The sequence below is a fragment of the Pseudomonas sp. P97.38 genome (genome assembly GCF_001269745.1).
In the GTDB taxonomy this organism is placed as follows: domain Bacteria; phylum Pseudomonadota; class Gammaproteobacteria; order Pseudomonadales; family Pseudomonadaceae; genus Aquipseudomonas; species Aquipseudomonas chlororaphis_E.
The window spans coordinates 1-57,671 of record NZ_LHVJ01000026.1; the positions used below are offsets into that span (position 1 = coordinate 1).

46 protein-coding genes and 1 other RNA gene (1 of these 47 running past the window's edge) are annotated in these 57,671 nt (G+C 62.6%); 15 read left to right on the forward strand and 32 right to left on the reverse strand.

Annotated features, from left to right (window positions below; translation table 11 throughout):
* From AD664_RS21420 to xdhA, 5 genes are all read right to left on the reverse strand, one after another.
* Nucleotides 1-291 (reverse strand): transposase (locus tag AD664_RS21420; protein ID WP_157061590.1); only part of this gene is annotated, 291 nt, incomplete at its 3' end.
* Between the two features lie 250 nt (nucleotides 292-541).
* Nucleotides 542-1,846, reverse strand: coding sequence for a guanine deaminase (gene guaD / locus AD664_RS21425; RefSeq protein ID WP_053149482.1), 1,305 nt, complete (start codon nucleotides 1,844-1,846; stop codon nucleotides 542-544).
* Nucleotides 1,847-1,867: 21 nt separating this feature from the next.
* On the reverse strand, nucleotides 1,868-2,710 hold the full coding sequence (xdhC, locus tag AD664_RS21430) for a xanthine dehydrogenase accessory protein XdhC (RefSeq protein WP_053149484.1): 843 nt from the start codon (nucleotides 2,708-2,710) through the stop codon (nucleotides 1,868-1,870).
* A gap of 123 nt (nucleotides 2,711-2,833) precedes the next feature.
* On the reverse strand, nucleotides 2,834-5,233 hold the full coding sequence (xdhB, locus tag AD664_RS21435) for a xanthine dehydrogenase molybdopterin binding subunit (RefSeq protein WP_053149488.1): 2,400 nt from the start codon (nucleotides 5,231-5,233) through the stop codon (nucleotides 2,834-2,836).
* Entirely contained in the window at nucleotides 5,226-6,680 is a 1,455-nt protein-coding gene (xdhA, locus tag AD664_RS21440) for a xanthine dehydrogenase small subunit (protein WP_053149491.1), read from the reverse strand. Before xdhA ends, xdhB begins: the two co-directional genes overlap by 8 nt.
* 263 nt (nucleotides 6,681-6,943) lie before the next feature.
* Here xdhA and AD664_RS21445 point away from each other — a divergent pair, with 263 nt between their 5' ends.
* From AD664_RS21445 to ffs, 6 genes are all read left to right on the forward strand, one after another.
* On the forward strand, nucleotides 6,944-7,603 hold the full coding sequence (locus tag AD664_RS21445; protein ID WP_042728042.1) for a GntR family transcriptional regulator: 660 nt from the start codon (nucleotides 6,944-6,946) through the stop codon (nucleotides 7,601-7,603).
* Nucleotide 7,604: 1 nt separating this feature from the next.
* A complete protein-coding gene (smc, locus tag AD664_RS21450; RefSeq protein ID WP_053149496.1) occupies nucleotides 7,605-11,093 on the forward strand; it encodes a chromosome segregation protein SMC in 3,489 nt (1,162 codons plus the stop codon).
* 248 nt (nucleotides 11,094-11,341) lie between these two features.
* The gene (zipA, locus tag AD664_RS21455) at nucleotides 11,342-12,187 is read left to right on the forward strand and encodes a cell division protein ZipA (RefSeq protein WP_053149499.1); all 846 of its coding nucleotides are present in this window, start codon (nucleotides 11,342-11,344) and stop codon (nucleotides 12,185-12,187) included.
* Nucleotides 12,188-12,441: 254 nt separating this feature from the next.
* Complete coding sequence (ligA, locus tag AD664_RS21460) at nucleotides 12,442-14,799, forward strand: NAD-dependent DNA ligase LigA (protein ID WP_053149502.1); 2,358 nt, start codon at nucleotides 12,442-12,444, stop codon at nucleotides 14,797-14,799.
* A gap of 111 nt (nucleotides 14,800-14,910) precedes the next feature.
* Entirely contained in the window at nucleotides 14,911-16,071 is a 1,161-nt protein-coding gene (locus AD664_RS21465; protein WP_053149507.1) for a putative zinc-binding metallopeptidase, read from the forward strand.
* Nucleotides 16,072-16,840: 769 nt separating this feature from the next.
* An RNA gene (gene ffs, locus AD664_RS27255) (signal recognition particle sRNA small type) lies at nucleotides 16,841-16,937 on the forward strand.
* Nucleotides 16,938-17,123: 186 nt separating this feature from the next.
* On the opposite strand, the gene AD664_RS21475 is transcribed toward ffs, so the two are convergent.
* Nucleotides 17,124-17,438, reverse strand: coding sequence for a helix-turn-helix domain-containing protein (locus tag AD664_RS21475; RefSeq protein WP_042728037.1), 315 nt, complete (start codon nucleotides 17,436-17,438; stop codon nucleotides 17,124-17,126).
* A 335-nt stretch (nucleotides 17,439-17,773) separates the two neighbouring features.
* Between AD664_RS21475 and AD664_RS21480 the strand changes: the two genes are divergently transcribed.
* Entirely contained in the window at nucleotides 17,774-19,516 is a 1,743-nt protein-coding gene (locus tag AD664_RS21480; protein WP_053149513.1) for a bifunctional diguanylate cyclase/phosphodiesterase, read from the forward strand.
* Here the strand turns inward: AD664_RS21480 and AD664_RS21485 are convergent.
* Nucleotides 19,468-20,235, reverse strand: coding sequence for an ABC transporter substrate-binding protein (locus AD664_RS21485; RefSeq protein WP_053149516.1), 768 nt, complete (start codon nucleotides 20,233-20,235; stop codon nucleotides 19,468-19,470). The two genes, AD664_RS21480 and AD664_RS21485, sit on opposite strands and share 49 nt — an antisense overlap.
* A gap of 143 nt (nucleotides 20,236-20,378) precedes the next feature.
* Here AD664_RS21485 and dnaX point away from each other — a divergent pair, with 143 nt between their 5' ends.
* The 4 genes from dnaX (at nucleotide 20,379) to recR (ending at nucleotide 24,758) form a co-directional block, all read left to right on the forward strand.
* Nucleotides 20,379-22,454: a DNA polymerase III subunit gamma/tau gene (gene dnaX / locus AD664_RS21490; RefSeq protein ID WP_053149520.1), complete on the forward strand. Its 2,076-nt coding sequence runs from the start codon at nucleotides 20,379-20,381 to the stop codon at nucleotides 22,452-22,454.
* Nucleotides 22,455-22,517: 63 nt separating this feature from the next.
* Complete coding sequence (locus tag AD664_RS21495) at nucleotides 22,518-22,856, forward strand: YbaB/EbfC family nucleoid-associated protein (RefSeq protein WP_003183512.1); 339 nt, start codon at nucleotides 22,518-22,520, stop codon at nucleotides 22,854-22,856.
* Nucleotides 22,857-23,054: 198 nt separating this feature from the next.
* Nucleotides 23,055-24,089, forward strand: a complete 1,035-nt coding sequence (locus AD664_RS21500; protein ID WP_053149523.1) for an NADP-dependent oxidoreductase — start codon at nucleotides 23,055-23,057, stop codon at nucleotides 24,087-24,089.
* A 66-nt stretch (nucleotides 24,090-24,155) separates the two neighbouring features.
* The gene (recR, locus tag AD664_RS21505) at nucleotides 24,156-24,758 is read left to right on the forward strand and encodes a recombination mediator RecR (RefSeq protein ID WP_053149567.1); all 603 of its coding nucleotides are present in this window, start codon (nucleotides 24,156-24,158) and stop codon (nucleotides 24,756-24,758) included.
* A 111-nt stretch (nucleotides 24,759-24,869) separates the two neighbouring features.
* Here the strand turns inward: recR and AD664_RS21510 are convergent, their stop codons facing one another.
* The 21 genes from AD664_RS21510 to ccoN (AD664_RS21610) form a co-directional block, all read right to left on the reverse strand.
* Nucleotides 24,870-25,418, reverse strand: coding sequence for an adenine phosphoribosyltransferase (locus AD664_RS21510; protein ID WP_053149526.1), 549 nt, complete (start codon nucleotides 25,416-25,418; stop codon nucleotides 24,870-24,872).
* A 76-nt stretch (nucleotides 25,419-25,494) separates the two neighbouring features.
* Entirely contained in the window at nucleotides 25,495-26,229 is a 735-nt protein-coding gene (fnr, locus tag AD664_RS21515) for a fumarate/nitrate reduction transcriptional regulator Fnr (protein WP_053149529.1), read from the reverse strand.
* 94 nt (nucleotides 26,230-26,323) lie between these two features.
* Nucleotides 26,324-27,706 carry an oxygen-independent coproporphyrinogen III oxidase gene (gene hemN / locus AD664_RS21520; protein WP_053149531.1) on the reverse strand — a complete coding sequence of 461 codons (1,383 nt, stop codon included), beginning with the start codon at nucleotides 27,704-27,706 and terminating at the stop codon, nucleotides 26,324-26,326.
* Between the two features lie 220 nt (nucleotides 27,707-27,926).
* Entirely contained in the window at nucleotides 27,927-28,610 is a 684-nt protein-coding gene (locus tag AD664_RS21525) for a sulfite exporter TauE/SafE family protein (protein WP_053149534.1), read from the reverse strand.
* Nucleotides 28,603-28,821, reverse strand: a complete 219-nt coding sequence (ccoS, locus tag AD664_RS21530; protein WP_042728028.1) for a cbb3-type cytochrome oxidase assembly protein CcoS — start codon at nucleotides 28,819-28,821, stop codon at nucleotides 28,603-28,605. Before ccoS ends, AD664_RS21525 begins: the two co-directional genes overlap by 8 nt.
* Nucleotides 28,822-28,845: 24 nt before the next feature.
* Entirely contained in the window at nucleotides 28,846-31,296 is a 2,451-nt protein-coding gene (locus tag AD664_RS21535) for a heavy metal translocating P-type ATPase (RefSeq protein WP_053149537.1), read from the reverse strand.
* A 162-nt stretch (nucleotides 31,297-31,458) separates the two neighbouring features.
* The gene (locus AD664_RS21540) at nucleotides 31,459-31,998 is read right to left on the reverse strand and encodes a FixH family protein (protein ID WP_042728026.1); all 540 of its coding nucleotides are present in this window, start codon (nucleotides 31,996-31,998) and stop codon (nucleotides 31,459-31,461) included.
* Nucleotides 31,999-32,009: 11 nt separating this feature from the next.
* Entirely contained in the window at nucleotides 32,010-33,425 is a 1,416-nt protein-coding gene (gene ccoG / locus AD664_RS21545) for a cytochrome c oxidase accessory protein CcoG (protein WP_042728025.1), read from the reverse strand.
* A 258-nt stretch (nucleotides 33,426-33,683) separates the two neighbouring features.
* Nucleotides 33,684-34,682 carry a phosphoesterase gene (locus tag AD664_RS21550; RefSeq protein WP_053149540.1) on the reverse strand — a complete coding sequence of 333 codons (999 nt, stop codon included), beginning with the start codon at nucleotides 34,680-34,682 and terminating at the stop codon, nucleotides 33,684-33,686.
* 402 nt (nucleotides 34,683-35,084) lie between these two features.
* Entirely contained in the window at nucleotides 35,085-35,555 is a 471-nt protein-coding gene (locus AD664_RS21555; RefSeq protein WP_053149545.1) for a hypothetical protein, read from the reverse strand.
* A 1-nt stretch (nucleotide 35,556) separates the two neighbouring features.
* Nucleotides 35,557-39,957, reverse strand: coding sequence for an RHS repeat-associated core domain-containing protein (locus AD664_RS21560; RefSeq protein WP_256207124.1), 4,401 nt, complete (start codon nucleotides 39,955-39,957; stop codon nucleotides 35,557-35,559).
* Between the two features lie 103 nt (nucleotides 39,958-40,060).
* Nucleotides 40,061-40,471, reverse strand: a complete 411-nt coding sequence (locus tag AD664_RS21565; RefSeq protein ID WP_053149549.1) for a type II toxin-antitoxin system VapC family toxin — start codon at nucleotides 40,469-40,471, stop codon at nucleotides 40,061-40,063.
* Nucleotides 40,472-40,726 carry a type II toxin-antitoxin system Phd/YefM family antitoxin gene (locus tag AD664_RS21570; RefSeq protein WP_053149578.1) on the reverse strand — a complete coding sequence of 85 codons (255 nt, stop codon included), beginning with the start codon at nucleotides 40,724-40,726 and terminating at the stop codon, nucleotides 40,472-40,474.
* Nucleotides 40,727-40,875: 149 nt separating this feature from the next.
* A complete protein-coding gene (gene ccoP, locus AD664_RS21575; RefSeq protein ID WP_042731113.1) occupies nucleotides 40,876-41,859 on the reverse strand; it encodes a cytochrome-c oxidase, cbb3-type subunit III in 984 nt (327 codons plus the stop codon).
* Nucleotides 41,856-42,041, reverse strand: a complete 186-nt coding sequence (locus tag AD664_RS21580) for a CcoQ/FixQ family Cbb3-type cytochrome c oxidase assembly chaperone (RefSeq protein WP_003183474.1) — start codon at nucleotides 42,039-42,041, stop codon at nucleotides 41,856-41,858. The genes ccoP (AD664_RS21575) and AD664_RS21580 overlap by 4 nt, the downstream gene beginning before the upstream one ends.
* Before the next feature lie 6 nt (nucleotides 42,042-42,047).
* Complete coding sequence (gene ccoO, locus AD664_RS21585) at nucleotides 42,048-42,656, reverse strand: cytochrome-c oxidase, cbb3-type subunit II (RefSeq protein WP_003199605.1); 609 nt, start codon at nucleotides 42,654-42,656, stop codon at nucleotides 42,048-42,050.
* Nucleotides 42,656-44,098, reverse strand: a complete 1,443-nt coding sequence (gene ccoN / locus AD664_RS21590; protein ID WP_042731114.1) for a cytochrome-c oxidase, cbb3-type subunit I — start codon at nucleotides 44,096-44,098, stop codon at nucleotides 42,656-42,658. Before ccoN (AD664_RS21590) ends, ccoO (AD664_RS21585) begins: the two co-directional genes overlap by 1 nt.
* Before the next feature lie 490 nt (nucleotides 44,099-44,588).
* On the reverse strand, nucleotides 44,589-45,545 hold the full coding sequence (gene ccoP, locus AD664_RS21595; protein WP_047737788.1) for a cytochrome-c oxidase, cbb3-type subunit III: 957 nt from the start codon (nucleotides 45,543-45,545) through the stop codon (nucleotides 44,589-44,591).
* Nucleotides 45,542-45,745: a cbb3-type cytochrome c oxidase subunit 3 gene (locus AD664_RS21600; RefSeq protein WP_042731116.1), complete on the reverse strand. Its 204-nt coding sequence runs from the start codon at nucleotides 45,743-45,745 to the stop codon at nucleotides 45,542-45,544. Before AD664_RS21600 ends, ccoP (AD664_RS21595) begins: the two co-directional genes overlap by 4 nt.
* Before the next feature lie 5 nt (nucleotides 45,746-45,750).
* The gene (gene ccoO / locus AD664_RS21605; protein WP_042731117.1) at nucleotides 45,751-46,359 is read right to left on the reverse strand and encodes a cytochrome-c oxidase, cbb3-type subunit II; all 609 of its coding nucleotides are present in this window, start codon (nucleotides 46,357-46,359) and stop codon (nucleotides 45,751-45,753) included.
* 10 nt (nucleotides 46,360-46,369) lie between these two features.
* Complete coding sequence (gene ccoN / locus AD664_RS21610; RefSeq protein WP_042731118.1) at nucleotides 46,370-47,794, reverse strand: cytochrome-c oxidase, cbb3-type subunit I; 1,425 nt, start codon at nucleotides 47,792-47,794, stop codon at nucleotides 46,370-46,372.
* Nucleotides 47,795-47,890: 96 nt separating this feature from the next.
* On the opposite strand from ccoN (AD664_RS21610), the gene AD664_RS21615 reads away from it, so the two are divergent.
* Nucleotides 47,891-48,583, forward strand: coding sequence for an alpha/beta family hydrolase (locus tag AD664_RS21615; RefSeq protein WP_047737784.1), 693 nt, complete (start codon nucleotides 47,891-47,893; stop codon nucleotides 48,581-48,583).
* 185 nt (nucleotides 48,584-48,768) lie between these two features.
* On the opposite strand, the gene AD664_RS21620 is transcribed toward AD664_RS21615, so the two are convergent.
* From AD664_RS21620 to acnA, 3 genes are all read right to left on the reverse strand, one after another.
* The gene (locus tag AD664_RS21620) at nucleotides 48,769-50,334 is read right to left on the reverse strand and encodes a PAS domain-containing methyl-accepting chemotaxis protein (protein ID WP_042731120.1); all 1,566 of its coding nucleotides are present in this window, start codon (nucleotides 50,332-50,334) and stop codon (nucleotides 48,769-48,771) included.
* A gap of 77 nt (nucleotides 50,335-50,411) precedes the next feature.
* A complete protein-coding gene (locus AD664_RS21625) occupies nucleotides 50,412-51,200 on the reverse strand; it encodes a CPBP family intramembrane glutamic endopeptidase (protein WP_053149552.1) in 789 nt (262 codons plus the stop codon).
* Nucleotides 51,201-51,519: 319 nt separating this feature from the next.
* The gene (acnA, locus tag AD664_RS21630) at nucleotides 51,520-54,261 is read right to left on the reverse strand and encodes an aconitate hydratase AcnA (RefSeq protein ID WP_047737780.1); all 2,742 of its coding nucleotides are present in this window, start codon (nucleotides 54,259-54,261) and stop codon (nucleotides 51,520-51,522) included.
* 173 nt (nucleotides 54,262-54,434) lie between these two features.
* Between acnA and rlmM the strand changes: the two genes are divergently transcribed.
* Nucleotides 54,435-55,508 (forward strand): 23S rRNA (cytidine(2498)-2'-O)-methyltransferase RlmM, encoded by a 1,074-nt coding sequence (rlmM, locus tag AD664_RS21635; protein WP_053149556.1) that lies wholly within the window; start codon nucleotides 54,435-54,437, stop codon nucleotides 55,506-55,508.
* A 78-nt stretch (nucleotides 55,509-55,586) separates the two neighbouring features.
* A complete protein-coding gene (gene tusA, locus AD664_RS21640) occupies nucleotides 55,587-55,838 on the forward strand; it encodes a sulfurtransferase TusA (protein ID WP_042732523.1) in 252 nt (83 codons plus the stop codon).
* On the opposite strand, the gene AD664_RS21645 is transcribed toward tusA, so the two are convergent.
* Entirely contained in the window at nucleotides 55,835-57,238 is a 1,404-nt protein-coding gene (locus AD664_RS21645; RefSeq protein ID WP_053149559.1) for an MATE family efflux transporter, read from the reverse strand. The genes tusA and AD664_RS21645 overlap by 4 nt on opposite strands.
* Before the next feature lie 285 nt (nucleotides 57,239-57,523).
* Between AD664_RS21645 and pdxB the strand changes: the two genes are divergently transcribed.
* Nucleotides 57,524-57,671, forward strand: partial view of a 4-phosphoerythronate dehydrogenase PdxB gene (pdxB, locus tag AD664_RS21650; RefSeq protein WP_053149562.1) — the start only. Its footprint extends 995 nt past the window's final position; 148 of the gene's 1,143 nt are visible here — the first part of the coding sequence; it begins with the start codon at nucleotides 57,524-57,526; its stop codon lies off the right edge, out of view.

Consider the following 57,671-nt stretch of genomic DNA (forward strand, 5'->3'; position numbering starts at 1 on the left):
ATCGATGGGGTCGGTCTTGGCATTCTTGCCCATAGCTACGGCGAAGGCTCTAGCCCGGCGAGGGTTGATCCTGAGCACATTGAAACCTGCCTCCTGCAGTGCTGCCATAACCTTTCGYTCATAGCCGCCCGTGGCTTCCAGTAACACCCGGCCAATCGTGTATTGGCTTAGCTGTTCGACCAGCTGTGCAAAACCCTCAGACGTATTGGGGACCTCATAGCCTTGGTTCTGTGGTCGAACCCAAACGACGAGATTTGATTTGGATATATCGATACCGACCCAGGAAATCATGGCAAAACCCTCTTACACTCAGAAATGAGAGTGCTCTGGCTTTGCCCACGCTTGTGATTCGAGTGCCGCTCGTACAACTGTTCGGGCTTATGGGCCAGAGTAGAAAGGTAGATGGCAGCTTTGCTCCCACTCGTGCTTCAAGCACCGCGGACTCACAGCTTGCCATCTACCCCTCTCACCCCAGAGTTTATTCCCTTACTCAGACACAAGCGGGCTTGCTCGCGAAAGCGGTGTAGCAGGCGAAGGAAATCTACCGCTGATGCACCAATTTACCGGCCGCGTAAGTCTCCATCACCGTCCGGTCATCCCCCAGGGTCATCAGCACGAACAACCGCTCGGCAATGTCCCGGGCCTGTTTAAGGCGATAGCCCAGCAGTGGCGTCGCGTTGTAGTCCAGTACCAGGAAGTCCGCGTCGGTGCCTGGCTGCAAGGTCCCGATCCGCTCTTCCAGGCGCAGGGCCCTGGCGCCGCCGAGGGTCGCCAGGTACAGCGATTTGAACGGGCTCAACCGCGCACCCTGCAACTGCATCACCTTGTAGGCTTCGTTCAGCGTGTGCAGCAGTGAAAAACTGGTGCCACCCCCCACGTCGGTGCCCAGGCCGACGTTCACCTTGTGCTTCTCGGCCATGGGCAGGTTGAACAGGCCGCTGCCCAGGAAGAAGTTCGACGTCGGGCAGAAGGCGATGGCCGAACCGGTTTCGGCCAGGCGTGCGCACTCGTCGTCGCACAGATGCACGCCGTGGGCGAACACCGAGCGCTCGCCCAGCAGTTGGTAGTGGTCGTAGACGTCCAGGTAACCCTTGCGCTCGGGAAACAGCGCCTTGACCCATTGCACTTCCTGCAGGTTTTCACTGATGTGGGTCTGCATGTACAGGTCGGGGTACTCGCTCAGCAACTGGCCGGCCAGCGTCAATTGTTCCGGGGTGCTGGTGGGGGCGAAGCGGGGCGTCACGGCGTAGTGCAGGCGGCCCTTGCCGTGCCAGCGCTCGATCAGCGCCTTGCTCTCGGTGTAGCTGGATTCGGCGGTGTCGGTCAGGTAGTCCGGGGCGTTGCGGTCCATCATCACTTTGCCGGCGATCATCCGCAGGTCAAGCTTCTGGGCCACTTCGAAGAAGGCGTTCACCGACTGTGGGTGCACGCTGCCGAACACCAGCGCCGTAGTGGTGCCATTGCGCAGCAGTTCCTTGACGAAAAGATCGGCCACGGCCGCGGCATGGGCCGGGTCGGCGAACTGGCTTTCGCAGGGGAAGGTGTAGGTGTTGAGCCAGTCCAGCAATTGCTCGCCATAGGCGCCCACCATGCCGGTTTGCGGCAGGTGTATGTGGGTGTCGATGAAGCCGGGGGTGATCAGCGCGTCGGGGTAATGGTTGATCTCGATGTCCGCAGCCAGGGTCGGCAACAGGTCATGGGCGTGGCCGATGGCGCTGATCTGGCCGTTTTCCACCACCAGCAGGCCGTCTTCGAAATACTCATAGGAGGCTTCGATCCCTACTTCGGCCGGGTCGGCGAGGCTGTGGAGCAGGGCGGCGCGGTAGGCTTTGCGTGTCAGGGGCATGAAAGGTTTCTCAATGAAGAATCAACGGTTGGCCTGGCTGCGGCGCGAGGCCGGCAGCAGCTTGGCGATCGGTTCGGCGCGCGCGGTGTGCTGGCCGAAGTCGGCGTTATAGGTGGCGATGATTTCGCCGGCGATGGAGATGGCGATTTCCACAGGCAGCTTGCCTTTGACTTCGCCGATGCCCATCGGGCAACGCAGGCGTTGCAAGGTGCCGCTGTCGAAGCCACGATCGCGCAGGCGATGTTCGAACTTGACCCGCTTGGTCTTCGAACCGATCAGGCCGAAGTAGGCGAAGTCGTTGCGCTTGAGGATCGCGGCGCTCAGTTCCAGGTCGAGCGCGTGGTTGTGGGTCATGACGATGCAGTAGCTGCCGGCGGGCAGTTCGTCGACTTCATCCAGTGGCTCTTCGGTGACGATCTTGCGTACGCCGTGGGGCAAGTGTTCGGGGAATTCCGCTTCCCGCGAGTCGATCCAGCACACCTTGCAAGGCAGGCTCGCCAGCAACGGCACCAGGGCGCGGCCGACATGGCCGGCACCGAACACGGCAATCTGCGCTTGCACCTGGCCCATGGGTTCGAACAGCAGCACCGTCACGCCACCGCAGCACTGGCCGAGGCTGGCGCCGAGGCTGAAGCGCTCCAGGTGGGTCGCTTGCTGGCCGCTGGCAAGCATCTGCCGGGCGATTTGCATGGCCTTGTATTCCAGGTGCCCGCCGCCGATGGTGTCGAACGTCTGGCTGGCGCTGATGACCATCTTCGAACCGGCGTTGCGCGGTGTGGAGCCGAGTTCTTCGATGATGGTCACCAGCACGCAGGGTTCGCCGCGGGTTTGCAGGTCGGCGAGGGCGCTGATCCAGTTGTACATGTTCACCTCGACATCTCTTTTGTCTGTTCCGGCCTCATCGCGAGCAAGCCCGCTCCCACATTGGATCGGTGTTCACAAATACCCTGTGGGAGCGAGCTTGCTCGCGATCGGCCGCGCCGTGGTCTAGAGCGAAGCCACTTCGACTTCAGCGTTCTCAGCCTTGACCGCCTTCAACCCACGCATCTGCTCGCAACCCCACAACACCCGTTCCGGTGTCGCCGGCGCGTCGATCTTCGGCTGGTGCCGGTAATCGCCCAGGCTCGCCACGGCGTCCTTGATGGCGCACCAGGCGGCGATGCCGAGCATGAACGGCGGCTCGCCCACGGCCTTGGAGTGGAACACGGTGTCTTCGGGGTTCTTGCGGTTTTCCACCAGCTTGACCCGCAAATCGAGCGGCATGTCGGCCACGGCGGGGATCTTGTAGCTGGCCGGACCGTTGGTCATCAGCTTGCCCTTGTCGTTCCACACCAGCTCTTCCATGGTCAGCCAACCCATGCCCTGGATGAAGCCGCCTTCGACCTGGCCAATGTCGATGGCCGGGTTCAGCGAGGCACCGACGTCGTGGAGGATGTCGGTGCGCAGCATCTTGTACTCGCCGGTGAGGGTGTCGACGATCACCTCGGCGCACGCCGCGCCATAGGCGTAGTAGTAGAACGGCCGGCCGCGGGCCTGGCTGCGGTCGTAGTAGATTTTCGGGGTCTTGTAGAAGCCGGTGCTCGACAGCGAGACCTGGGCGAAATACGCCTGCTGCACCAACGCCTCGAAGGTCAGGATGTGATCGCGCACCCGCACATGGCCGTTGTGGAAGACCACGTCTTCCTCGCTGACCTTGTACTGCCGCGCGGCGAATTCCACCAGGCGCCGCTTGATGATCTCGGCGGCATTCTGCGCCGCCTTGCCGTTGAGGTCGGCACCGCTGGAGGCGGCGGTGGGCGAGGTGTTGGGGACCTTGTCGGTGTTGGTCGCGGTGATCTGTACCCGGTCCATCTCCACCTGGAACACTTCGGCCACCACTTGCGCGACCTTGGTGTTCAGGCCCTGGCCCATTTCGGTGCCGCCGTGGTTCAGGTGGATGCTGCCGTCGGTGTAGATGTGGATCAGGGCACCGGCCTGGTTGAGGAAGCTGGCGGTGAACGAAATACCGAACTTCACCGGCGTCAACGCCAGGCCCTTTTTCAGGATCGGGCTATTGGCGTTGTAGCGCCGCACCGCTTCGCGGCGTTCGGCGTACTGGCTGCTTTCTTCCAGTTCGCGGGTCATTTCCTCGAGCATGTTGTGCTCGACGGTCTGGTAGTAGTGGGTGACGTTGCGCTCGGTCTTGCCGTAGTAGTTGGCCTTGCGCACGGCCAGAGGGTCGAGCGCCAGGTGCCGGGCGATGGCGTCCATGACTTCTTCGATGGCCACCATGCCTTGGGGGCCGCCGAAGCCGCGGTAGGCAGTGTTCGACGCGGTGTTGGTCTTGCAGCGATGGCCGTTGATGGTCGCGTCGCCCAGGTAATAGGCGTTGTCGGCATGGAACATCGCTCGGTCGACAATCGAGGCCGACAGGTCCGGTGAGCAGCCGCAGTTGCCGGCCAGTTCCAGGGCGATGCCATGCAGGCGCCCGGTGCTGTCGAAGCCCACGTCGTATTCGATGTAGAACGGGTGGCGCTTGCCGGTCATCAGCATGTCTTCGACCCGCGGCAGGCGCATCTTGGTCGGCTGCCCGGTGAGGTGGGCGACCACCGCGCACAGGCAGGCCGGGCTGGCGGCCTGGGTTTCCTTGCCGCCGAAGCCGCCGCCCATGCGGCGCATGTCCACCACCACCTTGTTCATCGACACGCCCAGCACTTCGGCCACCAGCTTCTGCACTTCGGTGGGGTTCTGGGTGGAGCAGTAGACGATCATGCCGCCGTCTTCGGTGGGCATCACCGAGGAGATCTGGGTTTCCAGGTAGAAATGTTCCTGCCCGCCGATGTGCAACGAGCCCTGGATGCGATATTCGGCGCTCGCCAGTGCGCCGGCCGAGTCACCGCGCTGATGGGTGTGGCTGTCGAGCACGAAGTGGCGTTTGCGCAATGCTTGGACCACGTCCAGCACTGGCTCCAGGTCTTCATATTCGACGATGGCCGCCATGGCTGCCTTGCGTGCGGTTTCCAGGTCCCGGGCGGCGACGGCCAGCACCGGCTGGCCAACGAATTGCACATCGTCGATCGCCAGCAGCGGGTCGCCGGGCAGCAACGGGCCGATGTCCTTGAGGCCCGGGATGTCTTCGTGGGTGATGGCAATGCGCACGCCTTCGAAGGCATAGCAAGGCGTGGTGTCGATGCGCAGGATCCGCGCGTGGGCACGGTCCGAGAGGCGCGCGTAGACGTGCAACTGGTTGGGGAATTCGAGGCGGTCGTCGATGTACTGCGCCTCGCCGGACACATGCTTGGCGGCGCTGTCGTGCTTGACGCTGCGGCCTACACCGGTGCTCAGGTCGCGGGCGAACAGCTCGGCCAGCTCGGCTTGGGTCTTCTCTACGGCGTGGTGGTTAGACATAAGCGGTCACCCGAGTCTCGATGTGCGGCGTTTGCAGTTCGATGAAGTACTTGCGCAGCAGGTTGCGGGCGCTGAGCAGGCGGTATTCCTTGCTGGCGCGAAAGTCCGAAAGCGGCGTGAAGTCTTCGGCCAGGGCCGCGCAGGCACGTTCGACGGTGCTGTCGTTCCACGGCGCCCCGATCAACACGGCTTCGCAATGGGTGGCGCGCTTAGGGGTCGCGGCCATGCCGCCGAAGGCCACGCGGGCATCGCGGACCACGCCGTTGTCGATGCGCAGGTTGAACGCCGCGCAAACGGCGGAAATGTCGTCGTCCAGGCGCTTGGACACCTTGTAGGCGCGGAACGCCTGCTCGGCGCTGGCACGGGGCACGATGATCTTCTCGATGAACTCGCTTTCCTGGCGGGCGGTCACCCGGTAGTCGATGAAGTAGTCTTCCAGCGCCAGGGTGCGGCGGGTCTGGCCCTTGCACAGGACGAGCTGCGCGCCGAGGGCGATCAGCAGGGGCGGCGAGTCGCCGATCGGCGAAGCGTTGCCAATGTTGCCGCCCAAGGTGCCCTGGTTGCGGATCTGCAAAGAGGCGAAGCGTTGCAGCAGGTCACCAAAGTCCGGGTATTCGGCCTTCAGGGCTTCGTAGCAGTCGGACAGCGCGGTGGCGGCGCCGATCTCCAGGCGATCGTCGAAACGCTCGACGCGCTTGAGTTCGGCGACGTTGCCGACATAGATCATCACCGGCAGGGTGCGGTGAAACTGGGTGACTTCCAACGCCAGGTCCGTGCCGCCCGCCAGCAGGCGCGCCTGGGGGTAGGCGTCATAGAGGTCGGCCAGGTCGGCCACGGTCAGGGGCACCAGGCAGCGCTTGTCGCCGCTGTTGAGTTCGCCGGTTTCGGTGGGGGCGATGGCTTTGAGGCGGGCGATGGTCTGGTCTTGGCGAGCGTCGAACTGATCCGGCTGGCTGGCGCAGCAGGCCAGTTCGGCGGCGGCCAGAATCGGTCGGTAGCCGGTGCAGCGACACAGGTTGCCGGCGAGGGCTTCATGGGCCTTGTGGGCGTCGGGTTGGGCGCTGTTCTTCTGCAGGGCGAACAACGACATGACAAAGCCCGGCGTGCAGAAGCCGCATTGCGAGCCATGGCAATCGACCATCGCTTGCTGGACGCTGTGCAACTGGCCCTGGTGCTTGAGGTCTTCGACGCTGATCAGCTGTTTGCCATGCAGGGACGAGACGAACGTCAGGCATGAGTTGAGGCTGCGATAGCGCAGGCCTTCGCGGCCGTTCTCGTCGGTGTGCAGTTCGCCCACCACCACGGTGCACGCGCCACAGTCGCCGCTGGCGCAGCCTTCCTTGGTACCGGATTTGCCGAGGTGCTCGCGCAGGTAATTGAGCACGGTCAGGTTCGGGTCCAGGGCATGCTCGCTACGGAGCTCCTGGTTGAGTAAAAACTGGATCACGGAAGGCCTCGCAGACTCATTATTGTTGTATCGACGTGGGCCGAATTTAGCAGGTCTGACTTTTCGGTCAATGATTTTCTGACTTAAAGGTCAGGAAAATTCGGTTTGTCGATTTACAACGGGTGAATTGAGTATTGACCCTCGGGCCATACCCTGCTTTTTTGCTTATATCGTGCCAAAACCCGGTACAGGCCCTGCGCCATGACGTAGTGAGTGCGCTACACTGCGCCGCTTGTGCAAATCGAAGAGTTTGAAGGAAAACCATGACGTTCAAGGCCCCGGACAGCCTCGCCGAGCAAATCGCCCATCATCTCGCCGAGCGCATCATTCGCGGTGAAATGAAGCCGGGAGAGCGCATCCAGGAGCAGAAGGTCACCCTGGCGCTAAACGTCAGCCGTGGTTCGGTCCGCGAGGCCTTGCTGATCCTGGAGCGGCGCCACCTGGTGGCGATCCTGCCGCGCCGTGGCGCCCACGTCACCGAACTCACTGAACACAAGGTGCGCAGCCTGTGCACGCTGATGAGCGAGCTGTACATCCTGCTGGGCAATGCCGTGGCCCATGGCTGGCAGCAACCGGCCGACATGGCGCCGTTCGTGGCGATCCAGCAGCGCCTGACGGACGCCTTCCAGCGCCAGGACATCCGCACCTTCGTCGATGAAAGCTTCAGCGTGATGCGCGCGGCGTACCCCTTTGCCAACAACCCGTACTTGCAGGAAACCGTCGAGAACCTGCAACCGGCCATGAGCCGTGCCTATTTCCTGGCGCTGGACCAGCGCAAGGCCGAAATGAGCGAGTTCCTCGATTTGTTCCAGCGCCTGCTCGTCGCCGTGCTGGCCCGTGATTTGCCGCAGATCCGCATCGTGCTGACGGCCTACGCCCAGCGCAGCTGCGACCTGGTGGTTTCTGCCCTGACGGCGGCCTGACGTGCGACTCAAGTGCATCAAGCTGGCGGGGTTCAAGTCCTTCGTCGACCCGACCACGGTGAACTTCCCCAGTAACATGGCGGCGGTGGTCGGCCCCAATGGCTGCGGCAAGTCGAACATCATCGACGCCGTGCGCTGGGTGATGGGCGAGAGTTCGGCCAAGAACCTGCGCGGCGAGTCGATGACCGACGTCATCTTCAACGGCTCCACCAGCCGCAAGCCCGTCAGCCAGGCCAGCATCGAACTGGTGTTCGATAACTCCGACAGCACCCTGGTGGGCGAGTACGCGGCCTACGCGGAGATTTCCATTCGCCGCAAGGTTACACGCGACAGCCAGAACAGTTACTTCCTGAACGGTGCCAAGTGCCGGCGCCGGGACATCACCGACATTTTCCTGGGGACCGGCCTGGGCCCGCGCAGCTACTCGATCATCGAGCAGGGCATGATCTCCAAGCTGATCGAGGCCAAGCCTGAAGACCTGCGCAACTTCATCGAAGAAGCCGCGGGTATTTCCAAATACAAGGAACGACGTCGGGAAACGGAAAACCGTATCCGCCGCACCCATGAAAACCTCGCTCGCCTGACCGACCTGCGCGAAGAGCTCGAACGGCAGCTCGAACGCCTGCACCGTCAGGCCGAGGCGGCCAAGAAGTACCAGGAATACAAGGCCGAGGAGCGTCAGCTCAAGGCCCAGCTCTCGGCCCTGCGCTGGCAGGCGTTGAACGAACAGGTTGGCCAGCGCGAGGCGGTCATCGGCAACCAGGAGGTCAGCTTCGAAGCACTGGTGGCCGAGCAGCGCAACGCCGACGCGGCCATCGAACGGCTGCGGGACGGGCACCATGACCTGTCCGAGCGCTTCAATCTGGTGCAAGGACGCTTCTATTCCGTGGGCGGCGACATCGCCCGGGTCGAACAGAGCATCCAGCATGGCCAGCAGCGGCTGCGCCAGTTGCAGGATGACTTGAAGGAAGCCGAACGCGCGCGGCTGGAAACCGAATCCCACCTGGGCCATGACCGTACGCTGCTGCTGACCCTTGGCGAAGAGCTGGAACGGCTCACGCCGGAGCAGGAAATCACCAGTGCTGCCGCCGAAGAAGCCGCCGCGGCCCTGGAAGAAGCCGAAGTGACCATGCATGGCTGGCAGGAACAATGGGACAGCTTCAACCTGACTTCGGCCGAGCCACGCCGCCAGGCCGAGGTCCAGCAGTCACGCATCCAACAGTTGGAAACCAGCATGGAGCGCCTGGCCGAGCGCCAGCGCCGTCTGGCCGAAGAGCGCGCCTTGCTGGCGGCGGACCCGGAAGACGCGGCGATCCTGGACCTGAGCGAGCAACTGGCGACCAGCGAAGCCACCCTCGAAGACTTGCAGGCCAGCGAGGACGCCCAAGTCGAGCGCCTGGAGCAGTTGCGCCAGGCCTTGCAGGCGGCTTTGCACAACCAGCAGCAGGCCCAGGGCGAATTGCAGCGGCTCAATGGCCGTCTTGCCTCGCTGGAAGCCTTGCAGCAGGCCGCGCTGGACCCGGGCACGGGCACCGCCGAATGGCTGCGCGACCAGCACCTGGCCGAGCGACCGCGGCTGGCCGAGGGCCTGAAGGTCGATGCCGGTTGGGAACTGGCGGTGGAGACCGTGCTGGGTGCCGACCTGCAAGCGGTGTTGGTGGACGATTTCGGCGGCTTCGACCTGTCGGGCTTCAGCCAGGGCGATTTGCGCCTGCTCAGCCCGGCGGGCGATGGGGTGCGCGTGCCCGGCAGCCTGCTGGACAAAGTCGAGGCCCAGGTCGACCTGTCGCCCTGGCTGGGCCAGGTCAAGCCGGTGGAGAGCCTCGAACAGGCCCTGGCGCTGCGAGGGCAACTGGCGCCGGGCGAGAGCCTGATCAGCCGCGACGGCTACTGGGTTGGCCGGCATTTCCTGCGGGTGCGCCGGGCCAGCGAAGCCGAGAGCGGGATGCTCGCCCGGGGTCAGGAAATCCAGCGCCTGGGTGCCGAGCGCGAAGAGCGCGAGGCCAGCGTCGAAGCCCTGGAAAGCGAATTGCAGAACCTGCGGGCGCAACAGCGTCAGCAGGAGAACGGCCGCGAACACCTGCGACGGCTGTTGCAGGACGAAGCTCGCCAGCAGGGCGAACTGAAGGCTCAGTTGTCGGCGGGCAAGGCCAAGGTCGAACAACTGGCGCTGCGCCGCACGCGGCTTGAAGAAGAGATCGCCGAGCTGGGTGAGCAGCGGGCGCTGGAGCACGAACAGATCGGCGAGGCGCGCCTGCAATTGCAGGAAGCCCTCGATGCCATGGCCCAGGACACCGAGCAGCGCGAGTTGCTGCTGGCCCAGCGCGACAGCCTGCGCGAGCGCCTGGACCGGGTGCGCCAAGAGGCGCGGCAGCATAAAGATCACGCCCATCAACTGGCCGTGCGCCTGGGCTCGCTCAAGGCGCAATACGATTCCACGCGCCAGGCGCTGGAACGCCTGGAAATGCAGTCCGAGCGCCTGACCGAAAAACGCGAGCAGTTGAGTCTCAACCTGGAGGAGGGCGAGGCGCCGCTGGAAGAGTTGCGCCTCAAGCTCGAAGAGTTGCTCGACAAGCGCATGACCGTCGACGAAGAACTCAAGACGGCGCAGATTGCCCTGGAAGACGCCGACCGCGAGCTGCGTGACGCCGAGAAGCGCCGTAGCCAGGCCGAGCAGCAATCCCAGTTGATCCGCACCCAGATGGAACAGCAACGCCTGGAATGGCAAGCCCTGACCGTGCGCCGCAAGGCCTTGCAGGACCAGTTGCTGGAGGATGGCTACGACCTCGACGGCGTGCTCGCCACCCTGGTGGCCGGCGCGAACGAGAAGGACGCCGAGGAAGAGCTCGAACGCATCGCCCAGCGCATCCAGCGCCTGGGTGCCATCAACCTGGCGGCCATCGACGAATACCAGCAGCAGTCCGAACGCAAACGCTACCTCGACGCGCAGAACGATGACCTGGTGGAAGCGCTGGAGACCCTGGAAAACGTCATCCGCAAGATCGACAAGGAAACCCGCAACCGCTTCAAGGATACCTTTGATCAGATCAACGGCGGTTTGCAGGCCCTTTTCCCAAAAGTTTTCGGCGGCGGCAGCGCGTACTTGGAACTGACGGGCGAAGATTTACTCGATACAGGGGTGACAATCATGGCGCGTCCTCCTGGCAAGAAGAACAGCACCATCCATTTGCTCTCCGGTGGCGAGAAGGCGTTGACCGCCCTGGCCCTGGTTTTTGCCATTTTCAAACTGAATCCGGCGCCGTTCTGCATGCTCGACGAAGTCGATGCACCCCTGGATGACGCTAACGTGGGCCGTTACGCACGACTGGTGAAGGAAATGTCCGAAACGGTGCAGTTCATCTACATCACCCACAACAAGATCGCCATGGAAATGGCCGACCAGTTGATGGGCGTGACCATGCACGAGCCGGGTTGCTCGCGGCTGGTGGCAGTGGATGTGGAGGAGGCCATGGCAATGGTGGATGCGTGAAGGGTGGGCCTGTAGGGCATCTACTTGGAGCGCTGTAGGTATTTTTTACCCTGACGCCTTCACAGATTGGCACAAGGCCATGCGACAGACGGTGTAAAGTTATCTTTGGTCGTGCTAGTTTAATGTCAATTTTTCGTATGCGTGGGCAAAAGGCCATTCAGAACATAGAGTTGGCGCCACGTTTTAAAGCGGTTTGCAATTAGCTAAGCCCCTTATTTTTCAGCATTTTTATAGAGGCACGGGATTACATGGAAATCGGTCTGCGCGAGTGGCTGATCGTCATCGGCATCATTGTCATTGCCGGTATTCTTTTCGACGGCTGGCGCCGCATGCGCGGTGGCAAGGGGAAACTGAAGTTTCGCCTGGACCGCAGCCTGTCGAACCTGCCGGATGACGATGGCAACGCCGAACTGCTGGGCCCGCCCCGAGTGCTCGACACGCACAAAGAGCCGCAGCTCGATGAGCACGACCTGCCGTCGATGAGCGCCCCGGTGCGCGAGCCCCGTGAGTCTGGCTCCAAGCGCGGCAAGCGCAACAGCGAGCCATCCCAGGGCGACCTGAACCTCAACCTGGACCTGGACGGCGGCCCGAGCCTGAACAGCCGTGACGACGATTTCCCGGACGAGAACAGGACATCTAGCGCCGACAAGGATCAGGCCCAGGCCGAGGAAGTGCTGGTGATCAGCGTGATCTGCCGCGACCCGGCCGGCTTCAAGGGCCCGGCGCTGTTGCAGAACATCCTGGAAAGTGGCCTGCGCTTCGGCGAGATGGACATTTTCCACCGGCACGAAAGCATGGCCGGCAACGGCGAGGTGCTGTTCTCCATGGCCAACGCCGTCAAGCCGGGTGTGTTCGACCTGGACGACATCGACCATTTCAGCACGCCGGCGGTCAGCTTCTTCCTCGGCCTGCCAGGCCCGCGTCATCCCAAGCAGGCCTTCGATGTGATGGTGGCCGCGGCTCGCAAGCTGTCCCAGGAGCTCAATGGCGAACTGAAGGATGACCAGCGCAGCGTGCTGACCGCCCAGACCATCGAGCACTACCGCCAGCGCATCGTCGAGTTCGAGCGTCGGGCGTTGACCCAGAAGCGCTGAAGTCATCAGAGACGTGTAGCTGAGGGACTTTGTGGCGAGGGGATTTATCCCCGTTGGGCTGCGTAGCAGCCCTAAAACCTGACGCTCCGGCCTGATCAGGCTAATTGAATGGATGGCTTTGGGATTACTTCGCAGCCCAGCGGGGATAGATCCCCTCGCCACAGGTTCTGTATGGGTAGGTTCGGGTGCGAACTGCCGAAGATTTTAAAAGATTGAGCAGCCTAGGCTGCTTTTTTGCTTTATGAGAGAACACTATGAAAGCCGCTGAAACCCGCATCCTAGAGCTGCGCACCGAACTGGATCAGCACAATTACCGCTACCACGTCCTCGATGAGCCGAGTATTCCGGACGCCGAGTACGACCGCCTGTTCCACGAGCTCAAGGCCCTGGAAGAGCAACACCCGGAGCTGGTGACGAGCGACTCCCCGACCCAGCGGGTCGGCAGCGTGGCGCTGTCGGCGTTCAGCCAGGTGCGGCATGAGATCCCGATGCTCAGCCTGGGCAACGCCTTCGACGAAACCACGATGCGCGAATTCGACCGCCGGGTGACCGAAGGCCTCGATTTGCCGATGGGCGATCTGCTGGGTGGCGGGGCGGCGGTGGAGTACAGCTGCGAACCCAAGCTCGATGGTCTGGCGGTCAGCCTGTTGTACCAGGATGGCGTGCTGGTGCGCGGTGCCACGCGCGGTGATGGCACCACCGGCGAAGACATCAGCGTCAATGTGCGCACCGTGCGCAACATCCCGCTCAAGTTGCAGGGCAGCGGCTGGCCGCCGGTGCTGGAGGTGCGTGGCGAGGTGTACATGTCCAAGGCCGGCTTCGAGCGCCTCAATGCCTCGCAGCTGGAGGTGGGTGGCAAGACCTTCGCCAACCCGCGCAACGCGGCGGCGGGCAGCTTGCGACAACTGGACTCGAAGATCACTGCCAACCGTCCCCTGGAATTCTGCTGCTACGGCATTGGCCAGGTCAGTCGCGACATCGCCGACACGCACATCGGCAATCTCAAGCAGCTCAAGGCCTGGGGCATGCCCATCAGCCGCGAGCTGAAGCTGGCCCATGGCATCGATGAATGCCTGGACTACTACCGCGACATCGGCGAGCGGCGCAACGCACTGCCCTACGAGATCGACGGCGTGGTGTTCAAGGTCAACAGCATCGCCTCCCAGCGCGAACTCGGTTTTCGCGCCCGTGAGCCACGTTGGGCGATCGCCCATAAATTCCCGGCCAGTGAAGAGCTCACCGAACTGCTGGACGTCGAGTTCCAGGTCGGTCGCACCGGTGCGGTCACGCCCGTGGCCCGGCTCAAGCCGGTGAAAGTGGCTGGCGTGACCGTGGCCAACGCCACGCTGCACAACATGGACGAAGTGGCGCGGCTGGGCCTGATGATCGGCGACACGGTGATCATTCGCCGTGCCGGTGACGTGATCCCGCAGGTGGTGCAAGTCGTTACCGAGCGGCGTCCGGAACATGCTCGTTCGGTGGAAATCCCCCAGCAGTGTCCGGTGTGCGGCTCCCATGTGGAGCGCACGCAACTGATCAAGCGCAGCAAAGGCCGCGAAACCATCAGCGAAGGCGCGGTGTACCGCTGCGTGGGTCGGCTGGCCTGCGGGGCGCAGCTCAAGCAGGCGATCATCCATTTCGTCTCGCGCCGGGCCATGGACATCGAAGGCCTGGGCGAGAAGAGCGTCGAACAGTTGGTGGATGAAGGCCTGGTGGGGTCGCCGGCGGACCTGTATGCGCTGACGTTCGAGCAGGTGGTCGACCTGGAAGGCTTCGCCGAGCTGTCGAGCAAGAACCTGCTGGCGGCGATTGCCGACAGCAAGAAACCGAGCCTGGCGCGTTTCGTCTACGCGCTGGGCATCCCGGACGTGGGCGAGGAAACCGCCAAGGTCCTGGCCCGTTCCCTCGGCTCCCTGGAGCGCGTCCAGGCGGCCTTGCCGCAGGTGCTCACGTACCTGCCGGACATCGGCCTGGAAGTGGCTCACGAGATCCACAGCTTCTTCGAAGACCCGCACAACCGCCAGGTGATCAAGGACCTGCTGCGCCACGGCCTGGACATTCAGGATCAGGGCGAGCTGGGGGCCGAGTTCTCTGCCAGTACCACCCTCGGTGGCTTCCTCGACAAGTTGCACGTGCCATCGGTCGGGCCGGGTGGGGCGCAGAAACTGGCGGACAAGTTCGGTTCGCTCGAAGCAGTCATGGACGCCGACTGGCTGGACATGCGCCAGGCGTTGCCGGAAAAACAGGCCAACGCCGTGCGCGAGTTTTTTGCCAGCGCCGAGAATCGCCAGCAAGCGCAGGCCGCCGAGCAGCAGTTGCGCGATTTCGGCATGCACTGGCAGAGCGAGAAGAAAGTCGTCGAAGGGTTGCCCGAGGCGGGTCACACCTGGGTGTTGACCGGTTCGCTGGAACTGATGAGTCGCGACGTCGCCAAGGAGAAGCTGGAGGGGCTGGGGGCCAAGGTCGCCGGTTCCGTGTCGGCGAAGACCCATTGTGTCGTGGCCGGGCCGGGCGCGGGTTCGAAGTTGACCAAGGCCAATGAGCTGGGGCTCAAGGTGCTGGATGAAGAAGCGTTTGTCGCGTTTCTTGGCCTGCATGGCATCACGGTCTAGCTGGCAGCGACCGGGGTGGCTGTGCCGCCCAGCGGGAGCGAGCTCCCTCGCCACGGGAACGATCGGGGGATGTGGATGATCTAGTCTTGCAGACTCCCGGGAGAGATCGCCATGTACCGCTTCTTCGAACAACTGAGCTCACGCATCGCCGCGCCGTTCCTGGGGGACCGTTCGCGTAACAGCAAGGTCTGGCCGTGTCGGTGCGGGCAGTCATTGTTTTTTCGCAACAGCCAATGCCTGGCCTGCCTGGCGGTGCTGGGCTATCAACCGGAACAGAGCCGTCTCTGCTCCTTGCAACCCGGCGAGCAACCCGACACCTGGACCCTGGATGCCGACCCGCAGGCCGGATTTTTCCGTCGTTGCGCCAATCTGGACACTCCGGCTGGGTGCAATTGGTTGCTGCCAGCCAACGACCACGACACTTTGTGCATCGCCTGTCGCCTGAACCGCACCATTCCCGACCTGTCGATCCCGGAGAACCCCGAGCGTTGGCGCAAGGTCGAGATCGCTAAGCGTCGCCTGGTAGCGCAGTTGATCACCCTCGGCTTGCCGGTCGTCGCGAAAACCGTCGACGAGACGGCCGGCCTGGCTTTCGATTTCATCGGTGTCGACCCGGACGGCAAACCGCCGATGACCGGCCACGCCAGTGGGCTGATCACCCTCGACATCAAAGAGGCGGACGACGCCCATCGCGAATACGTGCGCCAGCAGATGCGCGAACCTTATCGCACCTTGCTCGGGCATTTCCGTCACGAGGTGGGTCACTACTACTGGGATCGGTTGATCGCCAACAGCCATTGGCTCGAAGCGTTCCGGGCGCTGTTCGGCGACGAGCGCGCCAGCTATGCCGAAGCCCTGGATCGTCACTACCAGCAGGGCGCACCGCTGGACTGGCAAACGCACTACGTCAGCGCCTACGCGACCATGCATCCCTGGGAGGACTGGGCCGAGACCTGGGCGCACTACCTACACATGATGGATGCCGTGGACACCGCACTAGGCTTCGGCATGAGCGCCCGGGAAATGGATTTCGACTACCAACCGTTCCCGCCCGAGACCTTGTACGACCCGGGGCATGCCGGGGGCGCGGCCTTTCTCTCGTTCGTCAACGCCTGGATCGAACTGGCCGGCATGCTCAACGAACTTTCGCGCAGCATGGGCCAGCCGGATTTCTACCCGTTCGTCGTACCGGCTGCGGTCATCACCAAGTTGCATTTCATTCATCTGGTGATTCAGGAGGAGGGTGGTCGGGCAGATGAGGTGCTGTTGTAGCCTCTTTGGCGTAGTCCATTGAAGACAGTTAAGTAATGCCGTTTGTGTATACGGCGCTTTGAGTTTGAAGTTTCTTTTACCATACGAGCCGCCATGGACGATGGCTTACTAATTATGGATGAAACGATGAAACTTCATGAACAGCATCAAACCACGATCATTCCCAATGCGCCGCGCCGACTTTCCCAGGCTGGCCAAAGCCGCTACAGCCTTATATTGGCGTGGCAGATTCCCGATAACGTCCGGCCCGAACAGTTGGCCGCACACACGTTCAAGGTGACTGCGCTCGCTACAGGGCAGCCCCAGCACGTCCCCGCAACCACAGTGCGCCCGGACGGCCGAGGCTGGTACCGGCACGAAATACGCGTCAGCGGGGGAGCCCAACCCGTGTCGTTCAATGTTCAGGTCAGGGCCCAGGCACTCAACGGGGAATACGGTCCTTTTTGTCCTGCACTGGTGTGTACAACTTCCTCTTGAGGGTTGTGAGGATTCAGGGGTAGTCACTTGTTGAATTTTGCTCGGGTTGCTGTAATCCAGACACCTGTCCCTGACTTCGAGAGTAGCAATGCGTGGGGGCGAGCTTGCTCGCGAAAGCCCGCTCCCACGCGACCTCGATGCCGAACCCGCCTCCACCCTCCCAAGTGGCCGCCGCTCCCCCAGCAAGTGCTTGAGCCTCTTCGATTTTTAATCCATGGCGAACGGTTGTAACTTCTCGCCAGATAGGTACAATGGCGCGGCTCGCCGTCAGGCAGCGTCGTTATGGTGACCCCATCGGTCCCCCCGCAACGATTACCCGTGAACCTGGTCAGATCCGGAAGGAAGCAGCCACAGCGGGAACATTGTGTGCCGGGGTGTGGCTGGTGGGGTTGCCTCCATAACGCTCTCAAGCCTTCGTTCGCAAGGTTCGTAAAATTCCCTTTTTTAGTTGCCCGATCGACAGATCGCTGCTTTCTGCTGCCCGGACATCGGCTGGCAGGGCAACCGATTGCCCACGCAAAAGCCTGGCTGCCGTCTCGCCGGCAAACCAGGCTTTTTTGTGTTTCACAACTGCATCAAGGCTTGGACATGGCCTGGTCAACCGCTGCGATCAGCTTTCCCAGATCCTTCGGGGTGGCTTTGTGTATGACACCGAACAGATACGCTCGCTGTTCTTCTTCATCGGCCATGTCGCTAAAAAAGGCCTTCAACTGCACATCCAGTACGTCGGCAAGCATGAACAAGGCTTCGACGCTGGGGGTGTAGGTGCCGGTTTCGAAACGGCTGATGGTTTTGGGGTCAAAACCGGTTTTTTCGCCAAGTTCAGCCTGAGTTAGCCCCGCTACTTTGCGATAGCGTCTGATGGCTGGACCCAAACTTGAAATTTGCATCGCTTAATTCCCATTTAGAATCAAGAACTTAACGATAGATTTTTGCATTAGGCAACCGCATGATTCATCACCTTGCTTTGCAAAATGTGATGTGTTTCGTAGAATCGGCCTTTGGTATGGGCATTTGGTGACCTGTTGCAGAGGTCGGCATGCGCGAAAAGAATCCGCCATGCACGTCAGCTCGTGACCAACGGTATGGGGGTTGGTCCTCCGGATCGTGCTGCCAGGGCCCGGATCCAGCTTACCTCAAGGTCTTTGAGCCTAGTTGATTTTCGCCTCTGCGAGGGCGGCAACCGCGCGCGCCAAATGAGCCTGACTCATGGATGACTGCTTCGATGGATAAGAAGTACCGCAGAGCCGTTGACGCTGCCGCGATTTTCTCCGAAACCGATTTGAGCGGGCGCATTACCTACGTCAACGAGCCGTTCTGCCAACTGTTCGGCTATTCGCGTGAGGAGCTGCTGGGGGCGAACCATCGCCTGCTCAATTCCGGCCAGCACCCTGACGAGTTCTTCAGTGCCATGTGGCGCACCATTACCCTGGGGCAGGTCTGGAAAGGCGAGATCTGCAACCGGGCCAAGGACGGTACGTTGCATTGGGTCGATACCACCCTGGTGCCGGTGATCGACGACGATACCGGGCAGATCGAGCGCTACCTGGCGATTCGCTTCGACGTCAGCGAAAAGCGCCGACTGCTGCACTCGTTGCAATGGCGAGTCGGCCATGACGTGCTGACAGGCCTGCCCAATCGCACCTACCTTTCCGAACTGCTGGACCAGGCCCTGGCGTTTTCCCGGGCGGAAAACCTGCCCCTGGCGGTCTGCATGCTCGATCTCGATGGGTTCAAGGCCGTCAACGATGGGCATGGCCATGCCAGTGGCGATCAACTGTTGGTGGAGGTCGCCCGGCGCCTGCGCAGTATTGTGCGTGGCGAGGACGTGGTCGCGCGGCTGGCTGGGGATGAATTTGTACTGGTGTTGCGCCATGTGCGCGGCATCGATGAACTGAACGCGGCGTTGAACCGGGTGTTGATCGCCGTTTCCATGCCCTATTCCATTGATGGCAAGAGCGTCAAGGTCTTCGCCAGCATCGGCGTCACGCTGTTCCCGTGGGATGACGAAGACGCCGAGACCTTGTTGCGCCACGCCGACCAGGCGATGTACGTGGCCAAGCAAAGCGGCCGCAACCGTTTCCACCTGTTCGATGTATCCCGCGACAAGGAAGTGCGCGCCACCTATCAAACGGTCGAGCGGGTACGGCAGGCACTGGTGAACGATGAGTTGCGCCTGCACTTCCAGCCCAAGGTCAACATGCGCAGTGGCACCGTGGTCGGCCTGGAGGCGCTGCTGCGCTGGAAGCATCCGCAACGGGGCCTGGTGCCGCCTGGGGAGTTCCTGCCGCTGGTGGAGGAAACCGACCTGATCGTCGAGATCGGCGAGTGGGTCATGGGGCAGGTCCTGACCCAACTGCAGCAGTGGCAGCAAGCGGGGCAGGGGTGGCCGGTGAGCATCAATATCTCGGCCCGGCATTTCCAGCGAGCGGACTTCGTCGAGCGGCTGCGGCAGGTGCTGGAGCGATATCCGGCGGTGTCGCCGCGCCTGCTGGACCTGCAGATCGTCGAGTCCGTCGCCGTGGAAAACCTCGTCCATGTCAGCGCCTGCCTCCAGGCCTGCCAGGCACTGGGCGTGAAGTTTTCACTGGGCGGCTTCGGCACCGGTTTTTGTTCGCTCAATGACCTCAAGCGCTTACGCACGCAAACCATCAAGATCGACAAGGCGTTCGTCCGCGACATCCTGCATGACCAGGATGACCTGGCGCTGACCGAAGCGGTGATCGGCCTGGCCCGGGCGTTTGGTCGCGAGGTCGTGGCCGAGGGGCTGGACAGCCTCGAACATGGGCAACTGCTGTTGCGCCTGGGCTGCGAGGTCGCCCAGGGGTATTTCATTGCCCGGCCCATGCCGGCCGAACGGGTACCGGGCTGGGTGACGAGCTTCATTCCTCCGACGCAATGGCGGCAGCGGTCGGACGGTCAAGGCGATCGGGTGTCGCTCGCCGACTCCACGTTGCGACCGGTGTAGAGCTGGATGATCGTGTCGATTTCCCCTGACAGTTTCATTTTCAACAGGGTACGCAGGATGCGTTGGGCGGGGATTGTCGGATCGTTGCGCACATAACAGCTCAGTTCCCGCTCCTGGAGCACTGCTACCTCCTGCAATTGCCGGTCGGCGGCGTGCCGTTGATTGAACCAGTCCAGCGCCCATTGGTTGCTCACCGCGTAGCGATACCGCCCGGCCAGCAGTTTCGCCAGCACCTGATCCTGGCTGCGGGCGTCGTCTCGCCTTAGCTGGCCGCTGTCGAACAGCGGTTGCAAGGTTGGGTAGGAATAACTGAGCACGGTGCCGATGGGTTGCGGTTCCAGTCGCGCCGGTACCACGCCCTCGGGGCCGCCTGGGGGGCCGACGAGCAGGTCGCGCTGGAAGAACAACGGGATGCTCCAGAGATAATTGCGACTGTCGTCATGCACCCATTCCGGGGTGACATAACAGCGCAAATCGGTTTCACCGTTTTTCATGGCGCCGTCCAGTCGGGCGCGGGACAGCACGTGAAATTCGGCCGGCATGCCGACCTGGGTGGCCAGGCTGAGCAGGATGTCGGGCAATATGCCCTGGGTCGGCCGGCCGCGTTCGATCTGCACCATGGGCATGGCCCAGCCGTCGGTGATGGCGATACGCAAGGGTACTTCTTCTGCCAGACAACTGGTCCCCAGCAACAGCAAAGCCCCCATGGCTGTGCGCATAAACTCTCCTGACCAAGCCAAACCGTGTCGACAACCGAGCCCCAGACCCAAGCTTAGACATATTAGACGAGCGCACCGGATGCAATTTCGCCCCTGCTCCGCTAGCATTAGCCGCTTATGTTCCTTCGTTGCGACGGTTTTCGATGAGTTATCAGGTTCTTGCACGTAAATGGCGTCCGCGCTCGTTCCGCGAAATGGTCGGCCAGACCCATGTGCTCAAGGCTCTGATCAATGCCTTGGACAGCCAGCGGCTGCACCACGCCTACCTGTTTACCGGAACCCGTGGCGTGGGCAAGACCACGATCGCGCGGATCATCGCCAAATGCCTGAACTGTGAAGCCGGTATCACTTCGACCCCGTGTGGCGAGTGTTCGGTCTGCCGGGAAATCGACGAAGGCCGTTTCGTCGACCTGATCGAGATCGACGCCGCCAGTCGTACCAAGGTCGAGGACACCCGCGAGCTGCTCGATAACGTGCAGTACGCCCCGAGCCGTGGGCGCTTCAAGGTCTACCTGATCGACGAAGTGCACATGCTCTCCAGTCATTCCTTCAACGCGTTGCTCAAGACCCTCGAAGAGCCGCCGCCCTACGTCAAGTTCATCCTGGCGACCACCGACCCGCAGAAACTTCCTGCGACGATCCTGTCCCGTTGCCTGCAGTTCTCCTTGAAGAACATGACCCCGGAGCGGGTGGTCGAGCACTTGACCCACGTCCTGGGCGTGGAGAACGTGCCTTTCGAAGACGATGCATTGTGGCTGCTCGGTCGCGCCGCCGATGGCTCGATGCGCGATGCCATGAGCCTGACCGACCAGGCCATCGCGTTCGGCGAGGGCAAGGTCATGGCGGCCGATGTGCGGGCCATGCTCGGCACCCTCGATCATGGCCAGGTCTATGACGTGTTGCAGGCGCTGATCGAAGGCGATGCCAAGGCTCTGCTCGAAGCTGTGCGTCACTTGGCCGAGCAAGGCCCGGACTGGAATGGCGTGCTTTCGGAAATCCTCAACGTGCTGCACCGGGTCGCCATCGCCCAGGCCTTGCCCGAGGGCGTCGACAACGGCCACGGCGACCGTGACCGGGTGCTGGCGCTGGCCCAGGCGCTGCCGGCCGAAGACGTGCAGTTCTACTACCAGATGGGCCTGATCGGTCGGCGCGATCTGCCCCTGGCGCCGGACCCGCGCGGTGGCTTCGAAATGGTCCTGCTGCGGATGCTCGCGTTCCGCCCGGCCGACACGGCGGACGCCCCGAGGCAACTGCTAAAGCCAGTGGGGATCAGCCAGGCCACAGCTGATTCCGCCAAGCCAGTGGCTGCCGCGCCCGTCGTTGCGCCGGCAGTGGCTTCTGCTCCGCCAGCGCCGGCACTTGTGGCAGAGCCGGTCTTGGCGCCGGCCGTCGCACCTGCCGCGCCCGAGCCTGAGAAAGTGCCCGAGGCCGAACCCGAGCCAGTCGCCGAGGCGGTGGTCGATTTGCCCTGGAACGACCCGGTCGAGCCGCCCATCGTCCAGCAGCCAGCGGTGGAGCCCGTACTGGAAACCGTCGCCGAGCAGCCCGAGTTGCCGCCGATGCCCTTGCCGACGCCCGACAGCGTGGTGCCCGAGGCGCCCGAGTGGGTCGCCGCCCCGGTGCCGGAGCCGACAGTGGCCGACGTCGCGATCGCCACGCCGGGCATGGACCTGGATGACGAACCGCCGCTGGACGAAGACTATATTGAACCGGACCTGGACTCGGCCTACAGCTACCTGGACGACCTGGCCAGCGAGCATGCCGCCGAACCGGCTCCCGAGCCGGAACCGGAACCGGCGGCGATGCCGGCCACCGGTCTGGCCTTGCAATGGCTGGAGCTGTTCCCGAAACTGCCGATCACCGGCATGACCGGCAGCATCGCCGCCAACTGCACGTTGATTTCCGTGGAAGGGGACCACTGGTTGCTGCACCTGGACCCGGCCCACAGCGCATTGTTCAACGCCACCCAACAGCGTCGCCTGAACGAGGCGTTGAACCAGTACCACCAGCGCACCCTGACGCTGAGCATCGAGCTGATCAAGCCTGAGCAGGAAACCCCGGCCCAGGCCGCGTCCCGTCGCCGTGCCGACCGTCAGCGCGAGGCCGAGGAGTCGATCCACGGTGATCCGTTCATCCAGCAGATGATGCAACAGTTCGGCGCGGTGGTGCGTCACGATACTATCGAACCTGTCGAGGCCCCGGTCACCCAGGGCTCATAACTGAGGGCGTCGGGCCGAATGGGCCGGCGCTTTGTTTACCCAAGTACTTTCGAGGTGATTCCCATGATGAAAGGTGGCATGGCCGGCCTGATGAAGCAGGCGCAGCAGATGCAGGAAAAAATGGCCAAGATGCAGGAAGAGCTGGCCAACGCCGAAGTCACCGGCAAGTCCGGCGGCGACATGGTGACCGTGGTCATGACCGGCCGCCATGACATCAAGCGCGTCAGCATCGACCCGAGCGTGGTCGAAGGCCTGAGCGAAGATGACAAGGAAATGCTCGAAGCGCTGTTCGCCGCTGCCGTGAACGACGCGGTGCGCAAGATCGAAGCCAACAGCCAGGACAAGATGTCCGGCATGACCGCTGGCATGCAACTGCCACCGGGCATGAAACTGCCGTTCTGATTCGCCATCCCGTTCGGGATGGGCTACACACAATGCCAGGCATCGCGCCTGGCATTTTTGTTTCTGCTGCGCAGCGGGCACCGTTGTGGGCGCGAGCCTGCTCGCGAATGGGGCCCTGCGAACAAACATCGAACGCCGCCCCCCCGGTAATGGTCTGCTCCCTATAACTGTTCACTCAACGATCAAGGAGACGCTTCCATGTCACAAGCATCGACCTCCAACCAGCGCATCGTCCTCGCGTCCCGTCCCAAGGGGGCTCCCACGGCGGAGAACTTTCGCATCGAGCAAGTGACGTTGCCTGACCTGGCGGACGGACAAATCTTGCTCAAGACCCTGTTCCTGTCCCTGGACCCCTACATGCGTGGGCGAATGAGCGATGCGCCTTCCTACGCGGCGCCGGTGCAAATCGACGAGGTGATGACGGGTGGGGCGGTCAGTCGCGTGGAGCGTTCGCGGCATCCGAAATTCCAGGAGGGCGACCTGGTGGTCGGGGCCACGGGCTGGCAGAGCCACAGCATCAGCGACGGACGCGACGTGATCCCTGTCCCGTCCGGGCTGCCCAGTCCGTCGATGGCCCTGGGCGTGTTGGGCATGCCAGGCATGACCGCCTACATGGGACTGATGGACATCGGCCAACCCAAGGCCGGGGAAACCCTGGTGGTGGCGGCAGCCTCGGGTGCCGTCGGTTCGGTGGTCGGCCAGGTGGCGAAGATCAAGGGCCTGCGTGTGGTCGGCGTGGCCGGCGGTGATGAGAAATGCAAGTACGTGGTCGACGAGCTCGGGTTCGACGCCTGTATCGATCACCGCAGCGAACATTTTGCTGAAGAACTGGCCCAGGCCTGCGACAAGGGCATCGACATCTATTACGAGAATGTCGGCGGCAAGGTTTTCGACGCCGTGGTGCCACTGCTCAACGCCAAGGCACGGATCCCACTCTGTGGCCTGATCGCTTCCTACAATGAACATCAGCCGCCCAGTGGCCCGGATCGCTTGCCGCAATTGCAGCGAACGTTGCTGACCAAGCGCGTGCGGATGCAGGGCTTCATCGTGTTCGACGACTACGGTGACCGACAGCCGGAGTTCATCAGCGCCATGGCGCCCTGGGTCCGGGATGGCAAGGTCAAGTTCCGCGAAGACGTGGTCGATGGCCTGGAAAATGCGCCGCAAGCTTTCATCGGCCTGCTGGAAGGGCGCAACTTCGGCAAGTTGGTGGTACGGGTCGCTCAGGATTGAGTATTTGACGCTAATCGGAGGCGCGGGTATAAACCGCGTCTCGTTGTCATGTCGGACATTTCCTCGATGAGCTTCAGCCCTTTGATTCGCCAACTGATCGATGCCCTGCGAACCTTGCCGGGTGTAGGTCAGAAAACTGCCCAGCGCATGGCGTTGCAATTGCTCGAGCGTGATCGCAGTGGCGGTTTGCGTTTGGCCCAGGCCCTGGCCCAGGCCATGGAGGGGGTCGGGCATTGCCGTTTGTGCCGCACCCTCACCGAAGATGACCTGTGCCCGCAATGCGCCGATTCGCGCCGGGACGACAGCCTGTTATGCGTCGTGGAAGGGCCGATGGATGTGTACGCGGTGGAGCAGACCGGGTTCCGCGGGCGCTATTTCGTGCTCAAGGGGCATTTGTCGCCGCTCGATGGCCTGGGACCGGAAGCCATCGGCATTCCCCAATTGATCGCGCGCATCGACGAGGCAGGTACCTTCACCGAAGTCATCCTCGCCACCAACCCGACGGTCGAAGGCGAGGCCACCGCCCATTACATCGCCCAACTGCTGAACAACAAGGGCCTCATCGCCTCTCGCATCGCCCATGGCGTGCCGCTGGGCGGGGAGCTTGAGTTGGTGGACGGCGGGACGCTGGCGCACTCGTTTGCCGGGCGCAAGCCGATTACCCTCTGACAAGCACCCGAAAACCCCTGTGGGAGCGGGCTTGCTCGCGAAAGCGGTGGATCAGCCACATTTATCTGGCAGACACACCACTTTCGCGAACAAGCCCGCTCCCACAGTCGGTTAGCGTTCGCTCAGGGAAAATTGCGTCAGGCAATACGTCGGGATGCCCATGTCTTCCAGGCGCTGGGAGCCCAGCAGTTCCGGCAGGTCAATGATCGCTGCCGCCTCGTGGACCTTGGCGCCCATGCGGCGGATCAGGTTGGCGGCGGCGATCAGCGTGCCGCCGGTAGCGATCAGGTCATCGAACATCACCACCGAGTCCCCTTCGCACAGGCTGTCGGCGTGCACTTCCAGGAAGGCTTCGCCGTATTCGGTCTGGTAACCCTCGGCCAGCACGTCCGCTGGCAGCTTGCCTTGCTTGCGAAACAGCACCAGCGGTTTGTTCAGTTGATAGGCCAGGATCGAGCCGATCAGGAAACCGCGCGCGTCCATCGCACCGATATGGGTGAACTCCGCCTCGACATAGCGGTGGGCGAAGCTGTCCATCACCAGGCGCAGGGCGGTCGGGGACTGGAACAGCGGGGTAATGTCGCGAAAGATCACGCCTGGCTTGGGGAAGTCGATCACGGGGCGGATCAGGGATTTGATGTCGAAGGAATCGAAGACCATCGTCGAAGTGTCCTGGCAGGGCTGCAAACGCGGCAGTATAGCGCGGCTGGGGTAATCCCTCAGCCGCGCTCGTCCATCAACCGTCGATCGAGCCGCCGGCCAGGGCGCACAGCTGGATCGGGTCGAGGATGTGAATTTCCTTGCCTTCGGCGGCAATCAATTCGTTCTGCTGGAAGCGGGTGAAGACCCGGGACACGGTTTCCACCGCCAGGCCCAGGTAGTTGCCGATTTCGTTGCGCGACATGCTCAGGCGGAACTGGTTGGCCGAAAAGCCCCGGGCGCGAAAGCGTGCGGAGAGGTTCACCAGGAACGTGGCGATGCGCTCGTCGGCGGTTTTTTTCGAGAGCAGCAGCATCATCTGCTGGTCGTCGCGGATTTCCCGGCTCATCACCCGCATCAACTGGCGACGCAACTGCGGCAATTGCAGCGCCAGTTCGTCGAGGCGTTCGAACGGGATTTCGCACACCGAAGTGGTTTCCAGCGCCTGGGCCGAAACCGGGTGGGTCTCGGTGTCCATGCCTGACAGGCCGACCAGCTCGCTGGGCAGGTGGAAACCGGTGAGCTGTTCTTCGCCCCCATCGCTCAGGTTGAAGGTTTTCAAGGCGCCCGAGCGCACGGCGTAGACGGAATCGAAGGTGTCGCCCTGGCGGAACAGGAATTCTCCTTTTTTCAACGGGCGTCCCCGTTTAACGATCTCGTCCAGCGCGTCCATGTCCTCCAGGTTCAACGAAAGTGGCAGGCAGAGGGGGGCCAGGCTGCAATCCTTGCAATGAGCCTGGTTGTGGGCGCGCAGTTTGACTGGCTCGGACATTTCTTAAATCCTTGTGGGAAAACACACATAGGCCGTAAGGGTACCCCAGCACAGGGGGTTGGGCCAGTGTGGTTTTACCGTCAAATTGTCGCGCTTAGATGACGCGGGAGAATCTTTGTCGGGTGTGCTGCTCCAGATAGGCGTCAAAGACCATGCACACGGCGCGCACCAGCAGGCGTCCGGCGGGCAGCACGGCGATGTGGTGGTCGTCGAGTTCGATCAGGCCGTCCTGCGCCATGCTGAGCAATTGCGGCCACAGCGGTGCGAAGTAGGCGCGAAAATCGATGCCGAAGGCGTGCTCGATGTCGGCGAAGGCCAGGTCGAAATGGCAGATCAACTGCTGGATCACCGCGCGTCGCAGGCGATCGTCGGCGTTGCAGATCAACCCGCGGCTGGTCGCCAGTTGGCCGTCGGCGAGGGTGTTCTGGTAATGGGCCAGGTCGCTGCTGTTCTGGCAATACACGTCGCCGATCTGGCTGATGGCCGATACGCCGAGGCCGATCAGGTCGCAGTGGCCGTGGGTGGTGTAGCCCTGGAAGTTGCGTTGCAGGGTGGCTTCTTCCTGAGCGATCGCCAGGTCGTCGTCGGGCAGGGCGAAGTGGTCCATGCCGATGTAGCGGTAGCCGGCGGCGGTCAGTTGTTCGATGGTGCCTTGCAGCATCGCCAGTTTCTGCTCCGGGTTGGGCAGGTCCTGGCCGTTGATGCGCCGTTGGGGCATGAAGCGTTCCGGCAGGTGGGCATAGTTGAACACCGACAGACGGTCCGGTTGCAGGTGGATGACTTCTTCGACGGTGCGGGCAAAGTTTTCCGGGGTCTGCTTGGGCAGGCCGTAGATCAGGTCGATGTTGATCGAACGGAACTGCAAGGTGCGCGCGGCTTCGATCACGGCGCGGGTTTCGTCCAGGCTTTGCAGGCGGTTGACCGCGCGTTGCACGGCGGGGTCGAGGTCTTGCAGGCCGACGCTGACCCGGTTGAAACCCAGCTCTCGCAACAGCCCCATGGTCGACCAGTCGGCTTCCCGGGGATCGATTTCGATGCCGTAGTCGCCCGAATCGTCGTCCAGCAGGTTCAGGTGCTTGCGCAGCTTGCCCATCAGTTGGCGCAGTTCGTCGTGACTGAGGAAGGTCGGGGTGCCACCGCCCAAGTGCAACTGCTCCACCCGCTGGGCCGGGTCCAGGTGGCAGCCGATCAGTTGGATTTCCTGCTCCAGGCGTTGCAGGTAGGCGTGGGCACGGCCCCGGTCCTTGGTGATGACTTTGTTGCAGGCGCAGTAGTAGCAAATGTTCGCGCAGAACGGCACATGCACATACAGCGACAGTGGTCGCAGGGCCTTGCGGCTGTCACGCAGGGCGTGGAGCAGGTCGAAGGTGCCCACCTGGCTGCCGAACTGCGCCGCAGTCGGGTACGAGGTGTAGCGCGGTCCCGCCAGGTCGTAGCGGCGGATCAGGTCTGAGTCCCAACGAATGGCGTCGAGCATGCGGGCGTTCCCCGGATAGGCTGGCATGGGCGGAGTCTAGGGGGGCGGACGGCGGGGCGTGTTGATTTGCATCAACGGGGGCGGCCGGCAAGGACCGCTGCACGTCCTCTGTGGGAGCGGGCTTGCTCGCGAAGGCTGCGGTACATCCAACATTACCGAAACAGATAGACCGCTTTCGCGAGCAAGCCCGCTCCCACAGGGGGGGGGCGGGGAATCCCTGTCAATGCCCCATGAGCCAATGCTGGTGCGGCCCTGGCAGTGTCCAGAGGCCGAAAAGTATCACCAGCAAGCCGCCGGCCATGCGCACGCTGCGTTTGCGCAGCAGGGCAGTGATGCGTTCGGCGGCCAGGCCGGTGGCGAGCAGCACCGGCCAGGTCCCGAGACCGAAAGCCAGCATCAGCAGGGCGCTGTCCAGCGCATTGCCCTGGCTGGCGGACCACAGCAGGGTGCTGTAGACCAGTCCGCAAGGCAGCCAGCCCCACAGCGCGCCGAGCAACAAGGCCCGGGGCAGGCTCGACACCGGCAGCAGGCGGTTGGCGACGGGTTGGATGTACCGCCACAAGCCGCGGCCCAGGCCTTCGATGCGGGTCAGGCCGCTCCACCAGCCCGCCAGGTACAGGCCCATGACGATCAGCAGCAGGCCGGCCAGTATCCGCATGAACATCGCCGCCGGGCTGTTGGCCACGGCCCAGCCGGCCAGCCCGATCAACAGGCCGGCGCAGGCATAGCTCAGGATCCGTCCCAGGTTGTAGGCCAGTAGCAGCCGCAAGCGCCGGCTGCGCTGTTGCTTGGGGATCGCCAGGGTCAGGGCGCCCATCAGGCCGCCGCACATGCCCAGGCAATGGCCGCCACCCAGCAGGCCGAGGATCACCGCCGAAACCAGCAAGGGTGCCAGGTCATGCATGGGGCGGGGCCTTGTCGTCCGGCCCGCGGGCCTGGCCGTCGGCTTCATCCACCGCGGCCTGGTGATTAGGGTCCTGGTCGTCGAACAGGATGCTGTGGGCCGGGCCGTCGAGGTCATCGTACTGCCCGCTGTCCACGGCCCAGAAGAAAATGTACACGGCGATGGCCACGATCAGCAGCGCGGCCGGGATCATCACGTAGAGAGCTGGCATCTGGGAACTCCATGCCCGCGCGGCTCAGGCCGGCAGCGGGCGGGTATCGGGCGTGGTGTCGAACACTGGCGTGCGCGGCTGACGGGTCAGCCTGAGCGCGTTCAACACCACGGTCAACGAACTGATGGACATGCCGACCGCCGCCCACACCGGCGTAATCCAGCCGAGGGCGGCGAACGGCAACATGAGGCCATTGTACAGGCCTGCCCACACCAGGTTCTCGATGATTACCCGGCGGGTGCGTCGGGCCAGGTTGAAGGCGTGGACCAGGGCGTCGAGGCGGTTGGACAGCAGCACGGCGTCGGCGCTGGTCTTGGCAAGGTCGGTGGCCGAACCCATGGCAACGCTGATGTCCGCTGCCGCCAGCACCGGCACGTCGTTGACCCCGTCGCCGAGCATCAGCACCTTGCGGCCCTGCTGGTGCAACTGCTGCAACACGGCCAGTTTGTCGTCCGGACGCAGGCCGCCCCGCGCCTCGTCGATGCCCAGGTCGGCGGCGACACTGGCCACCATCGGCGAACTGTCGCCCGACAACAGCAGTGTCCGCCACCCCCTGGCCTGGCAGGCGGCCAGCAGGGCCGGGGCATCGGCGCGCAGGCGGTCGTCCAGGACGAACCAGGCCAGCGGCCCGCCGGCATCGCCCAGCAACAGCCATTGCCCGGGTTCGTCCGGCATCGTCGGTACGGTTGCGCCGCTCAATTGGCAGACGAAACCGGGTTGGCCGATGCGCAGGCGTCGCTCTTCCACCAGGCCTTCCAGCCCCAGCCCGGGAGTGCTTTGGACGTGCTCGGCGGCCACGGGGGCGCGGCCGAAGGCCCGGGCGATGGGGTGCTCGGAGCGATTTTCCAGGGCCGCGGCCAGGGCAAGGCATTGGTCGCTGTCGAGGGCGGCCAGCGGTCGGATGGCACGCAACGCCAGGCGACCTTCGGTGAGCGTGCCGGTCTTGTCGAAAATCACCGTGTCGATCTGGTTCAGGCCCTCCAGCACATGGCCGCGGGTCAACAGCAAGCCGAGCTTGTGCAGGGTGCCGGTGGCGGCGGTGAGCGCCGTCGGCGTGGCGAGGGACAGCGCGCAAGGGCAGGTGGCGACCAGCATCGCCAACACGATCCAGAAGGCCCGGGCCGCGTCCAGTTGCCACCACAGCAAGCCGATCGCCGCTGCGGCGACCAGGGAGAACAGCAAGAACCACTGGGCGGCGCGGTCGGCGATCTCCGCCAGCCGCGGTTTCTCGGCCTGGGCCCGCTCCAGCAGGCGCACGATGGCCGACAGGCGGGTGTCCTGGCCGAGCGCCAGCACTTCCACCGTCAGGGCGCCTTCGACGTTGAGCGTGCCTGCTGTGACCACATCGCCCGCCTGGCGTGGCTGGGGTAGGTATTCGCCGGTCAGCAGCGACTCATCGATGCTGGATTGGCCCTCCAGGATCCTGCCGTCGGCCGGCAGCACCGCCCCTGGATGCACCAGCACCCGGTCGCCGTTGCGCAACTCACTGAGCAGGATCCGTTCGCTCTGGCCGTCATCCGCCAGACGCAGGCACGAGGCCGGCAACAGGTTGACCAGTTGCGCGGTGGCCGCGGCCGTGCGTTCCCGAGCCCGGCGCTCCAGGTAACGGCCGGCCAGCAGGAACAGGGCGAACATGCCCACGGCATCGAAATACAGCTCGCCGGCACCGGTGATCGATGTCCAGATCCCGGCGATGTAGGCACTGCCGATGGCCAGGGACACCGAGACGTCCATGGTCAGGTGCCGGGTGCGCAGGTCGCGCATCGCGCCCTTGAAGAAGGGCGCACAGCTATAGAAGACGATGGGCGTGGTGAGGAACAGGGCCACCCAGCGCAGGATGGTGTGCATCTCCGGGCTCAGGTCGATGTTGAATTCCGGCCAGGTGGCCATGGTCGCCATCATCGCCTGGAACCACAGCAGCCCGGCCACGCCCAACTGGCGCAGGGCCAGGCGATTCTGGGCCGCCAGCTGCTCGCTGGCCTGGTCGGCCTGGTACGGATGAGCGACGTAGCCGATCTGGCGCAATTGGGCCAGCAGCGTGCTCAGTGGCAATTGAGCGTCGGCCCAGCGCACATGCAGGCGATGATTGGACAGGTTCAGCCGCGCCTCGGCCACCGCCGGCAGGCTGCGCAGTTGCTTTTCGATCAACCAGCCGCAGGCGGCGCAACTGATACCTTCCATCAACAGGGTGGTTTCGGCCAGCTCGCCTTCATGGTGCACGAACGACTGCTGCACATCCGGGCGATCGTACAGCGCCAGCTCATCGGTCAACTGCACCGGCAGGGTTTCGGGGTTGGCCGACGCTTCGCTGCGGTGCTGGTAATAGCTCTCCAGGCCGCCTGCGACAATCGCCTCGGCCACCGCCTGGCAACCCGGGCAGCACATCTCGCGGGTTTCACCCAGGACAACGGCGGTGAAGCGGCTGCCGGGAGGGACGGGCAGGGCGCAGTGGTAGCAGGGCTGGGGAGTGGTCATGGTTGTCGCATGAAGGCCTTTATGGCTGGGGCGTTTGCGGGTTTATGGGCGCTGTTGTGGCGAGGCGGGCTTGTTCCCGCTCGGCTGCGCAGCAGTCGTAGTCGGATGAGCCGGTCAGACGAAGAACGGGGCCGCTTCGCGACCCCGCCACCCAGAGGCGATTTACTTCTTCAGGTCTTCGGCGCCTTGCAGCGGTTCATCGCCCAGCAGGATGTCCTGGCCATGGTTGACCTGTTCTTCTTCGAACAACCGCCAGGTCTTGTCGTTCTCCACCCCCAGCAATTCGACAAAGCGTCGGCCTTCGATCTTGTCCGCCAGTTGGCCGACGTAGCGACCGGGTTCGCTGTCATTGCGGGTCAGGACGATCTTGCGGTCCTTCTCCGGTTGGGTCGGGGAGATCAGGCTCAATGCCAGCGTCTGCGGGCGGCTGTTGCCGTTCAGGTGCAGGTTCACTTCGCCGGTGACGTCGTCCAGTTGCACGTTGGCATGCAGTTGCAGGGTCTGGGCCAGCAATTCGCGCTCCAGCGAACGGTTGATGCCCTTGCCGGCCTCGTAATAGTTGTCGTTGACCAGGTTGTCCGGGTTTTTCACCGCAATGGTCACCATCGTCAGGCTCAGTGTCACCGAACAGGTCAGGATCCCGATAATGATCCACGGCCAGAGGTGCTTGTACCAAGGGCTGGTGGCGGTTGCTGCAGGCATGTTCAGTTCTCTCAACGAGTTTGTGGGCCGATGAATCGGCTCTTGGCTTCGACGTGAACGCTTTCGTCATCGGCATCCTTGAGGATGAAGGTCACCTCGTTGGTGCTCGATGGCAATTGCTCCGGTGCGCTGGACAATTCGACCGGCTGGCTGAAGATCTCGCCGGCCGCGACCTTGATTTCCCTGCGGCCTTGCAGCTTCAGGTCGGGCAGGCCGGCAGCTTCCAGGACGTAGGTGTGGTCACGCTGGTCCTTGTTCATGATCTTCAGGCTGTAGACGTTCTCGATCCGCCCCTCGGCGTTTTCGCGGTACAGCACGCGGTCCTTGCTGACGTCGAAACCCACCAGCGAGCGCATGAAGAACGCCGCGACCAGCAAGCTGATCATGGCCAGCAGCACCAGGGCGTAGCCGATCAGCCGCGGACGCAGTTTATGGGTTTTTTGCCCGGACAGGTTGTGTTCGGTGGTGTAGCTGATCAGGCCGCGGGGGTAATCCATCTTGTCCATGATGTTGTCGCAGGCATCGATGCAGGCCGCGCAGCCGATGCACTCGATCTGCAGGCCATCGCGGATGTCGATCCCGGTCGGGCAGACCTGGACGCACATGGTGCAGTCGATGCAATCGCCCAGGCCCAGGGCCTTGTAGTCGACGCCTTTCTTGCGCGGGCCACGGCTTTCGCCGCGACGCGGATCGTAGGATACGATCAGGGTATCCTTGTCGAACATCACGCTCTGGAAGCGGGCGTAAGGACACATGTAGATACACACTTGTTCGCGCAGCCAGCCTGCGTTGCCGTAGGTGGCGAGCGTGAAGAAACCGACCCAGAAATACGACCAGCCGTCGGCCTGGCCGGTGAAGAACTCGAACACCAGCTCGCGGATCGGTGTGAAGTAACCGACGAAGGTCATGCCGGTGACGAAGCCGATCAGCAGCCAGAGGCTGTGCTTGGCGAACTTGCGCAGGAACTTGTTGGCTCCCATGGGCGCCTTGTCGAGCTTGATGCGTTGGTTGCGGTCACCCTCGGTGACCTTCTCGCACCACATGAAGATCCAGGTCCACACGCTTTGCGGACAGGTATAGCCGCACCAGACTCGCCCGGCATAGACGGTGATGAAAAACAGCCCGAAGGCGGCAATGATCAGCAGCCCGGACAGCAGGATGAAGTCCTGGGGCCAGAAAGTCGCGCCAAAAATAAAGAATTTGCGTTCAGGCAGGTTCCACCAGACGGCCTGGTGGCCGCCCCAGTTCAACCAGACCGTACCGAAGTACAGCAGGAACAGGACCGCTCCACCCACCATCCGCAGGTTGCGGAACAGGCCGGTGAAGGCACGGGTGTAGATTTTTTCCCGAGAGGCGTACAGGTCGACGCTTTTGTTCGCGTCCTTGGCAGGCGGGGTGACGTCATGTACCGGAATCTGATTACTCATCAAAATGCATCCCACGGCAGTGGAAAAGTGCCAAGGCCAGTACGTGCCGACCACGGTCACAAAGGGGTGTTGCAGTGGCGCAATGATACGCCTGTCGCTCTAGCTCAAGGGTGCGACCTTTGGTCGCGTTGGGCGCAAGGGTCGAATGGTGTAGCGGATGTAACAAGTCATGATCCAGATCAATTGACTTGTCGAGTATAGCCGTCCAGCCGCGGCGGACGACGCCAATGGGCACCCCCTTTGACGCCGCTTGAAAGGCTACCGGACCTCAACGGTGTGACTGGCGACAGGATTGCGCCAGTCGTTGTCGGCAATGATGTGCACGGTCAGGTGTTTCCTGTCGTCGGAGAGCTTGGCATGCAGCCAGGTTTTCCGGACAGCCGAGCCGCTGGTGAACAAAGGCACGTCGCCGTAGGTGTAGTTGGGCGGATGGGCCCCGGGCTTGTTGTTCCCGTCGACGGAAAATACAGCGGTCACGCCATGATCCTCGATCAATTGCTTGAAACGGGTGATCTCAGCCACCGGGACTGGCCAGCGGAACGGCTGGTTCAGGCTCAACAGAATGATTTTTCCCTGAGAGCGCGCCTGTTGCAGGTCGCGCTCCAGCCAATCGAGGGACGCGGTAATTTCGTAGGCGGTGGTATTGAACACGGCGTGGGTGGAAAAATTCACCGAATAGGTGGGTTGGTTATGCAATTGAACCAGGTGCACATCCCCAAAATCCCTGGCGTAGGCCAGGCTTCCATACCAGGTTTTCGTCAGGCCTGAAGCCCTGGCCGACAAGTCCATGTTCCGGGCTTTTCCCCAGTAGCGTTCTTTGAAGTCGTCGACACTTCCGGCCGCACAACTGGCGCAACTTTCGACATTGAAGTCGTAGTCATGATTGCCCAGGCCGTAGTCATAGCTATTGTTCAGTTTGTTCTGCAAGACCGTCTTGATATAAGAACGCTCGCTGGCCTGACCTGACCGGGTCAAGTTGCCGTTGATCATGACAGGCACCGCGGCAGGCCCTCCTGATTGCGCACGGAACTCGGCGATGCTGGTGTACTGTGCGTCGATCAGCCAGCGGGAGCGGGACGCCGTATCGCTGGCCGATTCGGCCTCATCGTTTTCGGATTTTTCGCTGGAGGGGTACTTCGGGCTGGCGGCAAATACGATAGCACTGGGTGCTACATCCGCCGCCCATGAATGAGCGGCCGGCACGCTGTAGAGAACTAACAAGGCGGATAGAAGTTTCAAGTCAGTCAGTTTTTTCATGGAAATCCTTTTCTATGAATAATGGATGTTTGTTCCAGGGACGACTGTAGCGAGATGAACTTACGCGTGCCAGAGTGGAGGGCGGTGGCATTGATAGTGTTTGTGTCAGTGAGATAACAGGACAATTTCGGTGGCGTACGCCCGGAAGATCTTCACTGAGGCACGAGGGCGGGCGTTCAGGAAGTTTTCGAGTTTGTAGGAAATAACGTTGAACAGGTCCATTTAGCCCCCGGGCGTCCTTTACTAATCTGAGAATTTGCCGTCTTCTTCCGTCCACCTAGGTCGCAACCGATGCTTGTCTTCAAAAGACAGTATGAGCTCTGCTGACATAGTCGTGGCCTCTAATCGCTGTGCGGTCTGCCCGCTACCGTAAAGGTCAGTAAAGTAATGATGTCGCTAACATTATTGTTGACCACCAAGCCATGAAGAAAAGTCAGAGATATAAATTTCATCTAGCCTCAAGTCTGGCGGTATATCTTCAATGCTGTCAGCGATTTCATCATAGGGGGAAGGTAATACGTAAGAAAAGCCGAAGTCCTCATCGAGGATAAGTGAGCCGTTGAAGATTCTTTGGCGCCCCGTAAGATTTTTTATTTGGCCAAATGACATGCCTGTGGAAAGTGCATCTCTATACAGTCCCTTGTAGTGGGTATTGCAACCAATGGAGAAAATTGTTCCGTCGGGAAGTGTCGAGATTGTGATGGTGTTATCCACCACGTACGCTGTTCTCGTTTCGTTATCGGGCAGGTTGTAGAGTTTTACTTCGACTTTGTATTTTTCATACAGCTCATTGGCATAGGTTGAAATATTTTCCCCAAGCAAGATATTGGCTGCGGAATGTTTTGATTTTATCTCTGCCCTAAAATCAATCATTTTATGATCCATTCATCAGTGTGCCGTTTACATAGACAGGGGAGTCTTTGATAAGGTCGTAATTTTTAAAGTCGCCATGGCCGATTCGGCCGAATACGACATCTTCTCCGGCTTTGTTGGATTTGTACACTTTCCAATAGTCATTGCCGTGAATATTGGGCTGGGTGGGGCTACCACCTGGATGGTAGTCAAGTTTGTAGGTGGCTCCGGATTTTGTGGTTCGAACATATTGAACGTGTTGGATAGCATCAGGTCTGCCTGCCTGGGGATAGGTTTTTGTCCAGCCTCGGGCTGTCAGGTATCCATCGACATCGGCGGGGGTTTTACCGGACAGTTTCCCAACCCATCTTTTAGTGATCGTGTTTTTTCTGGCGAAGCCTTTCGCCGTTGAACAGCTTAAGCCTAATGGATCGACATAACTGGCGGGGTTTGGCGCGTAGACATAGAAATTGAGTCCCCCCGCCAACCCAATCGGATCCGGCGTCGTAAACCTTCCGACATCCGGATCATAAAACCTGAACGTATTGAAATGCAGCCCCGTCTCCCGGTCCAGGTACTGCCCCTGGAACCGCAGGTTTTGCTCTTCGATGTAATACGGCTCGCGCACCTCTTCCAGCGTCTTGCCCCACACACGATAGGTCGCTTGCCAGGCGCTGTGGCCATCGGCTTCGGTGAGTTGTTCCGGCAGGCCGTTGAGGTCGTTGTGGTAGTAGCGGACCTTTTGCAGTGGGCCAGTGCCGTCTACTCGGGCCAGGGGCTCGTAGCCGTTATCTTCGTAAAGGTACAGGCTGGATTGCTGGTGGCGATGTTCCAGCAGCAGCCGCAGGCCGTCCCAGGTGAAGTGGGTTTCGCCCAGCGGGTAGCCGTTTGTGTCGTGTTCGATCTTGGCGATGCGTCGGCCCAGCGGGTCATAGGTCATGCGCACAACGGTGCCGTTCTCGTTGCGCACTTCGATCAAGCGGCTTTCGGCGTCGTAGGCGAAGCGCTGCAGGCCGCGGGCGGCACTGCGCTTTTCGATCATCCGGCCAAAGGCATCGTAGCGGAAACGCTTGTCCTCATACGTCAGCAACTTGTTGTGAACCACCAGGCCAGCGCCGGCTTGCGGGCCGTCCAGCAGGTTGGCGGCGGCGTCGTAGGCGAAGGCCTCGCGCTGGCCGTGCAGGCTGTCCTGGCTGGCGATGATGCGGCCGGTGGCGTCGTAGTGCAGCAGTTGGCGGTGCTGTGCGGCCGGTTGCTGGTCGAGTTTGCCGATCAGGTTGTCGGCGGGGTCGTATTCGAAGTGTTTTTGCACCGCCGCCGGCAGCCGCGAAGGCTGGCCGGTGTGGTGGCGTTGGCGCGAGCGAAGGCGGCCGCTGCGGTCATATTCGCTGCGGGTGCTGATCTGCCCTTGGGTGCGCAGCACTTCGCGGTGCAGGCGGTCGCGTTCGAAGTCGCTGATGACCTGGCCATCGAGGTTGATCTGGTGCAGGTGACCGCTGCCGTAGTACAGGCGATTGATCCAGCGGCCATCGGGCAGTTGAGCCTGGATCAGGTTGCCGAGTTCGTCGTAACGGTGTTGCAAGCTGCCGGCGGCGCTGTTTTCGGTCAGCAACTGGCCGAGGGCATCGTAGGCGAAGCTCAGGCGTCGGGTAGAGCCCTGACGGTCGGTGAACGTGACCGCGATGAGCCGCTCCAGCGGGTCATAGGTGTATTCGGTGCGGCCATCGTCGGTGATTTTGGCGATCAGCCGACCCACGGCGTCGCGCTCCAGTCGATGGACGATGGGCGGCTGAGGCGCTTCGGAGACGACTGCCAGGCCGGTGCCGTGAGGGGCCGGAACGGCCTTCACCGCCGCGAGGTTGTTTAGTCGGTCGTAGGCGTAGCGCTTGGCGCTGCCGTCCAGATCCTGTTGTTCGGCCAATCGGTCGCCAGCATCCCAGGCAAACCGATAGCTTTCCCCATTCTCATTGACCAGGGCTTGCAGTCGTCCATAGCTGTCGTACGCAAACTGCACCTGTCGGCCTTGGGCATCGGTACGTTGGCGCACCTGGCCACGGCGGTTGTGTTGGTAGAGCGTGGTGTGTCCGGCCGGGTCGGTGTAGCCAGTCAACTGGCCGGCGACGTCGCGCTGGTAAAGCTCGCTGCGGCCGTCCGGCAGTTGGCTACCGAGCAAGCGGCCTTGGGCGTCGTAGCTGAACTGGGTGCGTTCGCCGAGGGCGTCGGTGATGGTTTGCAAATAGCCGCGCGAGTCGTAGCTGAAGCGCGTCGGGTAGCCTGAGCAATCGATGTGCTCGACGAGTTGCCCGAACGGGTTCCAGCGCAGCTTCTTGCGCTTGCCAGTGGCGTCGATGATCTCGATGACTTGGCCGTGGGCGTCGTAGCGGTAGCGGGTGACGTGGCCCAACGGGTCGGTTTCGGTGATGCAGTTGCCGCGCTGATCGTAGCGGTACGTCCAGCTGTGGCCGGCGGCGTCGGTGTCGGTCAGTGGCAGGGCCCAGTGTTCCAGCCACAGGGTGGTGTTGCTGCGGCCCAGTGGATCGGTTTCGCCGATCAGGTTGCCGGCCTCGTCGTAGCTGTACCCATAGCGTCCGCCTTGTGGGTCGGTGGCGCTGAGCAACTGGCGTTCGTCGTTCCACTCGAACAGCCAGGTCTGGCCGAGGTTGTCGGTCGAGCGGATGATCTGGTGCTGGTTGTTCCAGTGACGGGTGCTGGTGCGTTGCAAGCTGTCGGTGATGCACGTGGTACCGGCCGCCAGGTCATAGTCGAACTGATAGGCGTCGCCTTCGTCGGTCCAGTGCCGGATTACGCGCCATTCCTGGTCGTCGATCAGCGCCCATTCGTAGAAGCAGCGCAGGCTGGTGGGCAGTTGGTGCTCCACCATCCGCCGCCCGGCGTCGTAGCGGAAGCGCCGTTGCACCTGGCCGGTGGCATCGCGTACTTCGGCGAGGTTGTTGGTCGCGTCGTAGCCGTAGCTGACCAACACGTCCCGCGACTGGTCGGGGTAGAGGCGCTCGATGCGGGTGACACGCTCGCCTTCGCGGATCAGTTCGACCTGCACCAGATCGAAGGTGTCGCGCAGTCGCACCAGGCGCCCGGTGTCGTCATAGTCGAGGTGGATGCGGTTGTCGTTGCGGTCACCCAGTTGGCTCAGGCGCAGAAGCGCGGCCCGGCCCGGGGTCGGCTCGAACAGGCGGTACAGGCCGTCGTCGCTTTCGATCAACAACTGTCCGTTGACGTGCCGGCGCACGGCGAGGCCTTCGCCGGCGCTGAACACCGCGCCGCCCGAGGGGATCGTGCCCATGTCGATAGGGCGGGCCTGTTCGGCGGTGTAGATCAGGGTTTCGCCGCCGTCAGGGTGGGGACGGATCTCGACCTGCACCTCGTAGCTCACGCTCCAGCCGACGCCGAACAGCCCTTCACGGCGCTCGTCGCGGCTGTTGTAGAAACGCTGCCAGTCGATCGGCAGGATGCCCGGCAGGACGAAGTCCAGCTCTTCATCGCGCCCCAGCACCTTGGCCCCGGTGGCGGCGTGCACCGGGTTCGACGAACCCATGGCCGCGTTGGCTGCCGCGCCCATCGCGCTGCTGACCGCCATCGACGCCGCTGCACCGGCCAGCATGCACGGCAGCTTGCTGAAGAACTTGCCCTTGCCGCCCTTGATCATCAGCAGCGCCGTGACCGCCAGCCCCACGCCCGGCGTCTTGCCGCTGCGGATCTCGCGCACCACCACGGTACCGCCGCCGATGGTCACGTCAGGGGAAATCAGCCCCGATGACACAACCTTGGCGTCGCAAGTACTGCGGTCACCGCTGCGCACGGCGGGCTGGCCGTTGATGGTGACCTTGTCCGAGCCTTCGGCCAAAAACTGCGGCGGCATTGGCGGATGCTTCAGGCAGGTGATCATGTCCAGCGGCTTGGGCACGGCGCCGGGCGCGGGCGTGGCGACCGTGGGGCGCCACATCTGCGAGAAGAAGCTCTCGGCCATGTCCAGGTAGCTGGGCTCGGGCTGCGGCTCCTCGAGTTCGGTGCCGGCGGGCGCGACATGGGACTCGATGGCCCCGGCGGCGCGGGCGGCGGGAATGTTGTTGGTCAGGGTGTCGGTGGCGCCAGTGAGGATATTGGCCTGCACCGTGGGCGGAAAGAGGGCGTTGCCGATGCCCTCGCATAAATTGCTCAAGCCTTTGTCGGCCCCGGTCTTGCTCATGGCGATGCCCACCACTGCACCGACCACCGCGCCAAGCAGGAAGCAACCGAGCCCGCCAGTGGCGACGGTGATGCCCGTGGCGGCCACCACGGCGGCGGTGGCCAGGGCCGTGATGGCGATGTTCGCGGCTACTTCGAGCACACCACCGAGGATGTCGGCCATCATCGAGGTGTGTTCCAGCGCATCGCCCAGGCGGGCAGCCCAAAGTGCGTCAGACATGCCGGAGCCCCGGACGTTTGACGGCCATTTGCTTGAAGGGGTCTATACCTAGCACTACGCCTGTCTCCTTGGCGATGAGTTGAGGATCCGTTGTAACGTTATTTCAGCTTGACCACGGATTGAGCAGCGCCACGCCACTGCCCTGGAAATCGTTCACGTTGCGGGTGACCAAGGTCAGCCCGTGGACCAGCGCGGTTGCGGCGATCAGTGCGTCGCATTCATTGCAGCGGTCCGGTACCTGCAGCCGGGCGCAGCGCAGCGTGACGGCGCGGTCTATCGTCAGGATTCTACCTGCGAACGCAGGCATCACATGGTTATCCAGCCATTCACGCAAGCGGCTGCCTTGAGCGGGGTCTTTGCGTTCGAAGCGCAATACGCCGGCTTCCAGTTCCAGTACGGTAATTGCCGAGACATACAGGCTGGGGGCAGGAACGCTGCGCGCCCAGGCTTGGACGTTTCTATCTGCTTGAGGTTTGCGCAGTTCCGAAATGACGTTGGTATCGAGTAAGAACATTCAGGACAGGTTCACCGAGCGGGGAGTGATGACGGCTCGCTCGGTCTCGAAATCGATATCCGGCGCATCGGGCATGACCAGCAACTCGACAATGCTGGCGTTGACGCCGGTCAGTTTCTGGTACTCCTCAATGCTTAGCAGCACGTGGGCCGGCTTGCCACGGTCGGTGATGATAACCGGCCCGTCGCGGGTGGCTTTTTTGGCACCACTTGTGTCGTGGTTGAATTCACGGCTGGAGAGTGTGGTGATGGACATGGCGGTGCCCCACATTGAGCTTGAATGTAGGCACGTTACTACTTGTGCCAATGGCCGACAAGCGCAGCAGGACAGGTTTCGCGACACCGTGAACGAAAAGGCCCCGTCAATGTGCATTGACGGGGCCTTTTGTGTTTCAGGCGAAAGCCTTACTGGGCGTCAGCGGCCGGAGCCTTTTCGCCGTGGGACAGGCTGTAGACATAGGCGGCCAGCAGGTGGACCTTGTCGTTGCCTTGCAGATCGGCCTGGGCAGGCATCTGGCCCTGGCGACCGTAGCGGATGGTCTGCTGCAGTTGTGCGAAGCTCGAACCGTAGATGAACGCGCCAGGGTGGGTCAGGTCAGGTGCGCCCATGGCCGGCGTGCCTTTGCCGGCCGGACCATGGCACGCCACGCAGTTGGCCGCGAACAACTTCTGGCCGTTGGCCGGGTCGGCCTTGGCGCCTTCCGGCAGTTTGCGACCGTGCAGGCTGGTGACCAGGTAGGCGGCCACATCGGCAACCCCTTGCTCGCCAACCACGGCAGCCCAGCCCGGCATGACGGCGTGACGACCGCCCATGATGGTGGTCTTGATGGTTTCCGGCTCACCGCCCCAGCGCCAATCGGCGTCGGTCAGGTTGGGGAAGCCGTAGGCACCCTTGGCGTCGGAACCGTGGCAGACCGAGCAGTTGGAGGCGAACAGGCGGCCACCCATCTTCAGGGCTTGCGGGTCCTTGGCGACTTCTTCGATCGGCATGGACGCGAACTTGGCGAAGATCGGACCGAACTTGGCATCCGAACGAGCCATTTCCTTTTCCCACTCGTGAACGCCCGTCCAGCCGGTCTGGCCGTTGGCGAAAGCGGTCTGTTTCTCGGTGTCCAGGTAGTTATAGCCTGGCAGCAGGCCTTTCCAGTTGCCCAGGCCCGGGTAGAGCACCAGGTAGCCGAGGGCGAACACGATGGTGCCCACGAACAGCATGAACCACCATTTGGGCAGTGGGTTGTCGTACTCCTCGATCCCGTCGAAGGAGTGGCCGACCGTCTCTTCGGTGGCTTCGCTGCGCTGGCCCTTGCGGGTCGACAGCAGCAGCCAGGTCAGGGAGAAGATCGTTCCCAGGCTGAGGACTGTGACGTACAGACTCCAGAACGTAGTCATTCTTTGTTACTCCTAGAAGCTTGCTCGACGTGCTTGATGGCTTCGGGATCATCCGCGAACGGCAGCAAGGTCGCGTCGTCAAACTCCGACTTGCGCTTGGGGCTGAACACCCACAGGGCCAGGCCGATAAAAGCCACCATCACGACGACGGTGCCCAGGCCGCGAATCATCCCGATATCCATTAAGAATCACCGTTTGCTTTTGATGATGGTGCCCAGGCCTTGCAGATAGGCCACCAGCGCGTCCATTTCAGTCTTGCCCTTGACGGCATCCTTGGCACCGGCGATGTCTTCGTCGGTGTAAGGCACGCCCAGGGTGCGCAGGACTTCCATTTTTTTCGCAGTGTCTTTGCCGTCGAGCTTGTTTTCTACGAGGAACGGGTAGGCCGGCATCTTCGATTCCGGCACGACGTTGCGCGGGTTGTACAAGTGCGCACGGTGCCAGTCGTCGGAGTAGCGGCCGCCAACGCGGGCCAGGTCCGGACCGGTACGCTTGGAACCCCACAGGAACGGGTGATCCCAGACGCTTTCGCCGGCGACCGAGTAGTGGCCGTAGCGTTCGGTTTCGGCGCGGAACGGACGGATCATCTGCGAGTGGCAGCCGACACAGCCGTTGGCGATGTAGATGTCGCGGCCTTCCAGTTCAAGGGCGGTGCGCGGCTTCATGCCTTCGACCGGCTTGTTGGTGACGTCCTGGAAGAACAGTGGAACGATCTGGGTCAGGCCGCCGATGCTCACGGCGATGACCATGAAGAAGGCCAGCAGGCCGATATTCTTCTCTACTGCTTCGTGCTTCATCAGTGAGCTCCAACTACGGCGATCTTGGCGGCGGCTTCAGCTTCAGCCGGGTCAGAGGCACGAACGGTGCGGTACACGTTGTAGGCCATCAACAGCATGCCGCTGGCGAAGAACGCGCCGCCCAGGGCACGCACGATGTAGCCAGGATGGCTGGCCTGCAGCGCTTCGACGAACGAGTAGGTCAGAGTGCCGTCGTCGTTGATCGCACGCCACATCAGGCCCTGGGTGATGCCGTTGACCCACATCGAGGCGATGTAGAGCACGGTACCGATGGTGGCGAGCCAGAAGTGCGCGTTGATCAGGCCGGTGCTGTGCATCTGCGCGCGACCGAACAGTTTCGGGATCATGTGGTAGATGGCGCCGATGGAAATCATCGCCACCCAGCCGAGCGCACCGGCGTGTACGTGGCCGATGGTCCAGTCGGTGTAGTGGGACAGGGAGTTGACGGTCTTGATGGCCATCATCGGGCCTTCGAAGGTCGACATGCCGTAGAACGCCAGGGACACCACCAGGAACCGCAGGATCGGGTCGGTGCGCAATTTATGCCAGGCGCCCGAGAGGGTCATCATGCCGTTGATCATGCCGCCCCAGCTTGGCGCCAGCAGGATGATCGACATCGCCATGCCCAGGGACTGCGCCCAGTCCGGCAGCGCGGTGTAGTGCAGGTGGTGCGGACCGGCCCAGATGTACAGGGTGATCAGCGCCCAGAAGTGGACGATGGACAGGCGATAGGAGTAGATCGGACGCTCGGCCTGTTTCGGCACGAAGTAGTACATCATCCCCAAAAAGCCGGTGGTCAGGAAGAAGCCCACGGCGTTGTGGCCGTACCACCACTGGATCATCGCGTCGGTCGCGCCCGAGTAGGCCGAGTACGACTTGAACAGGCTGACCGGCAGCGACATGTGGTTGACGATGTGCAGCATGGCCGTCACGACGATGAAGGCACCGTAGAACCAGTTACCGACATAGATGTGCTTGGTCTTGCGCTTGACGATGGTGCCGAAGAACACCAGACCGTAGGTCACCCAGACAATGGCCAGCAGAATAGCCAGGGGCCATTCCAGTTCCGCGTATTCCTTGGTGGTGGTGAAACCCATTGGCAAGGTCACGATCGCGCCGACGATGACCGCTTGCCAACCCCAGAAGGTGAAGGCGGCGAGGCTGTCGGAGATCAGTCGCGTTTGGCAGGTTCGCTGCACGACGTAGTAAGAAGTGGCAAACAACGCACAACCACCGAAGGCGAAGATCACCAGGTTGGTGTGCAGCGGGCGCAGGCGTCCAAATGTCGTCCATGGCAGATCGAAGTTCAACTCCGGCCAGACCAGTTGCGAGGCGATGAAGACACCGAGCCCCATGCCAAGGATCCCCCAGACCACCGTCATGATGGCGAACTGGCGGACTACCTTATAGTTATAAGCAGTCGGACTGATTGCTGTGCTCATTCTAAGGTTCCACGGTTTGGGTGTTTTATTAGGATAAAAATCGGTCGCAAGTATGGAGAAAGCGGGGGGTCATTGCAACGCGCCATGACCTGGGTCAATGCTTTCCGACGCTGATTCTGCGGCCTTTCCATGTTCCGTGTAGGGACAAAATCGGCCCACGGAAAAATGTCGCGACAAAGGAAAGCGGCGAGGGGTTCAGGTCGGTTGTAACGGGGTGTGTTCAAACGCTGCGTTCGAGGGATGCCGGGCAATTGTCGCAACAGCCGGTATTCCCTGCCTTTGCGGCTTTTCTTGTCGAACGATTGTCGGACACATCGGGTCGGGTCGACCTGAAACAGGCAGTCGCCAATGCACGCAAAGGCAAGCTTAGACCCGATTCTCAGGAACCGAAAGAAAGACCTTGGGAGGGTGCGACAAATAGAAGCAGCTACGCGTTTCGAGCTGCAAGCTGCAAGCGAGCACGCGTCGCTTGCAGCTTTTGCTTTTGCTGTTACTTGAGGCTTGCAGCCTGCGGCTTGCCGCTCAACTGCGTATCACTTTTGGAAAGGCTGTAAACGTAAGCGGCAAGCAGTTGCACCTTGTCATTGCCGAGCATTTCATTCTGCGCCGGCATATGGCCCTGGCGACCGTGGCGAATGGTCTGTTGCAACTGGGCCAGGCTGGTGCCGTAGATGAAACCGGCCGGTTGCGTCAGGTTAGGCGCGCCCATGGCTTCGGTGCCCTGGCCGTTGGCGCCGTGGCAGGCGACGCAGGTGGTGTTGAAGGCCTGCTGGCCGGCTTGCAGATCGGCGCCGCTGTCCGCTGGCAACGGCAGGCCGGCCAGGTCATGGCGCACGTACGCCGCGACGTTCTTGACCCCGGCGTCCCCAAGCACCTCGCCCCAGGCCGGCATCGCCGCCATGCGGCCACCCATGATGGTGGTCTTGATGGTGTCGGCCGCGCCGCCCCAGCGCCAGTTGTTGTCGGCCAGGTTCGGGAAGCCGAAGGCGCCCTTGGCGTCCGAGCCGTGGCAGACCGAGCAGTTGGAGGCAAACAGGCGAGCGCCCATTTTCAGGGCTTGTGGGTCCTTGGCGACTTCTTCCACGGGCATCGCGGCGAACTTGGCGAAGATCGGCCCGAACTTGGCGTCGGCCTTGGCCATTTCCTTTTCCCATTCGTGGGCACCGGTCCAGCCATTCTCGTAGCCGGGCAGGATGCCTTTCCAGTTGCCCAGGCCCGGATACAGGACGAGGTAGCCGACGGAAAACACCAGGGTGCCGGCGAACAACAGGAACCACCATTGCGGCAGCGGGTTGTCGTACTCCTCGATGCCGTCGAAGCTGTGGCCCATGGTCTGGTCGACGCTGCCCTTGGTCTCGCCCTTGCGGGTACCGATCAGCAGCCAGGTCAGGCCGATCAGGCTGCCGAGGGTCAGTACGCAGATCCACGTACTCCAGAAGGTGGTCATGGCCGGGTACTCCTTGTTGCAGGGTCTTGGGGATTGGCGGTATCGGCGGGTGGCTCGTCGGCGAACGGCAGCAGGCGCGCCTGGGCGAATTCCGGGCCGCGCTTGCTGCTGAACGCCCACAGGAGCAGGCCGATGAAGGCGACGAAGACCACGATCGTGCCCAGGCCGCGGATCATTCCAGTGCTCATTTCAAGAAACATGGGGCTCACCTCTTGCTCTTGATGGCAGTGCCGAGCACTTGCAGGTAGGCCACCAGGGCGTCCATTTCGGTCTTGCCCTTGAGCGAGGCCACGGCGCCTGTGATGTCATCGTCGGTGTACGGCACACCCAGGGTGCGCATGGCCCGCAGCTTGGTCTCGGTGTGGCTGCTGTCCACGGCCTGGGTCACCAGCCATGGGTAGGCCGGCATCTTCGACTCGGGCACCACGTTGCGCGGGTTGTACAGGTGCGCACGGTGCCAGTCGTCGGAGTAGCGTGCGCCGACGCGGGCCAGGTCCGGGCCGGTACGCTTGGAACCCCACAGGAACGGGTGGTCCCAGACGCTTTCACCGGCGACCGAGTAGTGGCCGTAGCGCTCGGTTTCGGCGCGGAACGGACGGATCATCTGCGAATGGCAGCCGACGCAGCCTTCGCGGATATAGATGTCACGGCCTTCCAGTTGCAGGGCGGTGTAGGGCTTCATGCCATCCACCGGCTTGTTGGTGACGTCCTGGAAGAACAGCGGCACGATCTGGGTCAGGCCGCCGATGCTCACGGCCAGCACCATCAGCAGCATCAGCAGGCCGACGTTTTTTTCGATTGTTTCGTGTTTCATGGCGGACTCCTCAGGCCATCTGCGCGGCAGCGGCGGCTTCGGCAGGCTGGTAGGCCCGCACGGTGCGCCAGGTGTTGTAGGCCATCAGCAGCATGCCGGTGAGGAAGACTGCCCCGCCCACCAGCCGTACGATGAAGCCCGGGTGGCTGGCCACCAGCGTCTCGACGAAGGAGTAGGTGAGCGTGCCGTCCTCGTTCACCGCGCGCCACATCAGGCCCTGGGCGATGCCGTTGACCCACATCGAGGCGATGTAGAGCACGGTACCGATGGTCGCGAGCCAGAAGTGCGCGTTGATCAGGCCGATGCTGTGCATCTGTGGCCGGCCGAAGACTTTCGGGATCATGTGGTACAGCGCGCCGATGGAAATCATCGCCACCCAGCCGAGTGCGCCGGCGTGTACGTGGCCGATGGTCCAGTCGGTGTAGTGGGAGAGGGCGTTGACGGTCTTGATGGCCATCATCGGGCCTTCGAAGGTCGACATGCCGTAGAACGCCAGGGACACCACCAGGAACCGCAGGATCGGGTCGCTGCGCAACTTATGCCAGGCGCCCGAGAGGGTCATCATGCCGTTGATCATGCCACCCCAGCTCGGTGCCAGCAGGATCAGCGACATCACCATGCCCAGCGACTGCGCCCAGTCCGGCAGCGCGGTGTAGTGCAGGTGGTGAGGACCCGCCCAGATGTACAGGGTGATCAGCGCCCAGAAGTGAACGATGGACAGGCGATAGGAATACACCGGACGTTCGGCCTGTTTCGGCACGAAGTAGTACATCATCCCCAGGAACCCGGCCGTGAGGAAGAAGCCTACGGCGTTGTGCCCGTACCACCATTGCACCATCGCGTCCGTGGCCCCGGCGTACACCGAGTAGGACTTGGTGAAGCTCACCGGCAGTTCCAGGTTGTTGACGATGTGCAGGATCGCCACGGTCAGGATGAACCCGCCGAAGAACCAGTTGCCGACGTAGATGTGCTTGGTGTTGCGCTTGGCCACGGTGCCGAAGAAGACGATGGCGTAGGCGACCCAGACAATGGTGATCAGGATGTCGATCGGCCATTCCAGCTCGGCGTATTCCTTGGAACTGGTGTAGCCCAGCGGCAGGCTGATGGCCGCCAGCAGAATCACCAGTTGCCAGCCCCAGAAGCAGAAAGCGGCGATTTTCGGCGCAAACAGCTGGGTCTGGCAGGTGCGCTGCACCGAATAGAACGAACTGGCGAACAGCGCGCAGCCACCGAAGGCGAAGATCACCGCGTTGGTGTGCAGCGGACGCAGGCGACCGAAGCTGGTCCAGGGCAAATCGAAGTTGAGCTGTGGCCAGACCAATTGGGCGGCGAGAAAAACCCCGAGCCCCATGCCGACGATGCCCCACACCACCGTCATAATGGCGAATTGGCGGACCACCTTGTAGTTGTAGGCGGTACTGATAGAAGTGTTCATGGTTCCCCATCCACGGTTCAGCCGAAGTGAGCGCCTGCGCAAGGCAGGGCGGCGTGCTTCGCCTGGAGTTATAGGCAGACTAAAAGCGAGGCAAGCATGGACAAACAGCACAAGGCCAGTATTGACGGGGATCAATGGGCGCGGTGCGTGGCCCAACACGGTTGGCTGTGGACGCCGGCACAACCGGTGGACGACGGCGATCCGCCGACCCTGATCCTGGCCCATGGTGCGGGTGCGCCGATGGACAGCGGTTTCATGGACGACATGGCCGCACGTCTTGCTGCGCAGGGCGTCAACGTGTTGCGCTTCGAGTTTCCCTACATGGCCCAACGACGCCTGGACGGCGGCAAGCGCCCCCCCAACCCGGCACCGAAATTGTTGGAATGCTGGCGCGAGGTGTACGCCACAGTGCGGCCTTATGTCGCGGGTCGACTGGCGATTGGCGGCAAATCCATGGGCGGGCGGATGGCGAGCCTGTTGGCTGACGAACTGGGGTGCGACGCGCTGGTGTGCCTCGGGTATCCGTTCTATGCGCCGGGCAAACCGGAGAAGCCGCGGGTCGAGCATCTGGCCGAATTGAAGGCCCCAACGCTGATCATCCAGGGCGAGCGCGACGCATTGGGCAATCGCGAGGCGGTGGCGGGGTATGCGTTGTCAGCCAGTATCGAGGTGGTGTGGCTGGAGGCGGGGGATCATGACCTCAAGCCGTTGAAGGCTTCGGGGTTCAGTCATGGGCAGCATTTGGAGACGGCGGCGCAGGCGGTGGCTGGGTTTCTTCTTCGCCGTTGAGCGTGTCTGGCGGGGCCTCTTCGCGGGCAAGCCCGCTCCCACAGAGGAATGCGGCGTTCATGCGAGCGCATTGCAAATGTGGGAGCGGGCGTGTTCGCGAAGGTTTGTAACGCAACACCACTTTTGAGCGGGCAAAAAAAACCGGGAAGCACTGTCTTCCCGGTTTTTTATCCCGCTAAGCCCTGTCAGCGGTTGAACCGTTCCACCAGCGAGTACTGGGTATTGGCCGTGCGGGTCAGTTCTTCGCTCAGCAGCGCCGAGCTGTGAGCCTGCCCTGAAGTCTGGTCGGCCAGTTCCGAGATGTTGCTGATGTTGCGGCTGATCTCCTCGGCCACCGAGCTTTGCTCCTCGGTCGCTGCGGCGATCTGGGTGGTCATGTCGGTGATGTTGGCCACCGCTTCGCTGATGCCCACCAATGCCTGGTCCGCTTCCATGACCCGCGCCACACCCTCTTCGGCCTGGCGATGGCCGGCGTCCATGGTTTGCACGGCGTTGGTGGCGGTCTGCTGGAGCTTGGCGATCAGGGCGTGGATCTGCCCGGTGGATTCGCTGGTGCGCTGCGCCAGTTGCCGCACTTCGTCGGCCACCACGGCAAAGCCGCGGCCCATCTCACCGGCACGGGCCGCTTCGATGGCGGCGTTCAGGGCCAGCAGGTTGGTCTGGTCGGCGATGCCTTTGATCACGTCCACCACGCCGCCGATCTCGTCGCTGTCCTTGGCCAGTTGGGTCACGGTCTGGCCCGTTTCACCCACGACAACCGACAGTCGCTCGATGGCCTCGCGGGTTTCCCCGGCAATGTCGCGGCCGCGACCGGTCAGGCGATTGGCCTCTTGGGTCGCATCGGCGGTGCGCTGTACATGGCTGGCGACTTCCTGGGTGGTCGCCGCCATCTGGTTCACCGCCGTGGCCACCTGCTCGGTTTCCACTCGCTGGCGCTCCAGGCCACTGGAGCTGTCGTGGGCCAGGGAGTTGGACTGGCGAGCCTGATCGTTGAGGTGCTCGGCGGTGTCCTGCAACCGGGTCAGGCAGGTTTTCAGGCGCGCTTCCTGGCTGAGGATCGACATCTCCAGGCGTGCCTGGGCGCCACGGCTGTCGGTGTACATCTGGGCGATCAGCGGGTCGGAAGTGGTCTGTTCGGCCAGGCGCAGCAGGCGCTTGATCCCGCGTTGCTGCCATTGCAGCCCCATCAGGCCCAACGGCACCGACAGCACCGCCGCGAGGGCGAAGCCCCAGTGGGAGTTGAGGAACGCGCCGACGACGAAGCTCAACTGGCTGACCAGGATGAACGGCAGCCAGTCCTGCAGCATGGGCAGCCACTTGTCGCTGCGTGGAACCGCGGGCTTGCCCTGATTGATGCGGCGATACAGCGCCTCGGCCCGGGTGATCTGCTCGGCGGTCGGCTTGACCCGTACCGACTCGTAGCCGATCACCTGGTTGCCTTCGAATATAGGCGTGACGTAGGCGTTGACCCAGTAATGGTCGCCGCTCTTGCAGCGATTCTTGACGATGCCCATCCATGGCAAGCCTTGTTTCAGCGTGCCCCACATATGGGCGAACACGGCGGAAGGAACGTCGGGATGGCGTACCAGGTTGTGCGGTGAACGAATCAGTTCCTCCTTGGAAAACCCGCTGATTTCGACGAATGCGTCGTTGCAGTAGGTGATCACACCTTTGGCGTCGGTGGTGGAAATCAATCGTTGCTGGGCCGGGAAGGTCCTTTCGCGTTGTGTAATGGGTTGGTTATTACGCATGGTGTGTAGATCCGCAAGGCTTTGAAAGGTTGTCGGCGTCTTCAGGTTTAAGTTGAAGTTATTTTTGCCTGTCGCTATCACGCCAGCATCGGGTAGGTAAATAGGGCGAAATGAAGCAGGTTGAGGGCAAAATGCGTGGCGATTGCCGCGCCCAGGCCACCAAAACGGTACGCCAGGCCATAACCGATCCCCGCCAGGCCCGACAGCAACACCCATTGCCAGCCAGCGCCGGCATGTACCAGGCCGAATACCAGCGAGGCCAGGAGCAAGGCCAGGTTGTCGCCATAGGCCAGATGCTTGAAACGCCGGCTCAGGCCTCCCTGAATGTAGCCACGAAACAGCGCTTCCTCCACCAATGTCACCAGTAAAAGATTATTGGCCAGCCAGATCCACGCCTGGTCCGGCCATTTCGGCGCCCAGTGGATCATGCCCAGCAGCAGTGCCCCGCCCAATGCAAGGACTGCGCTCACGCCCAGGCCCAGGGCCGTGGCGAAGACCGACAGGCGCAGCGAGCGCCGGCCGACGACCCACGGGCAGGCCAGTAGCAGCCAGAAGCCGATCAGGGGTTTGTCCTGGTTCAAGTACAGCGCGAATCGCGCGGCGTCGTCAGTCAGGCGCTGTGGAGGGATCACCCGACCATTGAAAAAACCAGGCATCCAATGCATCGCCAACGCGAGGGCCATCACCAGGAACAGGACGTGCCCGAGAAACCGGCCGACCGGCATCGCTTGCTGGCGAACGGCATAACCGGCGAACAGCAGCAATACCAGCGTAATGGCGGCCGTCCACGCCAAATGCCCGTAGACCAGGGCCAAGGCATAGCCAAGAGAAAGAAGGGCCAGGTAAGGCCAGGGGAGAGCAGGCATATAACATCCTTTTAGGCGGTGGCGCTTTGGGCGAACGTGGTCGCCGCGTCTACGACGCTGCCATGTCACGCAAAGAGCACAAAGGGTGTCCACGCCGACTCATGGACGCGCGCGGGCACCTCGCGGCTGACACCGTTCCTTGAGCGTCAGTGGGGAGGGGATTATAAGCAGGTCGATACAAAAACGGCGATTGAACCGTTCATCCGGGGGGGAAAGCCTTGTGGGAGCGAGCTTGCTCGCGAAAGCGATCGGTCAGTCATCGAGGTATTGACTGGCCCGACGCCTTCGCGAGCAAGCTCGCTCCCACAAGGGATGGCATTTAGCTGGCGATCAACTGCCGCAGCACGTAGTGCAGGATCCCGCCGGCCTTGAAGTACTCCACTTCATTGAGTGTATCGATCCGGCACAACACCTCGATCCGCTCCTGGCGCCCGTCCTCGCGGGTGATCACCAGGGGCAGGTTCATCCGCGGGGTCAGCTCGACACCATCCAGGCCGAGGATGTCCAGGGTTTCCTTGCCTGTGAGGTTCAGGCGCTTGCGGTTCTGGTCGAGCTTGAACTGCAGCGGCAGCACGCCCATGCCCACCAGGTTGGAGCGGTGGATGCGCTCGAAGCTTTCGGCGATCACCGCCTTGACCCCCAGCAGGTTGGTGCCCTTGGCCGCCCAGTCACGGCTCGAACCGGTGCCGTATTCCTGGCCGGCGATCACCACCAGCGGCGTGCCCGTGGCCTGGTACAGCATGGCGGCGTCGTAGATCGGCATTTTTTCGCCGCTGGGTATATAGATCGTGTTGCCGCCTTCTTCGCCGTCGAGCATTTCATTGCGTATGCGGATATTGGCGAAGGTGCCGCGCATCATCACCTGGTGGTTGCCGCGCCTTGAACCGTAGGAGTTGAAGTCCCTGGGTTCCACGCCCTGTTCGCGCAGGTAGCGACCGGCGGGGCTGTCGGTCTTGATGTTGCCGGCCGGGGAGATGTGGTCGGTGGTGACTGAATCTCCGAGCAGCGCCAGGACCCGGGCGCCTTCGACGTTCCTGATGGCCGGTGGTGGCCCGCCAATGCCGTCGAAGAACGGTGGGTGCTGAATGTAGGTCGAGTCGTCCTGCCAGACGTAGGTCGCCGCTTGCGGCACTTCGATGGCCTGCCACTGCTCGTCACCGGCAAACACGGCGGCGTATTCCTTGTGGAACATGCTGGTGTTGACCTTGGCCACGGCCTCGGCCACTTCCTGGCTGCTGGGCCAGATGTCCCGCAGGTACACCGGCTTGCCGTGCTGGTCGTTCCCCAGCGGCTCGCTGCTGATGTCGATGCGCACGGTGCCCGCCAGGGCGTAGGCGACCACCAGGGGCGGCGAGGCCAGCCAGTTGGTCTTCACCAGTGGGTGCACCCGGCCTTCGAAGTTGCGGTTGCCCGACAAGACTGACGCCACGGTCAGGTCGGCTTTCTGGATGGCTTTCTCGATCGGGTCCGGTAGCGGCCCGGAGTTACCGATGCAGGTGGTGCAACCGTAGCCCACCAGGGCAAAGCCGAGCTGGTCCAGGTACTCGGTCAGGCCGGCGGCCTTGTAGTAGTCGGTGACGACCTTGGAGCCGGGCGCCAGGGAGCTCTTGACCCAGGGTTTGCGCGTCAGGCCCTTTTCAACGGCTTTCTTGGCCAGCAGCCCGGCGGCCATCATCACGCTGGGGTTGGACGTGTTGGTGCAGGACGTGATGGCGGCGATCACCACCGCGCCGTTTTTCAGCCGATGGGTATGGCCTTCGAACTCATACTCGGCTTCACCGACCTGATCGGCGTTGCCCACCGCGACACCACCGCCACCTTCGCTTTCCAGGCGACCCTCTTCCTTGCTGGTGGGCTTGACCTGCAGGCCCAGGAAGTCGCTGAAGGCCTGGCCGACGTTAGGCAGCGAGACCCGGTCCTGGGGGCGTTTCGGCCCGGCGAGGCTGGCCTCGACGCTGCCCATGTCCAGGGCCAGGGTGTCGGTGAACACCGGCTCCAGGCCGGGCAGGCGCCACAGGCCCTGGGCCTTGCAGTAGGCTTCCACCAGTTTGACGGTTTCCGTCGGCCGGCCGGACAGGCGCAAATAGTCCAGGGTGACGTCGTCCACCGGGAAGAAACCGCACGTGGCACCGTATTCCGGGGCCATGTTGGCGATGGTGGCGCGGTCGGCCAGGGGCAGGTCGGCGAGGCCGTCGCCATAGAATTCGACGAATTTGCCCACCACTCCTTTTTTGCGCAGCATCTGCGTGACCGTCAGCACCAGGTCGGTGGCGGTGATGCCTTCGCGCAGTTTGCCGGTGAGCTTGAAGCCGATCACTTCGGGGATCAGCATCGACACCGGTTGACCCAGCATGGCCGCCTCGGCCTCGATTCCGCCGACGCCCCAGCCCAGCACGCCGAGACCGTTGATCATGGTGGTGTGGGAGTCGGTGCCCACCAGGGTGTCTGGAAAGGCATAGGTGCGGCCGTCTTCTTCACGGGTCCACACCGTGCGGCCCAGGTACTCGAGGTTGACCTGGTGGCAAATGCCGGTGCCCGGCGGCACCACGCTGAAATTATCGAAGGCGCTCTGGCCCCAACGCAGGAAGGCGTAGCGTTCGCCGTTGCGCTGCATCTCGATGTCGACGTTCTGTTCGAATGCGTCGCGGCTGGCGAAGCGATCGACCATTACCGAGTGGTCGATCACCAGGTCCACCGGTGACAGCGGGTTGATCCGCTGCGGGTCGCCGCCGGCCTGTTCGACGGCGGCGCGCATGGCCGCCAGGTCAACCACCGCCGGGACGCCGGTGAAGTCTTGCATCAACACGCGGGCCGGGCGGTATTGGATCTCGCGGTCGGAACGACGGTCCTTGAGCCACCCGGCCAGGGCCTTGAGGTCGGCGCCGGTGACGGTTTTTTCATCTTCCCAGCGCAGCAGGTTTTCCAGCAGCACTTTCAGGGACATGGGCAGCTTGTCCAGGTCGCCGAGGCTGCGGGCAGCGTCCGGGAGACTGAAGTAGTGGTAAGTCCTGGCGTCGACTTGCAATGTTTTAAGGGTTTTCAGGCTATCGAGGGACGGCATTGAAATCACTCCTTTGAGTCCGCACGGCTACGGACTGACGGGGACGGACAGAGCCTTTAACCTAGCCCTGTTTCGAGCGTATGACTAATCACTGGACTCTATGGACAGGTTCGGGGTTCCGAAGTCCGCTATCATGCGGCGGTTTTCGTGACAGGCTTTGCTACGGAGTTTCAATGAACACGCTTTTCATGCACTGCCGGCCCGGCTTCGAGGGCGAGGTCTGCTCCGAGATCGCCGAGCACGCGGCCCGGCTCAACGTGGCCGGCTACGCCAAGGCCAAGCCGGCCAGTGCCTGTGCCGAATTTGTCTGCACCGAAGAGGACGGCGCCGAGCGCCTGATGCGCGGCCTGCGTTTCGCCGAGCTGATTTTTCCGCGTCAGTGGGCCCGCGGCACCTTTATCGAGCTGCCGGAAGCCGATCGCATCAGCGTGATCCTGGCGCACATGGCGCAGTTCCCCGTCTGTGGCAGCCTGTGGCTGGAGGTGGTGGACACCAACGATGGCAAGGAACTGTCGAACTTCTGCAAGAAATTCGAAGGCCCGCTGCGCAAGGCGCTGACCGCCGCCGGCAAGCTGGTGGACGACCCGCACAAGCCTCGCCTGTTGCTGACCTTCAAGAGTGGCCGCGAAGTGTTCCTGGGGCAGGCGCCGGCCGATAATTCGGCGATGTGGCCGATGGGCATCCCGCGCCTGAAGTTTCCCCGAGAGGCGCCGAGTCGCTCCACCCTCAAGCTCGAAGAGGCCTGGCACCATTTCATTCCTCGCCAGGAGTGGGACGAGCGCCTGCACAGCGACATGACCGGGGTGGACCTGGGCGCGGCGCCGGGCGGTTGGACCTGGCAGTTGGTCAACCGCGGCATGCTGGTCACGGCCATCGACAATGGTCCGATGGCCGAGAGCCTGATGGAGACTGGCCTGGTGCAGCACCTGATGGCGGATGGCTTCACCTTCAAGCCCAAGCAGCCGGTGGACTGGATGGTCTGCGACATCGTCGAGAAACCGGCGCGCAACGCGGCGATGCTGGAGGAGTGGATCGGCGGCGGGCACTGTCGCGAGGCGGTGGTCAACCTCAAGTTGCCGATGAAACAGCGCTACGCCGAAGTCAAGCGCCTGCTCGAACGCATCGCCGAGGGCTTCAAGGCCCGCGGCATCAAGGTCGAGATCGGCTGCAAGCAGCTGTACCACGACCGCGAGGAAGTGACCTGCCATTTGCGGCGACTGGACACCGGCAAGCCCAAGTCCCGTTAGGACGGGTTCTGTGGCGAGGCGAATTTGTTAAGAGCCCCGGCATTGCGCGACAATGCCGGTCAGTATCTGGAGTAGAACATGAGTGAAATGAACGACACACCGGTCGACGGCACGCTGGATGCCACCGGCCTCAATTGCCCCGAGCCGGTGATGATGCTGCACCAACACATCCGCGACCTGGTGCCCGGCGGGCTGCTGAAAGTGATCGCCACCGATCCCTCGACGCGTCGCGACATCCCCAAGTTCTGTGTGTTTCTCGACCACGAACTGGTGGGCCAGGACGAAGTGGATGGCACCTACCGCTACTGGATCCGCAAGAAACTCGCCTAGCCTCGCGTACGGCTGATGCGAATCTGCTGGCGTGCGCTGCGTGCCAGGCGGATCGACAGCATCAGCGCCGCGCAGCTCAAGCCTACGATCAAACCCTGCCACAACCCGCTCGGGCCGCTGGCCGCGCCGAGCCAGTCGGTGAGGCCGAGGGCATAGCCCACCGGCAGGCCGATGCCCCAATAGGCAAACAACGTCAGGATCATCGTCACCCGCGTGTCCTGATAGCCACGCAGTGCGCCCGCCGCCGTCACCTGGATCGCGTCGGAAAACTGGAACAGGGCCGCGTAGACGATCAGCATCGACGCGACCTCGATCACCACCGGGTCGGCGGTATAGATCGCGGCGATGGGGCCGCGCAGGGCGAACATCAGGCTCGCCGACAGGCATGCATACGCCAGCGCGGTGCCCATGCCCACGCCCGCGGCGAAGCGCGCTTCACGGGGCTGGGCGCGTCCCAGTGCCTGACCGACCCGAACCGTCACGGCCATGCCCAAGGAGTAGGGGATCATGAACACCAGGGAGCTGAAGTTCAGGGCAATCTGGTGCCCGGCGACCACGGTGGCGCCAAGGCTGCCGATCAACAATGCAATCACCGCGAAAATACTCGACTCGGCGAATACCGCGATACCAATCGGCAAGCCGATGCCGAGCAGGCGCTGGATGACGGCCCAATGCGGCCAGTCGAAACGACTGAACAGATGGCTCGATTGATAGGCCGGCGCCCACCGGGCCCAACCGGCCATGCCCAGGGCCATGACCCACATCACGATGGCCGTGGCCCAGCCGCACCCGACGCCGCCCATGGCCGGCACGCCCAAATGCCCATAAATGAAGATGTAGTTGAGCGGAATGTTCAGTGCCAGCCCGCACAACCCCAGCACCATGGCCGGTCGGGTGCGTCCCAGGCCGTCGCTGAAGCAGCGCAGTACGTGATACAGCGCCACCGCCGGAAGGCCGGTGCCGATGCCGCGCAGGTACTCCATGCACGGGCCGATCAGTTCGGGATCGACCTTCATGATGTGCAGGATCGGCTCGGCGCTGAACAACGCCAGCGTGGCGATCAGCCCCACCACCAGCGCCAGCCACAGTGCCTGACGCACCAGCGGGCCGATGTCGCCAAACGCACCGGCGCCGAAGCGCTGGGCGACTTTCGGGGTGGTGGCCAGCAATGTACCGGTCATCAACAGGAACACCGGCACCCAGATCGAATTGCCCAGCGCCACCGCCGCCAGGTCCCGCGGGCCGACTCGGCCGGCCATCACCGCATCGACGAAGCCCATGGCGGTGGTCGCCAGTTGCGCCACCATGATCGGCAATGCCAGGGCCAGCAATGTCTTGAGCTCCAGGCGGACCCGGGCCGGGCGAGAGAGGAGGGCGGGTGTGTCGATCACAGGTTTCACAGGCGAAGCGTCCGAAAGAATAAGCGCAAGGCGGCGAATTCTACGCGTTGACGCAGTGGTCAGGAAAAAACCTGTGTTAGGGATTTGTAAACACGGACAGAAATGTCTGAGTACCTTGTGGCGAGGGAGCTTGCTCCCGCTGGACTGCGAAGCAGGCCCGAAATACCAGCGACTGTTGTGCAGCCGAGCGGGAGCAAGCGCCCTCGCCACAAAAGCTTTGATTGAAGACATGCACGGATTTACCGGAACGCCTACACTGCCCACCCCCGCCACAGGAGCTTCGCCATGCTGATCGTCGCCGACGAAAACATCCCCCTGCTCGATGCATTTTTCCAAGGTTTCGGTGAAATCCGCCGAGTGGCCGGACGGGGGATCGATCGGGCGATGGTCGAGCAGGCCGATGTGCTGCTGGTGCGCTCGGTCAGCCAGGTCA

Bases quoted from the DNA above. Each gene is read 5' to 3' on its own strand.
- ligA (WP_053149502.1), top strand. From the start codon at position 12,442: ATGAAAGCCGCTGAAACCCGCATCCTAGAGCTGCGCACCGAACTGGAT.
- zipA (WP_053149499.1), top strand. From the start codon at position 11,342: ATGGAAATCGGTCTGCGCGAGTGGCTGATCGTCATCGGCATCATTGTC.
- AD664_RS21625 (WP_053149552.1), bottom strand. From the start codon at position 51,200: ATGCCTGCTCTCCCCTGGCCTTACCTGGCCCTTCTTTCTCTTGGCTAT.
- ccoP (WP_047737788.1), bottom strand. From the start codon at position 45,545: ATGACCACCTTCTGGAGTACGTGGATCTGCGTACTGACCCTCGGCAGC.
- ccoP (WP_042731113.1), bottom strand. From the start codon at position 41,859: ATGACTACGTTCTGGAGTCTGTACGTCACAGTCCTCAGCCTGGGAACG.
- AD664_RS21535 (WP_053149537.1), bottom strand. From the start codon at position 31,296: ATGACCACTCCCCAGCCCTGCTACCACTGCGCCCTGCCCGTCCCTCCC.
- ccoO (WP_003199605.1), bottom strand. From the start codon at position 42,656: ATGAAGCACGAAGCAGTAGAGAAGAATATCGGCCTGCTGGCCTTCTTC.
- xdhC (WP_053149484.1), bottom strand. From the start codon at position 2,710: ATGTACAACTGGATCAGCGCCCTCGCCGACCTGCAAACCCGCGGCGAA.
- ccoN (WP_042731114.1), bottom strand. From the start codon at position 44,098: ATGAGCACAGCAATCAGTCCGACTGCTTATAACTATAAGGTAGTCCGC.
- tusA (WP_042732523.1), top strand. From the start codon at position 55,587: ATGAGTGAAATGAACGACACACCGGTCGACGGCACGCTGGATGCCACC.
- AD664_RS21525 (WP_053149534.1), bottom strand. From the start codon at position 28,610: ATGCATGACCTGGCACCCTTGCTGGTTTCGGCGGTGATCCTCGGCCTG.
- AD664_RS21495 (WP_003183512.1), top strand. From the start codon at position 22,518: ATGATGAAAGGTGGCATGGCCGGCCTGATGAAGCAGGCGCAGCAGATG.
- xdhB (WP_053149488.1), bottom strand. From the start codon at position 5,233: ATGTCTAACCACCACGCCGTAGAGAAGACCCAAGCCGAGCTGGCCGAG.
- AD664_RS21570 (WP_053149578.1), bottom strand. From the start codon at position 40,726: ATGTCCATCACCACACTCTCCAGCCGTGAATTCAACCACGACACAAGT.
- ccoG (WP_042728025.1), bottom strand. From the start codon at position 33,425: ATGAGTAATCAGATTCCGGTACATGACGTCACCCCGCCTGCCAAGGAC.
- AD664_RS21540 (WP_042728026.1), bottom strand. From the start codon at position 31,998: ATGCCTGCAGCAACCGCCACCAGCCCTTGGTACAAGCACCTCTGGCCG.
- acnA (WP_047737780.1), bottom strand. From the start codon at position 54,261: ATGCCGTCCCTCGATAGCCTGAAAACCCTTAAAACATTGCAAGTCGAC.
- AD664_RS21465 (WP_053149507.1), top strand. From the start codon at position 14,911: ATGTACCGCTTCTTCGAACAACTGAGCTCACGCATCGCCGCGCCGTTC.
- AD664_RS21580 (WP_003183474.1), bottom strand. From the start codon at position 42,041: ATGGATATCGGGATGATTCGCGGCCTGGGCACCGTCGTCGTGATGGTG.
- ccoN (WP_042731118.1), bottom strand. From the start codon at position 47,794: ATGAACACTTCTATCAGTACCGCCTACAACTACAAGGTGGTCCGCCAA.
- fnr (WP_053149529.1), bottom strand. From the start codon at position 26,229: ATGTCCGAGCCAGTCAAACTGCGCGCCCACAACCAGGCTCATTGCAAG.
- AD664_RS21475 (WP_042728037.1), bottom strand. From the start codon at position 17,438: ATGCAAATTTCAAGTTTGGGTCCAGCCATCAGACGCTATCGCAAAGTA.
- AD664_RS21600 (WP_042731116.1), bottom strand. From the start codon at position 45,745: ATGTTTCTTGAAATGAGCACTGGAATGATCCGCGGCCTGGGCACGATC.
- hemN (WP_053149531.1), bottom strand. From the start codon at position 27,706: ATGCTCGACGCCATTCGTTGGGACTCAGACCTGATCCGCCGCTACGAC.
- AD664_RS21560 (WP_256207124.1), bottom strand. From the start codon at position 39,957: ATGTCTGACGCACTTTGGGCTGCCCGCCTGGGCGATGCGCTGGAACAC.
- AD664_RS21500 (WP_053149523.1), top strand. From the start codon at position 23,055: ATGTCACAAGCATCGACCTCCAACCAGCGCATCGTCCTCGCGTCCCGT.
- AD664_RS21565 (WP_053149549.1), bottom strand. From the start codon at position 40,471: ATGTTCTTACTCGATACCAACGTCATTTCGGAACTGCGCAAACCTCAA.
- AD664_RS21510 (WP_053149526.1), bottom strand. From the start codon at position 25,418: ATGGTCTTCGATTCCTTCGACATCAAATCCCTGATCCGCCCCGTGATC.
- AD664_RS21480 (WP_053149513.1), top strand. From the start codon at position 17,774: ATGGATAAGAAGTACCGCAGAGCCGTTGACGCTGCCGCGATTTTCTCC.
- dnaX (WP_053149520.1), top strand. From the start codon at position 20,379: ATGAGTTATCAGGTTCTTGCACGTAAATGGCGTCCGCGCTCGTTCCGC.
- rlmM (WP_053149556.1), top strand. From the start codon at position 54,435: ATGAACACGCTTTTCATGCACTGCCGGCCCGGCTTCGAGGGCGAGGTC.
- recR (WP_053149567.1), top strand. From the start codon at position 24,156: ATGAGCTTCAGCCCTTTGATTCGCCAACTGATCGATGCCCTGCGAACC.
- AD664_RS21615 (WP_047737784.1), top strand. From the start codon at position 47,891: ATGGACAAACAGCACAAGGCCAGTATTGACGGGGATCAATGGGCGCGG.
- guaD (WP_053149482.1), bottom strand. From the start codon at position 1,846: ATGCCCCTGACACGCAAAGCCTACCGCGCCGCCCTGCTCCACAGCCTC.
- AD664_RS21445 (WP_042728042.1), top strand. From the start codon at position 6,944: ATGACGTTCAAGGCCCCGGACAGCCTCGCCGAGCAAATCGCCCATCAT.
- AD664_RS21555 (WP_053149545.1), bottom strand. From the start codon at position 35,555: ATGATTGATTTTAGGGCAGAGATAAAATCAAAACATTCCGCAGCCAAT.
- AD664_RS21550 (WP_053149540.1), bottom strand. From the start codon at position 34,682: ATGAAAAAACTGACTGACTTGAAACTTCTATCCGCCTTGTTAGTTCTC.
- ccoS (WP_042728028.1), bottom strand. From the start codon at position 28,821: ATGCCAGCTCTCTACGTGATGATCCCGGCCGCGCTGCTGATCGTGGCC.
- AD664_RS21620 (WP_042731120.1), bottom strand. From the start codon at position 50,334: ATGCGTAATAACCAACCCATTACACAACGCGAAAGGACCTTCCCGGCC.
- ccoO (WP_042731117.1), bottom strand. From the start codon at position 46,359: ATGAAACACGAAACAATCGAAAAAAACGTCGGCCTGCTGATGCTGCTG.
- AD664_RS21485 (WP_053149516.1), bottom strand. From the start codon at position 20,235: ATGCGCACAGCCATGGGGGCTTTGCTGTTGCTGGGGACCAGTTGTCTG.